Genomic DNA, 57,671 nt, shown 5'->3' with positions numbered 1-57,671 from the left:
GGCATTCCAAGGTTCAATATGGTACTCCGAGAAAGGAGGTAAACCTGAAAATTGTCGCAAATCCCCCCGTCAACGGACCTTCTCATGTAATCACCCAGATTCGAATATTCCGCATATCGTAGGGGCTCCTCGTAGGCCATGCGTTGAAATGAGTAGCGGAGACCGGACGCGATCCGGTCAATAGGGTGTCGTAGAAATAGTAAGGAATAGATGCGCAGCGCCGGCCCGCAGAAAATCGGATACGAAATCTGATGCGAGCTCAGCGCAGCCAGCGGCTGCGCCTCATCCAAAAACCGGAGAACCTCTTCGTTACCAATCTTCCCTGTCGGTTCAGGTAGGTCATAGGTGCGATGGAGATCGCCGAAATTCCGGCGCAGAACGTCTTCGACCGTGGTCCCGGCATTCTTGAAAATGTGGAAGTGGACGATGACCCACCGCTCTCCGTTGGTGGGCACTGAGATCTTGTGCATTAAACCCTAAAGCCGGTGCCTACATTGTTTTTTGCGGGTTACGTCAACGTGTTACGCGGGGGCGGCGTTGTAGGGCGCGCCACGTCGCCTCAAGGTAGAGGCGCCCAAATCGTTGATCAGGCTCCAGGTGACACCCCTCCGCCCATTCATTCCAAGCGTTCACGAATACGATTTGTTCATCTGGGCCATTCGGGGCGCGCTCTACCGCCTCGCAAGCACTTCGAAGCCACTGTTCATAGAGCTCCGGTGTGCTTCCCTGCCAAATGTATGCCGTGTTTCCCCGGCGAGCGGTGTTGTCCCAGCTGACCATCACACCTGGGAAGCGTTGGTAGGGCGGGCTTTCGCGAGCGCACGCTCGTTCCACGAGCGAATCATACGGGAAAATTTTTCCTGAAAATGGCCCCATCGCAAAATCATGGCTTCCCTCCACAATCACAGGTGGGTCAAGCTCTGGCACGTCGGCCTGCAACGGCGGGAATTCATATGCGGCGTCGAATCCAACACTTGCGGGATCGCAACGAGTGAATGCCTCGGCGCGACATAGGAAAATATCCCCAATTCCTGCGCGTCGACACTCCTCCCTCCAAACCTCGGCTGTCCGCTTCGGGTCTGGTAACAGCTCTGTTCGGTAAACCAAGAGTAACGGGCGACCGTTTATCCTGATGTAGCGTTCGTCCCGAAGGACTGGGATCACGTCACGAATGAAACGTACGTCCGTTTCATGTGAGTGGCGCTGCTCCATCAGAATGTGCTGTTCCCTGCCATCCCACCGCCGAGTCCAGCTCTCGTTCGCCCAGCATAAGCAGAAAGGGAAATCGGGCGAGCCACTCGCGAGCATTTCGTTGAGTGGCCGTTCTAGTAGGCGCTGCCCCGCGAACCAGTAATAGTAATAGCAGAATCCATAAATCCCAAACTGCCGTGCGAGGTCTCCCTGTGCTTCACGAACCTCGGCAACCCGTAGGTCATAGAAGCCGAGATCACTCGGCAGATGTGGTTGGTAGTGACCGGGAAAGAGTGGACGAGCCCGCGTGACGTTGGTCCATTCCGTAAACCCCTTCCCCCACCATATGTCGTTCTCCGGAATTGGGTGGAACTGGGGTAGATAAAAGGCGATTACCCGTGTGTCGCGGAGAACACTGGCCCCGACTGGATCACGCCCGGGTGAGGCGCCGCTCCCGGCGACTCCGTCAACCGCTGAGGGGACCTGGGAGATTTTGCAGGAAGGTTTTCCGAAGTGCTGCAGTATCTCCGATAATTTCGCCTGCCCCACCTCATGGGAATAAAGCGAAGCAACAAGCCGGAGACCCGCTTCAGAAAGCTGTTTCCACAAGGCGGGTTTCGTATAGGCCTCAATCACCGCCTCAGCAAACTCTTCCGGCGTTTCAGCCTGAAGGACGTCAACCTGGTGCTGGCAGCCCATCCCCTCGAAAGCGATCGGCGTACCGACTACCGGAACGCCGAAGGATAGGCTCGTTGCCACCTTTCCTTTTATGCCCGCCCCATATCGCAGCGGAGCTACCGTGATGCGACTCCGTTCCATATAAGGGGCCAGATCCTTTACGTATCCGACCGGTACTATTCTCTCACAGTCCCAACGCTGAAATTCGGCCGGCATATTACTACCGACGACAAGGAACCGCGCGGCGGGAAGGCGGGTTTTAACATGTGGCCACACTTCCTCTGAGAAATACCGAACAGCGTCCACATTCGGCGCGTGCAAAAAACCGCCCACGAACAGGATATCTGCCCTTTCCTCAAAGCCAGCTTTTGGGCCGGGAATATCCCTAGAAAACGGCACGCACCATACTCGACAGCCTGGAACCTCTGCTTCTAGAGCTTCTCTTTCCGCTGGACTCACGACAATGGTGCCATCGGCTCGCTTTACGTACTCTAACTCCATGGCCTTTGTCGCTTCAGCGGCCAATTTCACCTCCCAAGAGCCTTCGATCTCGGCGCGTCGCGCTTCTCGTACGAAGTGAAGATCGACTGTGTCGAAGATAATTTTGCTTTGGGGCTGGAAGCGGCGCACCAGCTCGAGATGCCGACCACCGGAACTCGCGCGCCTCAAGAATACAACGTCATATTCACAATCGGTTTCTTCTAGGTATTGCGAAAGACTCTCCACGTACGGCTCATAAAGACACTCAACACCAAGCCCCTGCAAGGAAGTGGTGTATTGGCCAAAATGGCTAACAGTATTGTCGGGGAAAAAGGTTACCTTGTAATTGAATGCGAGCAATGTCTTCAGAAGATTCAGCGCGTCGATGGAACCAGAATCCTTGTCTGGCGTTGGCCAAACATCGACAACTAGAGCCTTTGCCACCGCATAACGGTCCCGATGCGGCTTACCATCCTCCGATGGAGAGGGATGTCTGCTGAGCTCTCTCTTCCACTTCTCGTAGAATTTTTCGGCATTCAAGACTTGGTGCACTTTAACACCGACAGTCACGTCTGTGCCCGCCGTACCGCCCTCAAAATGGGTTAGCTCCGAAAGTGGCTGGTAGAGAACTCGTAGACCTGCCTGGCGAACCTTGAAGGCCAGATCGGTGTCCTCGTAATAAGCGGGAGCATAGCGTTCATCGAAGCTACCCAGCCGAATAAATACATCGCGCTCAATAATGATCGACGCGCCAGAGCAATAGTCCACCTCTTTCAAATAATTATACTCTGGCCTGCGGGGATCGTCATTCCTCCCGAAGTTGTGTCCCGAAGCATCGCTCCAGACCATTCCGCCTGCTTCTTGGAGCTTTCCATTCGGAAAAACGAGCTTGCTCCCTACAAGGCCTGCCAAAGGCTGTTGCTGCATGGCTTCAACGAGGGCATCAAGCCAGCCCGGATGGACTATCGTGTCATTATTTAGGAAAACTAAATATTTTCCGCGGGCCGATCGCGCCCCCCGGTTGCAACCCTTCGTGAATCCTAGATTTTGCGCGTTCGAAAGAAGATGTAGTCCGGGAATCCCGGTTAAGATTTTCTGGGTACCGTCTGTAGAACAATCGTTTATAACGATAACTTCAAAGCTGTATTTGGAGCCTACGTCACTGAGTGCTTTTAGGCACTTTGCCGTCAGGTCAATTTGATTGAAGACTGGGATTATAATCGAGACCCAGGGATTTGCGGCGTCGTGAAAGGATATCGACCTAGCCAGGCTGAGGGTCTCTTCGAAGCCTGTCAGGCTCTCACTGGGAAGATCGATTGAAGCTGGCAATTTATTTTGTTCAACTTCGTGCTTCTCCATTTCCATGCCTAGGCCTGAAGGCGCCAAAGGCGCATCCGTCGCTGATGCTATGTCGGAAGCGCCTGACGAAACGTTGCTATTGACAGGAGCAGGGTTTGAACAACCCACCTTGCTGTTCGTTCTTTTCGTTTCGAACTGCAACCACGCCTGATAGGCGCGGGTGTTTCTGATCAGCGGGCTTAGGACAGCAAAAAGGATGGATTTCAGATTTAGCTTCAGACTGACGGGAAGCGGCGCTATGAGATAGATCACTCTCAACCAGTGACCCAAGAGTGCTGAGATCGATGGGAGCCTCCGCTTTGCTAGCCGTAGTGGCCCACTGAGTCTCCATGAGGTGGATGAGTATATCGATGATAACTCTCGCTGTCGTTTGTCTACGGCGACTTCAAGCCGATCCCGCTCTCCTGAGGTAAGCGACAGGAGATGGTTCAACTTTCCCAACTCGGTGGCGTTAGAGGTGATGTCGTGAAGTAGGGACGCTAACTCTTCCTCATGCCTTGCGAGCTTCGCGTCGCGAGACTCCAGCGACCGCAACAGTGACTGGAAGCGCCCCTCCCACAAATGGCCCTGTTTCTCTAGCTCGCTCTTTAACTGCTCTTTCTCGTCACGAGTGGTCTGGAAGTCCTTTTCCCAGGCACACTTCTCGGCTAGCAATCCTTTCGCCGCTTCATGGAGTCGTGCAATTTCTTCTTCCCGTTCTAACAAGCCTCTCTCGCCAGCGGCAAGGCGGTCCTCCAGCTCTTCGGCCTCACTAAGGGCAATATCCAGACGCCTCTCAAGGTGAGTGACATAGGGGGAGAACGTGGTCAAACTTTCGACGGCACTCAGAAAATCATGCCAAACGGTTGTCTCCTCAACCGTCGCCAAGTCGGTCTCATCGCTTGCCACGCCAAGCAAAAGCTGATATACGGGAGCGGTGAGATTCGCCAACATCGGATAGGTTGAGAGTATCGCAATCCCATGACGGGAGTGGCGTAGACCCGGCGAAATGAAGGTCCGGCAGTACTCCGACTCAGACAACCTCTCTTGACTTACGGCTTCGAGGCCTAATGCGTTCGCGATGCGCGCTAATTCTCGGGCGGGACACTCAAGGAGTAAGTCATAGTCAACTACCACCCGCCTCGAGCGACGACTCCCGATTACCGCACTTCGTATGTGCTGCGCCCAAAGAAGAGCGGATTTCTCTGGTGCCAGACCATCTCTAGTCTGGAGCGAGCGCGACACACTTAAAGGGTTACGGACTGCGAGGATATAGCAGGGCTGAAGGCCTGATGCTATGAACGCCTCTGTCCAGAAAGGGAGCAAGGGCGCAGTCCTGGGGTCCTTAAAGCCCCAAAGCATCTGACCGGCCGTCTTTTTCGACAAAAGCTCTACAGCTTCGATGAATAAATCCGGAAACCGGGACGGGTCTAACGGAAAGGCGCCGCTTGGCATGAGGCTATTCCACCGCAGAGCGGCGGCCTCCAGCAATCGCTCATTCAGGGCGCATATATCGATATCTTCCCAATAGCCCTTGGGATTATTCTGATCTTCGGGTACAAGTCTTTCGCCAAGGGTGACACCGAGTTCGAGAAGACCTCGTGTAAGAACGCTGGTTCCGCTTCGGTGCATGCCAAGGACGACGATGACCTTCTCAGCATGAGTCAGGCCGTCATCAGGCGCGGCCTTAGGGTCGCTAACCGAATATGGGGTGACGTGCTCGTTCGTGTGCCCTTTTTCATTGAGCTGCTCTGTCGTGGTGGCCATCATCGTGTTTTCGCTTAGATTCTAGGGTTGGAGCGAAATAGCGTGTTTGTTCACAATTTCGCCCCTGGAATGTCATTCGTCCCTCCATTAGGGCGGAGGCAATTAAAGGGGAGGCGGGAATTCTGTATCGAAGGCTCGGTCGCGTACCGGAAGACGCCTCCGGGATCCCTGCGCTCAACAGCGCGCTCGCGTCCGGCCAAAGTGTGTCAACCAGCGGCTGGAAGGGGTGGACCTAGCGACCTTGCAGAATCGAGAGTACGACCTCCCTAGCTCGAGGACTAAAGTACAGCGGAAAGGCGGCAACAGCGGGTCACGGGGCGCAATCGCGCCGGAATGACCTTCAGCGCTGGAGTTAATCGTGTCATCAGTGAAACTAGCGCGTCTTGAGCATCTATCATATTTGGCGCTGTATGAGCCAAAGATTTGGTATACCGCTTCAACAGCTTTAGGAAATGACACACGCATCCGGGTTTGGGGGACGCTCGAAGCCTATAACAACAAATGCGGTCTCGCCTCCCCGTTGACGATACTCGCGCCGGTACGTCTCGACGGCGCCAAGGCGATCGCGGATGGCGTCGATGCGAGATCCTTGCCCAACCAATGGGAGCTCGCGATCGGACGCCCACCGCATAAGAGCTTACGCAAATTTGACACATTGCTATCGTTCGAGATATCGACTGCGGGAGCGGCCAAGAAGGCCAGCGGGGTTGAAAAACCCCATTCAGGTAACACGTAAACCTTACCGGACTGCCGCAACGCATCGCTAGCGATAAGGTTGATCGCATCCGAAAACTTTCTGACACCTCCGGTGGAAACGAGCTGACGCTGAAACAACGACTACTCCCAGACGTTCGTCGCGAATAAAAAGATAAGTATGCCAGAAACTGCCGACGTTGAGATCCACGGCCAGTATAATGGGTGTCAGGCGGGAATAGGCGTAGTGCCCACCTGTGTGGCGATCTCCGACCACCATGTCGGCCACGCCCTCGACTACTGGAGCAATCAGGTCTCGTTCCCGGTCGGCGGGGTAGGTCATGTCCGCGTCCGCAATAAGATATATGTCCGCATCGATTTCATGGAAGGTACGGCGTAGTGCATTCCCTTTTCCCTGTCGCGGCTCGTCGGTCACCCCGCCGATGTGCCCCGGCCTGAGCAGAGCCTCTGATGCCAGTTCCGGTGTCTTGTCGCTCGAGTTGTTGTTAATGACGTAAAGCGCTGCCTCGCGCAGCGCCTTCGCGAAAGCAGCAATGGTATCGGCAATCGTCTGCGCTTCGTTGTAGGCGGAGAGGATTACGACAATGTTTGGTGCTGACATGGATCCGCGAGATCCCAACGTAGTCACGGTTACAATCCGGAGATACATTGTACACGCGGACTCCGAAAAAGGCGCAAGACCGCATTCTACCGTGCGCCTCTCCGCGGTCCGCTCGCCCGTTTGCCGTCTTTTTCCCCTCGGCTCAAGACTGGCGACAGCTAAATGGACCATCCATTAGTCACCCCTTGCAAACCCCCCGGTAGATAGCGCAATCATATCCGGCCAATCAAATCAAAATTGTGAGATCTCCAACCCTAACCTACATTCCCTTCGCGCCCGATCCTTCAGGGCTTAGGCCCTGGATGAAACATGAACACCGATCGCCTACTGCGCAGAAACGCCGTACAGTCTTCGGCGATGGTTATATCGAGGCAGAGTTCTCCCTTGCACTTTCTACCTCACCGGAGCTCCCAATCGCCCCATCTCCGCCCTCGACTTAACCCAATTCGCTGGCCTTTGCCCTCGCGTAGCGGCCCTCCAAGATATTGGCTGGCAAGCGGAACCGGCTCGTTCGCGGTCAGGGCGCCGAACCGCAGGATAGACGGCTCCGCGAAGAGACACAGACCCGCCTCAACGCCCCGTCCTCCCCCGCTCGCCGGCACCGCGCCCCGAAACGGGCGCTGCGGCGGGAGTCGGAGCGGGGGGCGCCTCCGGCTCCTTCAACTCCACGATGACGTTCTCGATGGTACCGTTGAACCTGTAGGGCACATCGTAGCTGCGGACCACGGGCGTGCCGGTGTCCTCGCCGATGTCCAGGCCCTCGTCCAGCGTGATGCGGATGGGGATGGTCCGTTCGATGCGCCCTTCGGCCCAGACTTTCCCGTTGACGCGGAGGGTGGCCAGGCCACCCAAGCCGATCCCGCCGCCGTCGTATTTGAAGTCCACTCGGACCAGTTGTTTGCCCGGCCGCAGTGTCTCGGTCGCGGCGATCTCGGCGTGAAAGACGTCGGCGGTGTTGTAGTGGAATACCGGCCGGCCACGGTCCACGTAGAGCGCCCAGCCGGAGAACAGGCCGCCCTGCGTAATGATCATCCCGTTCGCGCCTTCCTCCGGGATGACCAACTCAGCCCGGACGCTGAACGTCTTGTTCTTGATGTCGGGCGCCGCGCCTTCCGGAATTCGGGTCATACCCTGGAAGAACTCGAAGGTGTCGCGACCGCGCGTCAGGCTGGGCCGGATGGCCGGGTCGAGCCGCTCGGTCTTGCTGTTGTCCAGCGGCAGCGCGTTGTAGCGCGCGGCTTCCGCATAGAACAGCAGCTGGAGTTCCTTGAGCTTGTCCGGCTGCTTGTCGGCCAGGTTATCGGCCTGGCTGAAGTCACGCTCGACGTTGTACAACTCCCATTGGTAGTCATTGATCACATCGACCGTTGACCCGCTCGGGTCCCAGGGCGCTGCCACCGGCGTCGTGGCGGCCACCCATCCGTCGTTGTAGATGGCCCGGTTCCCCAGCATCTCGAAATACTGTGTCGTCCTGGCGGACTGAGCGCGGGCATCGCTGAAGCTATAGGCCATGCTGACGCCCTCGACGGGCTTCTGCGCGACGCCGTTGACGCTGGACGGCATCTGCAAACCCGTGCTCTCCAGGATGGTCGGCACGATGTCGATTACATGGTGCCATTGGGAACGCAGCCCGCCCTTGTCCCGGATCTTCGCCGGCCAGGACACCACCATGCCGTTGCGGGTGCCGCCGTAATGCGAGGCGATCTGCTTGGTCCACTGGAACGGCGTGTCCATCGCATGAGCCCAACCGACGGGATAGTGATTGAACGTGGTCCACGAGCCGAGTTCGTCGATCCGACTCTGAATCTGCTTCAGATCCTCCGGGATGCCGTTGAAGAAGGTCATTTCGTTCAGCAACCCTTGAGGGCTCCCCTCGGCGCTGGCCCCGTTGTCGCCGGCGATATAGATGACCAGGGTATTGTCGAGCTGCCCGGTGCGGCGGATCTCCTGGATCACGCGGCCGACGTTGTAGTCGGTCTGCTCGAGGTAGCCGGCGTAAACCTCCATCATCCGCGCATAAAGCCGCTTCTGATCCGGCGGCAGCAGGTCCCAATCGCCGATGCCCGTCGGCTTGGGCGTCAGCTTGGCGTCCGCAGGCACAATGCCGAGTTTCTTCTGGCGGGCGAAGATTTCCTCGCGCAGTTTGTCCCAGCCCTGGTCGAACTTGCCGCGGTACTTGTCGATCCATTCCTTTTTCGGGTGATGCGGCGCATGGGTCGCACCGGGCGCGTAGTAGACGAAGAACGGCCGGCTCGGCGCGACCGCCTTCTGCATGCGGATATAGCGAATGGCCTGGTCGGCGATGTCGTAATCGAAGTTGTAATCGGGCTTGCCGAGGTAAGGCTCGATGGGGCGCGTGCCGTCGATCACGGCCGGCCGCCACTGGCTGGTGTCACCGCCGATGAACCCATAGAACGTGTCGAAGCCGAGACCGGTCGGCCACAGGTCGAACGGACCGGCCTGGCTGGTCTGCCAGTCCGGAACGTTATGGTTCTTGCCGAACCAGGCCGTGTTCCATCCGTTCTGTTTCAGCACTTCCGCGATGGTCGCGGTGTCCTTTCCCATGACGGTGTCATAGCCGGGGAAACCCGTCCCCGCCTCCATGATGACGCCGGTGTGCGCGGAATGGTGATTGCGGCCCGTGATCAAGGCTGCCCGGGTTGGCGAGCACAAGGCCGTCGTGTGGAACTGGTTATAGCGCAGCCCGTTCTGGGCCAGCGCGTCGAGCGTTGGCGTCTCGATAACACCACCGAACGTGCTGGTCGCACTGAAGCCAACATCGTCCAGCAGCACGATCAGTATGTTAGGCGCATCCTTGGGCGGCTGGGTGGGCTGCGGGAAAACCGGCTTGGAGTGGCGTGCATCCAGTCCAATCCGCCCTTGAAATGGCTGTGGCGGATGCGGCAGCACGTCCTGGGCGCCGGCAAACGACCCCACCACGAACAGCGCTACGAGGACGACAGACTGAAATGCTTCGGCTCGGGTCATCAACGAACTCCGGATTATCGCCGGAGATATCCGGCAGACGGCCATGGCGCGACGCCCGGCAGGGTCTCCGAGCGTCCAGGCGGCATCACGTAAGGCGCGGCCAACTGAGGGTTCGGTAACAGCAGGTCAGGTGCAAGCCCCCCCTGCTCAACGGCTCAGCCGGGCGGCCATCGACGGCAGCATCACAGCGGCCCAACTGCAGGGGCGTGCGGCCGTGCGAGCCGGCCAGGCGGTGGCCGATCTCGCCGTGCCTTCGCGCGCGAGCTTCAAAGACTCAACTGGCGCTATTTTTCCTGGAGCAGTCGCTCAAGTTTCTCCAGACGGTCTTCGAGGTCCGCGATCCGCTCAAGGGCAGCGGAAAGACGTTCCGACGTGTCACCGGAGGCACCAATGGAAACCCACTCGTAGTCGAAATCGTCGTCCGAACGTTTTGCGAGCACCTCACCGGACCGCCCGCCCTCGATGAGCGCCTGTCCATCGAGCCCCGGCTCGCCCTTCGGCCCGACCGGACCGGCTGGGCCCGCCACGCCCTGCGGGCCGGGCTCACCCTTGGGACCGGCGGGTCCGGTTTCGCCGGCGGGTCCGCGGGCGCCTACCGGCCCAACCGCCCCCGGATCCCCTTTCGGACCTACGGGACCGGCTGGACCCGCCGGACCCTTCGCCCCGATCGCACCAGGCTCGCCCTTGGGGCCCATGGGACCGACAGGGCCGACAACACCCGCCACGCCCTGAGGACCAGGCGGACCCGCGGGTCCCGCAGGCCCTTTGGCACCGGCAACACCGGCTTCACCCTTCGGACCTATCGGGCCCGCCACACCGGGCAGGCCTTGGAGCCCTTGCGGACCGGCTGGACCTATCGCGCCTTTAGGCCCCATTGGACCGGGCTCACCCTTGGGGCCCATGGGACCCACCGGTCCGGCGACACCCGCCACGCCCTGTGGACCGGGCGGACCAGCGGGTCCCGCAGGCCCTTTGGCACCGGCAACACCCGCTTCTCCTTTCGGACCCATCGGGCCCGCCACGCCGGGCAGGCCCTGGAGCCCTTGCGGGCCGGCTGGACCTGTCGCGCCTTTCGGCCCCATTGGACCGGACTCACCCTTGGGGCCCATGGGACCCACCGGTCCGGCAACACCCGGCACTCCCTGTGGACCGGGCGGACCAGCGGGTCCAGCAGGCCCTTTGGCGCCAGCAACACCCGCTTCTCCTTTCGGACCCGCCACGCCGGGCAGGCCTTGGAGCCCTTGCGGGCCGACTGGACCTATCGCGCCTTTCGGTCCTATCGGACCCGGCTCACCCTTGGGGCCCATGGGACCCACCGGTCCGGCAACACCCGCCACCCCCTGCGGACCCGGCGGACCTGCGGGTCCGGCAGGCCCTTTGGCACCGGCGATACCGGCGTCACCCTTCGGCCCTACAGGACCGGCAGGACCTACCGCTCCCTTCGGCCCCATCGGCCCCATCGGCCCTATCGGACCGGGCAGACCCGGTGCCCCCACGGGCCCGGCGGGCCCTCTTGGACCAACGGGACCCGGATCGCCCTTCCAGCCGATCGGGCCGGGGTCGCCCTTTTGCCCGGGCTCGCCCTTCGGTCCAGCCGGGCCCATCGGGCCGATCGGCCCCTGCGGACCCGCCGGGCCCAATGGGCCAGACGCGCCCTTGGCGCCAGGCTCTCCCTTCGGACCGAGGGGACCGGGAATACCCTGGGGGCCGGCCGGACCAACCAAACCCCGTTCACCTTGTGCGCCCGGCTCGCCCTTCGGTCCGGCCGGACCGGGCGGGCCCTTCGGCCCCACAGGACCGGCATCGCCCTTCCAGCCGATCGGGCCGGGCTCGCCTTTGGCACCGGCCGGACCTGCCGGACCGATCGCACCTTGCGGACCCGGAGGACCCGCGGGACCCGGCGCACCTTTGGCACCGGGCTCACCCTTGGGACCCGCGGGGCCAACGTCCCCTTTCGGGCCCAGGTCGCCTTTGGGGCCTGCCACGCCCTGCGGCCCGGCAACACCGGCTGAACCTGTGTCTCCCTTGGGGCCCGGCTCGCCCTTCGGACCTGGGTCGCCCTTCGGTCCTGCCGGGCCTGTGACACCCTGAGGTCCCGGAGGACCTGCCGGGCCCGGGTCACCCTTGGGACCCGGCTCGCCCTTTGGTCCAGCCGGCCCTGGTAGACCCTGAGGCCCCGCCGGCCCGACCTCGCCTCTGACGGCGACCGTCGGCTCGGCCCGGGGAGCGACTGCCGGCGTCACGGCAGCGGCGACGGATGGCGCAGTGGCGCCGACGAGCGCCAGCACCGGGGTCGGTCGCGCTTCGCGCTGCGGGATCGGCGCATCGGGTACTGCCGATGCGATCGCTTCGCGCTCCTTCAACAGCAATTCGGGCAGTTGCTCGACGCTGACGCCCTTGCTCGCCTGCTTGACTGTTCCCAACACGACCGGCACCAGCCACTCGGGCAGCAGCCGGGCAGCTTCCGAACCAAGCCCCACGGAACGCGCGGCCGATTGGATCGACCGGACCCCATCGGGAGAAAAGATCGCGTTCAACCATTGGCTACCCGCCTCGGCGGCCGCTTTCGCCTCGTCACCTTCCTTGAGCGCTGCCAGCCAGTCGAAGATGGTTTCGTCTATGGTTTCCAGTGCCGAGGACAGCACACCGAGACCGCCGGGCGAGGAGACCCGTTCGATTAGCCCGGAGAACATGGTTGGGACAACCCGCTCCGCTGCCGCCAGCAACCTTTCCTGATCCTCGCCGGTCAGGCTGCCGAACCGATCGATGATGGGCCCGTGTAACCTGTTGATTCCCGCGGCAACGAGATGCATCGCCATGTACTACCCTCCGAAGTGTGTCGATTTTCTGAGGCGATAGCGACGCGCCCGGGGGCCTTGGCTCCCGCAGCCCGACTGCTATCGTCTGCATTCGTTATTGTCACGGCCTCACCTATCCAGGACGTGTTTCACCTGGGGCAGCGCCGCCTCTCTTTGGTTGCTCGCGAGCGGTGTGGCAGACGCCCCGTGGCACCCCGCCGATCGCCGATCCGCAATACCGCCGACTGCGGCAGATCATTGATGGTGACTTTGCGATTGTCAAGCTGCGCGACCGGCCGAGAATCCAGGTTAGTGCAGCGCTGTTTTCCCTGAGACGGAGTTCGCGGGGCCGACAAACCACCGGCGCGGTCTAAAGGGAGTCGAGGCGGAGCGGAAGGAAGAGGCGGGAACGCGAACGGAGTATACTGTTGCGGCGCATTTCAAGAGGCTGGTGCCCGGAATGACTGGGTGACCAGGTTGACAGCCTGCAGGTGCCCGTGCATGCTGCCGCGCCTAGCCGGTCGCGGGGTACATGGATCCAGAGAAGAGGCCGGGAGACTTGCGGACGGTCCGCACGATAGCGACACACCCCAAGAAACCAAAGTAGAAAAGTACATGATCGACAATCTTCCAGTGATGCTGATTCTGTTTGGCCTGGCCGGATTCACCTTCTGGTTCGGACGTTCGAAGACCCGCGGGTATGATGCGCAGGCATCCGCTGCCGCGCCGGTTGTCGTGGCACCACCACCGGCCGCGGCCGGCGAGACGGGTGTCGCGCGCTATCTCAAATCACTTCCGGAACCTGCCGCGCCCGCGCCGAAGGCAGTCGAAGCGACCCCGTCGGAAACCGGCGTGGCACGTTACCTCAAGACGCTGCCCGAACCGCCGGTGGTGACCGGGGTGACCCGTTACCTGCGCGACCTCCCACCGCCACCGGTACTGACCGGGGTGGCGAAGTATCTGAAGGAGATCGCAACCGAAACCGCTGCCAGCGTTCCGGAGACGGGCGTGGCGAAATACCTCAAGAATCTGCCCATGCCGGAGTTTCCGCCTAAGCAGAAAAGCAGCGTCGACCGCTACCTGAGCAGCATGCCACCGCCAGTCAGGGAATCGGGCGTGGCGAAATACTTGAAGGGCATCGAACAGCGCTGAGCAACCCACGGTGCGGAGCGGGGAGTTTACTTCCTGCTCCGCCTTGCCTAAGGATGGAGCGTGCGCACATCAAGACGTCGCCGCCGACACCCCCTGGCCTCCGCGGGACAACGCACGCTGACTCGCAACGTCCCACAGTACCTTCACGTTCTTATCACGCCGCGGTTTGTTTGAAACCGCCGCTCATTCCCCCGTTGCCGCAGACCGCAAACCGTCCGTCATTCCTGGCGAAACGGCCCGACCAGCTTACTTTACGAAAGGCACGGCCCCCGGGCGTGACACGGGAGTTCGGGTAGACTTCCCCTTGCGTCCATCAACCAGGCGCGCGCAGAACAATATCGCCAGCACCACGGCATAGATCGACGGTGCCGTGATGTCCTTCTTGACCAGCCAGAAGTAGTGCAGGACTGCACCGACAGCGATGGGATAAATGAGGCGGTGGAGCCGCTGCCAGTTCCGTCCGAGACGCCGCATCATGCCGTTAGTCGACGTCGCCGCGAGCGGGATCATCAGCACGAAGCTGAAAAATCCGGCTGTCAGCCAGGGGCGTTTGAGGATATCGCTTGCAATCGATATCCAGTCGAAACTCTGCTCGAAAGCCAGGTAGACCAGCGTGTGGAGCATTGCGTAAAAAAAGGAATAGAGCGCGAGTATTCGCCGCAGTCGCAACACCCAAGACCAGCCGGTCACCTTGCGCAGCGGCGATAGGGCCAGCGTCAACAGCAGCAGCCGCAGCGCCCACAGACCTGTCGAGTGGGTCAGCGCTTCGACCGGATCGGCTCCGGCAGACCCGGTCAGAACCCCCCACGAAACGTGGACGAAGGGCACCAGACAGGCGATGAACGTCGCCACCTTGAGGCGCATCACGGACACTGGCGACAACTGTTTCATCATGGAACCCACACACGTCCGCACGACCTGCCGACGCGACATCCCCTGCATGGGGGAGCGACGCTTTTTCTTCTTCCGACCAAACCCTTAGGAATATACGCTGAGATCGATTTCCTCGCATACCATCAAATGCTCCAACGCGTCTTCCAGCAGCGCCCGGGCCTGACCCGCGACGCGATGAAGATGGGCGTGCAGCGCAGCGTCCCGCTCGTTGCGACTCTCACAATCCGCGCTGTACGTCTCGAACGCCGTGACGCGGAACAGCAAATCGGCCAGGTGATGCGGGCATTCGCAGCGAATGCCGGTCGGCAGGTTGGCGACGGCGGCCAGCGTCTTGCTGTCGAAACGGCGGAGCGGGATCGGCACGTCGCTCGCCGCGGCGACCGCCGCCAGGACTGCCGCCTGGAGCGCAGCCGCAGGCGCTTGGTCAACGCGGCAGGCTTCGCGGAGAGTTGCCGCCGTTAACGGCGCGCGCAGCGCGACCACGCCATCACGCTGCAGCCGGGCGATCTGCGCGGCGGGAGCGAATCCGTACACCACGACCAGTCGCCGCACCCCCGCCAGAGACTGTAACTTGGACCAGCGCGCAGGCGCATCCGGGTCGAGGGCCGGCCATTCGACCACCAGGACCTCCGGTCGCTCCGCGCAGGCCCGCTGCTCGAACTCTGCGTACGAAGTCGATGTGCCGATGATTTCCAACGGCAACAGTTCCTCGCGCCATGCATCAATAAGAAAGGGCAACGCATCGCCGTAGACGAGCACGCGCGACGGCGCTGCCGGTGCAGCCGCGGCTGCCGTTCCCGCTGACCGCGCGCTGTCCCGGTGCAGTTCCAGCCGTTCACGCAGCGACGCATCATCAAGGGTCGCCACGGTGCTGATCGCATGCCCATGGTCGACGAGTTGCTTGATGATCTGCAGCCGCACGATGTCGTCGTGCGTGTACTGCCGCTGGTTGCCCTCACCTCGGCGGGGCGCCACGAGGGCGTAACGCCGCTCCCAGGCCCTCAAGCTATTCAAAGGTATGCCCGTCAAGCGAGCGACCGCACCGATACCGTAGGTTGCCTCATGTGACCCAGGATGCGTCATGCCGCTTGTTCTCCCGCCCTGTCGGGCTCTTGTTCGATAGTTGCACCGCGATCTTAAACATTAGACAAAAGCTGTGCAACAAGGAACTTCCGAGCAAACACATGTACAAAGCGTGTACACGGCAAAACATTAATGTGACGACTGCTCACGGGGAAGGAAAGATGATCAGACACGCACTCGACTTGAACTTCATCGTTGGCCAGGGCATCGACCTGGCGGCGACGCGAGGAACCGAATGGGTCGCGGAGGCGCGCGTGGAGGACCTGCTGGCGCTGGTGTTCATCACGGCCGTCGTAGCGTGTGCCCACCTGGAATTCCGGCAACCCTTCCTCAGACCGGGACTGCGAACCCTGAAGCACTCCTACTTCACGAACGTCTGCACTTATCTGTTCAACGACGTCACTCTCTCGCTGCTTTCCATACCCTCGCTGTACCTGGTAGCCCAGCAGTTCTCCGGACGGGGTCTACTCAGCCACCTGCCCGAGGGGCCTGTTCAATGGCTGATCACCTTCCTGCTGCTCGACCTCATTTTGTATGCATGGCACTTCGCCACTCACCACTTCGACTGGTTATGGCTTTTTCACAAAGTCCATCACAGTGATCGCAGCTTCAATGTGACGACAGGACTGCGCTTCCACATGGGCGAGTTGATCCTGGAGGTTTTCGTGCGAGTCGCGTTTATCGCAGTAACCGGGGTCGACGCTGAACTCGTGTTGTTCAATCAGGCACTGATCTCGCTGTTCGTGCTGTTCCACCACACGAACGTCACGTTCCCCCATGAAGCCCTCCTGTCGCGCGTGATCATCGTGCCGCGACTGCACCGTATGCATCACTCGGATCTGCGCGAGGAACACGACAGCAACTACGGCGCCGTGCTGTCGATCTGGGACCGACTGTTCGGAACGTTGCGCGAGGGCGAACCACACGCAATCGGGTTGAAGGAGGTCGATGAGCAACGCTTCGCGGACCTGATCAAGTACGGCTTCACGTCGCGAAACGCCTTCAGACGCGCGTCGAAACTCGTCGAGTCCACGGAGGAGGCTTGAACGCCGGAGGCGTTCCGAGCGGCCCGTGACGATCCTCAGGGCATAGTCCGGACCGTGGCGACGTAGGAGCGACCCGCACAAGGCAGTTAGGGCGAGCCACCTCGAGCGCATTGCCAGTGCCCCAGCGCCATTCGCGCGTCCCGTGGTATAAGGTCAAATCTCGCAGTTGCCCAACGAGGCCGAGGCATCAGTCCCGTGGATTTCGACCACGCCATCGTACGCACCCCCTTCTCCAGCACCAAATGGAACAGGTATCGCGACCGGGACGTGATACCGCTCTGGGTGGCGGACATGGACTTCGCCAGCCCGCCCTCCGTACTGGCGGCCCTTCATCGAAGAGTCGATCATGGGATCCTGGGCTACACCAACGCACCCGATTCGCTTGTTGACGCGGTTCAGTGTTATGCGGAACGGCACTATCGGTGGACGATCGAGGCCGACTGGCTGGTGTGGTTGCCGGGTCTGGTACCGGGACTCAACCTCGCCTGCCGGGCGGTTGGGCAGGACGGGGACACCGTACTGACCGCAACACCCGTATACCCACCGTTCCTCCACGCGCCAGCGCAATCGGCGCGAAACCTGCAGACCGTGCCATTGGTGGATACCGCCGATGGCTGGCGCTGGGATCTCGGTGCGCTGGAAGAGGCTGTCAGCCCGCGCACGCGGTTGTTGTTGCTCTGCCATCCGCATAACCCGGTCGGGCGCGCTTGGCGGCCCGAGGAACTCGCCGGTTTGATCGATGTGGCCGAGCGTCACGGGCTGACCATCTGCTCGGACGAGATTCATTGCGACCTGCTGCTCGACCCCACGCTGCGGCATACCCCACTGGCCTGTGTCGCACCCGCATTCGCCGACCGGACGATCACGCTGATGGCGCCATCGAAGACGTGGAATCTGCCGGGTCTCGGCTGTTCCTTCGCGGTGATTCCCGACCGCGGTCTGCGCCGCCGTTTTCGCAGCGCCATGGCGGGACTCGTTCCGCACGTCAACACACTGGGTTTTACGGCCGCAGAGGCAGCCTATCGGGACGAGGGCGCCTGGCTGGCAGAGTTGCTCGTCTATCTGCGCGGAAACCGGGATCTGCTGCTGGACTGGATTGCCGCGTCATCGCAGCTGAAGGCAGCGACACCGGAAGCAACCTACCTCGCCTGGATCGACGCGCGTGGCGTCGACCCGGCCAACCCGTTGCCGCACTTCGAAACGCTCGGCGTGGGCCCGTCGGACGGCCGGGACTTCGGTTTTCCCGGCTACGTACGCCTCAACTTCGCATGTCGTCGAGCCCTGTTACAGCAGGCTCTGGAACGCCTGGCGCCACTACGGTAACGGGCCAGGCGGACCTCACTCGGCGCCCACCGGCGTCATCCGTGTTGGACTGGCCTGTACTATCCCGAAACGGTTACGCTAGTCTCAGAATTTCCCGGGCCGAGACTCATGCCATGGCAACACTTACCGACGAGATGAAGGCGGTGTTCGCGAAGAACCGAATCTTCTCCTTTGCGACAGCATCGCTGGACGGGACTCCGAACGTCGCTCCGATGTCGATGGTCGAGTTGATCGGCGACGACACACTCTGGATCGGCGACAACTATATGGCGAAAACCCTTGCGAATGTCATGGAGAACCCGCGCGGCGCGCTGTTCTTCTGGGACCCGGACGACAAGCACTGCTTCCAGATCAAGGGCTCGGTCGCCGTGAAGACCAGCGGACCGGAGTACGAGCAGATGCGGGCGAAAATCAAGGCGAAAGGCGCTCACTACCCGGCCAAGGGGCTCCTGGTCCTGACCGTCACGGCGGTGTTCCAGTGCTCTCCCGGAAACGGCGCCGGTCAGGCCTGCGCCTGACGCGGCCGAACACGTCCAGGCGCCTGCTCTGCAGAATCGAATGAAAAACGCCCGACTCCACCTGCTGGCGCCGCTGCTGGCCCTGATCCTGATCGGTTGCCGGTGGGCCGATCCGGCCTCCGCAGCGGTAGCGGCAACGGCCGCGACCCAGTGTGCAATCGCCACGAAGACGGCCCCGGTCGGCGATGGGACCATGGTCTACAACTCGGCGGGGACAGGCCCGACCCTGTTGTTGCTGCACGGCCTATTCGCCAACAAGGAGCAATGGAACACCCTGCTGTGCCTGCTGGCCGAAGCCGGCTACACCGCCATCGCCGTCGATCTGCCCGGCTACGGGAAAAGCGCGGGTTATTCGTTAGAGGACTATCGCCTCGAGCGGCAGGCGACCCTGCTGCGCGACTTCTCACGCCAACTCGGCATCGCACAACTCGACGTCGCCGGGAGTTCGATGGGCGGCACGATCGCGACCCTGTATGCCGACCGGTACCGAGGCCAAGTGCGCAGCCTGGCCTATATCGGCGCTCCGCTCGGCGTGATCGGCTGGGGGCCTCAGCTTCGCCGCGCTTTTTTCCGCGGCATCAATGCCTTCATTCCGGTCACCGGCTACCAGTTCGAACTCGAACTCCGGTTGCTATTCATGACTCCCCCAACGATACCCACTCCTGAGAAGAGGGCCATCGTCGGCGAGTATGTGACACATAATCGGCACTACGTGCAGGTCTGGGACATCGTGAACCTGTACGACGACATACTGCGGCGGCGGCCCATGCCGGAACTCCCGACGCTGATACTGTGGGGACAGGAGGATCGGATCTACCCGGTCGCGGGGGCCGGGACGCTGCAGCAAGTGTCCCCGCACAGCGAACTGCACACGCTGCCGGCGGCGGGGCATTTGCTGCTGATGGAGGATGCCGACGAGGTGGTCAAGCTTTATGTTCCGTTTCTACACCGGCAAGGCGAGCAGAAGCGCGCCACTGACATCGGCGGCACCCACCCGATTCAACGATAGGCCGACGCGACCGAGAGGCATCTCGAATAGCGTTGGGGCACCAGCGAAAGCCAAACACAGCGCGCAACCTGCCGTCGGAATCCAACAGCGCGCGAAGTGAGCGCTCGATGGCAGACCCGTAATACTCGCAGGCGAAGCGGGCGCGCCCCCGCTTCGCCAACAGAAGTTGGGTTCTAAGGGCCCGGTCGCCGATCAGCTCTTTTTCAAGCGCATGATACCCATGGCCTTCAGCGTCATCCGCTCGTAGGTCGGCTCGCTGATGCCCTTCCGGACCTTGCGCATGAAATACTTTTCGTACGCGATCTTCGCCCAGTGCACCCAGCGGCCTTCGGATGCCCATTGCACGTTGCGCGGCGGAATCTGCGGCATCGCCAGGAAGGCGACGCCCCGGTCGCCGAAGTCGGCCAGACACAAGGCATTCCAGGTGGCCTTGTGGGACGGCTGCTTGCCGTCGATCTCCTCCCGGACATTGTGCGCCGTCGCGGTCACCATGGACTCGATCATGTACCCGGTCTTGGGCACCCCGGTCGGGACCGGTGTCTGTCCCAGCGGCGGGATCGCGACGCAGACGCCGATCGAGTAGATGTTCTTGTAGGTCGGGTTGCGCTGGTGCTCGTCGATCAGGATGAAGCCGCGCGGGTTGGTCAGCTTGTCGATCCCGAACACCGCGTCCACGCCCTTGAACGCCGGCAGCATCATGCTGTGCTTGAAGGGCAGCTCATGCTTCTTCTTTTCCTGGCCGTTCTCGTCGACTTCCGTCACATACATCATGCCGGCCTCGACCTTGTCGACCTTGGCATTGCAGATCCAGTTGACGTGTTTGTCGCGCATTGCGCTTTCGAGCAATCCCTTGGTATCGCCGACGCCGCCCAAGCCCAGGTGACCGATGTACGGTTCGGAGGTGACATAGGTGATCTGCACCTTGTCACGGATCGCACGCTTGCGCAGATCGCTCTCGGCAATGAACAGATACTCGTAGGCAGGGCCGAAGCACGAAGCGCCCTGCACGGCGCCGATGACGATCGGGCCGGGGTTGGCGCAGAAGTTTTCCCATTCCTGCCCGGACACCGCGGCATGGTCGACGTGGCAGACCGATCGGGTATGGCCCTCCGGCCCGAGCCCGGGGATTTCCTCGAACGCGAGCTTCGGACCGGTCGCGATGATCAGGTAGTCGTAACCCACCTGACTGCCGTCGGCCAGTTCGAGCTGGTTGCGTTCGGGATGTACCCGCTTGACCTGCTGCTGGATGAAGCCGATCTTCTTTTTCTTGAAGACCGGCGCGAGCTCGACCTTGATGTCTTCCGGCTTGCGCCAGTTGACTGCAACCCACGGGTTGGAGGGCACGAAATGGAAGGTCGGCGTATCGGCAATGACGACGACCTCGTCTTCCTTGCGCGCGTTCTCCCGCATTTCGAAGGCCATGGGAATACCGCCGATGCCGGCCCCGATGATGACTATTTTTGCCACGAGCTATCTCCTCTTTTGTGTTATTGGTGAGGTCGCGTGCCTACGCAATCGGGGAACCTACACCCGGACGCCCCCTAAACCCGGCAACGCCAGTGCCGCCTCGGGATTTCCGTAACCCTCCGGGCGGCTCGAATACCCCGCATCGCCGGTAATCTTCCTGCCCTGCGCGGGCTCGAAAGCCGAGCCCGCGCATCATAGCGCAGGTCTCCGCAGTCCATGCAGATCAGCAATCGATAATGCGCATGAAACAAGGACCGTGCCAGATCGCTGCCATCGGGAGCCAGCCCGCGACTCCACCGGCTTCACCGAGTCACCGACCGGTGGCGCTCCCGGGAGATATCTCATAATGAAACATGCGAGACGTCTATGGTAAAGTTTCATCGCACAGGTGAAACATCTCCGAAACGCCGCGCGCCATGGCCCAGTCTTCACCCTTCTTCAATCGCTGGCTCAGTCAGATCGGTCCCGACACCGCCTTCGATGTCTTTACCGATCTGATCGACGACGCGGCCGTCTTCGTTGTCGATGCGGACAGCCGGATTCTGTTCTGGAGCAGTGGCGCCGAACGGATGTTCGGCCTGGGGTCGGAGAAAGTGCTGGGCGTTCCGTGCCATGAGGCACTGGGTTGTCATGCGGCGCCCAATGCGGCCGAACTCGCCGCGCAGGGGCTGATCAAGGCCCAGCCGGTAACGCTGCAACGCCCCGGCGACAAAGCCATGGCCTGTCGCCGAACCGCGCGAGCCTTCTTCGATGCCGCGGGCGAGTTCGCAGGCGCGATCGAACTGTTGCAGGCGGACACCGGAGAGGTTCCGGTCACACCCTCACGGACGGACGTTGAGAGCTTCCATGGAATCGTGTCGCGCGATCCCGTCATGAAGGAGGCGATCCGGATCATACGCAACGTGGCAGAGACCGACGCGACGGTGCTGATCCGCGGAGAGTCGGGAACCGGCAAGGAGTTGGTGGCCCGCGCACTGCACCGGGAAAGTCAGCGAAGGAACCAGCCCTTTCTGGCGATCAATTGCGCCGCGCTGACCCCGAGCCTGCTGGAAAGTGAATTGTTCGGGCACGTCAAGGGCGCCTTTACCGGCGCCGTCCGGGACCATCCGGGCGTTTTCCAGCAAGCCAACGGCGGCACCCTGTTCCTGGATGAGGTCGCCGAATTGCCGCTCGAACTGCAAGCCAAGCTCTTGCGCGTGCTGCAGGAGCGCAGCTTCATGCCGGTCGGCAGCGACCGGGCTGTGACGGTCGATGTCCGGATCATCGGCGCCACGCATCGCGCGCTGCGCGAAGAGGTCAAAGCCGGGCGTTTTCGGGAGGACCTGATGTACCGCCTGCGCGTCGTGCCCCTCTTTTTGCCCCCGCTGCGGGAGCGTCGGCAGGATGTCAGCCATCTGCTGTGGCTGTACATCGACCAGCATAATCGCCAGGGTCCGCGGCACATCGAGACGATCGCGCCCGGCGCGATGCGGCGACTGCTGGACTACGCGTGGCCGGGCAACGTCAGGGAACTCCAAAACGTCATTGAGTACGCCTTCGCCGTCGGCCGCGGCACCGAGTTGACACTGGAGGATCTCCCGCCGGAATTCCGTGAAGGACCACCGGCAACGCTCTCCGCGTTGGCGATGCCGCTACGACCGGCTCGCCGCCACGATGAAGCCGAGCTGATCCGCGAAGCCCTGCAGGTCACTGGCGGAAATCTGGAAGAAGCCGCACGCATCTGCGGGATGAGTCGTGCGACCTTCTGGCGCAAACGGAAGAAATACCAACTCACGTGACGCCCCGAGCACAGTTCGGTTGCAGTCGCGACACGACCCGGCTCGGCCAGCGGCTGGCGATGGCGTAACGGCATCACTCCGGCGCGGAACACAGGATGTCGTCGTTCATACCGATGGTGACGCCATTCCACGTGACGGCATTCCGAACGACCATACAGCCATTCTGATCTTTTTGTCCCGATGCTTGGGCCCTGACCATCAGTTCGCCATACGACGAATCGGCGCGTCCGTTCGCATAGGCCCAATGCGCGGCGGCCTGTCGTGCCGCCTGCAGCCCCGGATCGTTCGGCAGATCGGGAATCGCCTCCGCCTCCCGGTCCAAGCTGTACTGTCCATCCGAGCAGACCCGCCATAGCTCGGCGACCCGCCGCGCCGGATAGGTCGCCGCAACGGTGCGACACCGGTCATCGCCACCGGCGAAATTCATGACGACGGCCTGACCGTCGACCCTGGCTTCAACGGGGAGGAAAGGGCGTTCCCTGGCGACGCCGATCAGGGCCTCTTCCTCCGCAGTTCGCTGCGGCGCGGGCTGGGCGCCGGGTTCAGGCTCCTCGTCCGGAATCGGCTCGAGCTTCCGGAACACCGGCTCGGCGGCACGTACCGAGGGCCGTTCTGGGGTCGGACGCTTGGGCGCCTTCGGCGGGGAAACAGGTTGGCCCGTGCGACTGTCGACGACCTGCGCCGTCACCGCGTAGCGGCTTGGGGCGATCGGTTCGGCCCCACCACAACCGGCGCTTGCGAGAACCGCAGCGGAACCGCCCACCGAGAGGATTAGCCGGACCAGGCGGTACATCAACCCGAGCGGGCTAAAACGCCCCCTCGCTCTGCCGGTGGCGACCCGAGGCATTCGGCTCAGACGGAACATCGTGGCGCGGATCCCGCTCAATCGCGGCGAAGGACGAACTCGATCCGACGGTTCATCGAACGTCCGTGCGGCCGATCATTCCCGGCTACCGGCCGCTGGCTGCCATAGCCTCTGACGCGCAAACGGGCGGGGTTCGCACCGGCGTCGATCAAGGCTTCGCGGACCGACTCCGCCCGAACCTGTGATAAGGTCAGATTCACTGCGGCATCACCCGTATCATCCGTATGTCCGCAAACATCGACGACCACCCCCTCCGGCAACCGGTCCATCAGGTACGCCACGCGGCGAATCAGCGGCCGGTGTGCGGACGGCACTTCGTCGCTGTCGGGGGTGAAATGGATCACCCAGGCGCCGAGGATGGTCTCGAGATCGGCGAGCGGGGCACCGGTGTCGAGTTCGGCCAGCCGCAATGGATCTATCCGGCGATCACGGAGCCCGATGGCCAGGTGGTCGCCCCATAAAGCACGGAGTCTATGCACGATCCCGGCACCGTCGTTGAGACTGGCTGCGGTCACGTCCACGCGGCTGCCGCTCAGCAACAGGTCCACACCCGGCTGCCGGGTCAGCGACAGGACGGAAGCCAGCGCACCCAGCCATGGCGGAGGCGGCACGCGTGCATCGATCCGGAGTTCGCCGACGAGGTTGTTCTCACCCACCTGATCCGCCAACATTTCGAGCACCCGTGCTCGACTGAGCTCGTTGTCGACCACGCCGGCGTACTCCACCTGGGCACCGACATTGCTCAACGACAGGGTGGCCGATGTGGCTTTCTGAAAGACGACGGGCCGGCGGATCGGAGACATGGGCGACAGCGCCCAGTAGCCGAGCAACAGGCACCAGGCAAGGCTGACCGCAGCGAGCACCCCATGTCGGCGAAACGGCGCCGACATGCCGCGTGCTGCCGGCAGACTGGAATCCGGAGGAAGATACGGCCGTTCTAGCGCCCGGAGCGGTGGGTACGGTGCATCGGCAGGCGCCGCCGGTGCCGAAAGCCCCTCGGAACCCGCGGCGCACGCTCGCATCTGGCTCTTGGCGGCAGCCAGGGCGACCGGAGTCAGCGTTTCCAGCAGCGCGCGGGCCGCGGCGTTGTCCAGTTGCGCGTAGCGGGCCGCGCGCGAAACTAGACGGGACGCGGCGGCGTGCCCGACGAGACGGTTCATGGCCTGACGGCCGAGGGCCTGGATGCACTCCAGACCGGAAGGGTCGAGCGCGGTCGCCAAGCGCTCCAGCAGCGACTCATCGATCGCCTCGAACACCTCGGCCACACGACGCGCCTTTCCCGGCCGTGCTGCCACCCCGATCAGTCCGACCAGCAGCGGTGGGAGCACGGCCTCGACCGAGCTCCGGGCCTGCGGCAGGCCGGAATGTAGCATGCAGGCCAAACGCTGCAGTACGGCTTCGTCGAGACGACTGCGGATGAGTCCGAGCAGGCCCGATGTCTCGGTCGGGAGCCATGCAGCCCGACCCCACTGGTGGGAGGCGTCGCGCCGGCGAGGCTGTTCGCTGGCGGAACCGGAGGGGATGGCGTCGTATGCGCTAGCCATGCCGCTCGAAGCAATCAGTGGACGCACGACTGAAACGGGTCGCGACACTGGATCGCGGGTATGCAGACATACGGCGTAAATGATCGCAGCAGTGCGGGGAGTCCACGGTGTGTCGTCTCTACGGACCCGTCGGCGAGGATTCGGACGATCGGTTGCCGGGCCGGATTATCGCAGCATTTCCGCTGCGCACGCCAGCCGAGACCAACGCAACGGGCGCCGAGTCGGTTCTGTTCCAAGTCGGCCCGAGTTTCGGTAACATGCGCGGCTCCGCGGGTCATCGCATTTGCCGCAGCGCAATGGGCAGAGCCGAGGGCGACTTCTTTCAGCGTAATGGGGATGAGCATGTCGACTGACAACAAAGCCGCAACGGACTTCGTCGCAAGACGAGGCGGGCCGAAGAGGTCCCGCTGCAGGCTGTCCAGTTCATGCCTGGACGCTCTCTCCGGCTGACGGGCATGGGAGCCTTCCGCATACCTGCCGTCAGGCCCGTCGCGCCGCCCCATTTTCAGGCGAGTCCCGGCCAGCTGCGCATCCTCGTCGTCGATGACTACCCCGATGCCGCTGAAACGCTGGCGTTCCTGCTGGGGATGGACGGCCACGAGGTTAGAACGGCCACCGATGGCGGCGAGGCGATCGCGGCGGCGACATGGTTCCATCCCGACGTCATCGTACTCGACATCAGCATGCCGGGCATGGACGGGTTCGAAGTCGCTGGCCGTATCCGGGCGATCGACAGCGGCTCGACGGCGCACCTCATCGCGATGACGGGCTACGCCTCACGGGAGCTTCGGAACAGTGCCAGGAATGCCGGCTTCGATGAGTTTCTGGTCAAGCCCGTCACGCTGACCTCACTGCGAGACGCGTTGGCCAATTATCGCCACCGCACCGACGCTGCGACCGCCTAAGGCGCATCACCGCGCCGGGGGGCATCATTCCATTGCGGCTGCGGGGTGAGTTCCGAACGATCGGTTGGCCGCCGCTTCGGCGTGGTCTGCGCCGGCACCAGTCCCCGACATAGCCCCCATGCCCGGAGGCAACCAGACTTCGGTGCCGGCCGGTACCGGCACCACCTCCGCTGTGACCGACTCGCTCCAAGCGGCATTCATGCCGATCAGACGGTCTCGGTCGACACCGTAGCGCCGCGCCACCTCGGATAAGGGCAGGTCGGACGCCAGCACGACCCGCTCCCAGTCCAGCGGAGACTCGGCCTGCAAACCCTCCGGAAAAAATCGCTGAGGGTGCCGCGCAATATCCCGGGCAGCCAGAAATTCCGCATAGAAATTCCGGGACGCGAACCCGAACTTCGGATTATCGTAGTGGCGCACGATCCGCACGAAATCCTCCCCCACCGATTCCCGCGCCCGCTGCATGCCGGCAATCCCATGGTTGTAGCTGGTCAGAGCCAGCGGCCACACGGACAGCTTGCCCAGAGCGTACCGCAGGTAGCGTGCCGCGCCGCGCGCCGACGCAACCGGGTCCAGTCGTTCGTCGACCACGTCGTTCATGGTCATGAACCTCGCCGCAGCAGAACGCGTGAATTGCCAGATGCCGACGGCGCCGGCCGACGACTTGGCATGCGCCTGAAACGAGGACTCGACGTGCGGAAGATACGCGAGGTCCTCGGGCAGACCGGCATCGCGGAAAATGCGGCGGAACGTCTGCTCATAGCGAGCACTGATCTCCAGGCCGCGTTTGAAGCGTTCGCGCAAGCCGCGCTGCGCACGGACCCGATCGGCTGCGCCCAGGATCGCATCCGGCCTCGCAGCGGCCGCCTCGAGCCGGGACAGGATGGCCTTGTCCGGCCCATCGAGCGACCGGTTCTGAACCCAGGCCTCTGCCAGGTAGCGCATCCGCTGCTGCCAGTAGTCCTTCCGTTCACGCACGAGTTCCTTCTGTTGGGCGTTGTAACCCTCGGTGATCGATCCGGGGAGATCAACCAGTTCGTAGACGACACCGAGATACCGGTCGTCGTGGATGGCGACCTGCGAGCGGCTCCATGTGCCGTAAACCTTGCGCCAGAAATCGATCTGCGGTTCCAGATCGGCAGGACGGGGAAAGTCGTCATCTCCTGATGCTTGGAACCCCGAGTCCGGCTGACCGGGCGGGGGAGACGGAGCAGTCTCGGGCACGGCCACCGTGTGCCGCTGCTGCCGCGGTGGCGTCGGGCTGCTGCAGCCTCCCATCCCGAGGGTCGCGAATATCGCGCTCAGGTACAAGACCGACGTCAAGCGTTTCATCGAACGGCCTCCCTTGAACCGGCCCTACATTTTAACGGCTCCGCGCTATCGAACACGAGTCCGCCCCAGGCAGGGCAGACCGGTGCACAGCGTGACTCATCCCGTACGCGACTTGGGGGCGACGATGTCGGACGTCGGCGGCGATGAGGGCCCGGGGCCTTGGGAAAATGAGGCCACCAGGTCGCGGATCTGGTCGAGGCGGATCGGCTTGACCAGATAGCCGTCGAAACCGGCCTTCCGGGCCCGCACACGATATTCCGGCTGAGCATAGCCCGTCACGGCAATGATACGCGCCGACCGGGTGGCATCCATCTGCCGCAGGCGCCGCGCCACTTCAAAACCGTCCATGCCCGGCAGACCGATGTCCAGCAGGACCAGGTCCGGGCTAGCGGCGCTCGCCAGCTCCAGTCCTTCCGCTCCGTCTGCCGCGGCCTGCACCTCGATGCCGAAGTACTCGAGCAGCAGGGTGAGACTGTGAGCGGCGTCCACATTGTCGTCGACGATCAGCACGCGAAGCGGCCGCAGAGGGGCCCCCTCCGCGGGTTCCGGCACCGTGGACTCGACCGGCTCGCGGCTTGCCGTCCAGTCGCCCAGCGGCAGGCGGACGATGAACTCGCTGCCCCGGTCGACACCGACGCTCCGTGCTTCGATGTCGCCATCATGCAGGACGGCCAGCTGACGGGCGACCGTCAAGCCGATGCCCAGCCCGCCTTCCGAACGATCGAGATCCCGCTGTCCCTGGGCAAAGGGATCGAAGATATGAGGCAGTAGGTCGGCAGGGATACCAATCCCCGAGTCCCGGACCCGCACGACGGCTTGTCCCTCCTCGGCCACGGCCTCAAGCCAGATCTGCCCGCCCTCGGGGGTATAGCGGATCGCATTGTTCAGCAGATTGTCGAAAATCTGGGTCAGTCGAACCGAATCACCCGGAATCACGACGGTTTCTTCAGGCAAGGACAGGTGCAGTTGCTGACCGCGCGCCTTGATCTCCGGCCCATGCGACTCGGCCAGCTGCCGCAGCAGCGTCACTACCGCGATGGCTTCGGTTTGCAGGGCGATTTTGCCGCGGAGCAGGCGACCGACATCGAGCAGGTCGTCGACCAGGCGGATCAGGTGCGTCGCATGCCGACCCACCATGTCATGGACCCATTGCAGCGTCGGGTCATTGCCGGCCACCGCGCCCAGGATGTCGTTCGCGTTCTGGATCGGCGCGAGGGGGTTACGCAACTCATGACCCAACATGGCGATGAACTCATCCTTGCGACGCATCATGTCCTGTTGCGCGGCCTCGGCGCACTTCTGCCGATCGATGCTGACCCCTGCGCCTAGCCAGCCCTGTATCGACCCATCGCCAGACCGGTGCGGGACCCCGCGCTCGAGGTACCAGCGGTAGGCGCCGGCGCTGGCATCCCAGTAACGGAGCTGGAGTTCGAAAGCCTCCCCCAGCGCAACGGCACGCCCCAGTTCCGCTGCATAGCCCTCCCGGTCGTCGGGATGTATCGCGGCCAGCCTGCCGTGCCCCAGGCAGCATTCGCGGCTCAGGCCGGTAAGCCGCTCCAGCGAGGGCGAAGGCTCGACCAGTGCCCCCCCCCGATCCGCCATCCAGAAGACGGATTCGGTGGCTTCGACCCAGAAGCGGAAACGCTGCTCGCTGGCCTGCAGCGAGGCTTCGCTCCGCTTGCGTTCGGTGATGTCCTGGATGACCGCAAGATAGACGCCTTCGCCACCCTGACGAAACAACTGCAGATGAACTTCGACCGGATAAAGACTGCCGTCCGCCCGGCGATGGCTGGCTTCGAACACCTGCACCGTGCGTTGCCCGGACAACAGCGGAGCGACCAACGTCTTGAAGGACTCCGCGGTCACTTGCGGCTTCAGGTCGAGCGGCGTCAACGCCCGCAGGGCCTCCATCGAATAGCCCAGGTTCGATCGGGCCCCCTGATTCGCATAACGGAAGCGGAGCGTTTCCGCGTCGAACAGATAGACCTCGTTCAGGCTGGCGTCGAGCGTATCGCTCAACACCGCCCGCTCGCGTTCCGCCGCCTTGCGCTCGTCGATATCGATCATCGTGCCGACCATGCGCAGCGGTCGGCCATGCAGATCCCGCTTGACGACACGGCCGCGTGCTAGCACCCACTTCCAGTCGCCATTCGGCAAGCGCAGGCGGTGCTCCTTCTGCCAGAGCGTACAACCGCCGGCCAGATGTTTCTGCAGCGAGCGCTCGACGTCGGGCCAGTCACCGGGATGCACGCGTTCCGCCCAGCTGTCGTAGTGGGCCGGAACGTCCTGTGCCTTGACGATCCGCTGCCAGGCGGGGCTGTAGCGCACCGCGCCCGTCTCGACATTCCAGTCCCACACACCGTCCTGCGTGGCTTCCATGGCCAGCCGGTAGGTCTCTTCGCTTTCCCGCAACGCGACCGCGATGCGGCGGCGTTCGGTCATGTCCAATACCGTGAACGTGATGCCGCGGCGCGGATCACGCCGATCGAGATAGGTGGCGTTCAGCACGACATCGATCAGGACTCCGTCCTTGCGTACCCAGCGAACGTCGACCTCGTTACCGTAATCGGCCCCGTCTCTGCGGTACTTGAACAACGCGGCGCGTTCGTATTCCCCCTGATCGGCATAGAGAAAGCGGGTATCTCGTCCGACCAGTTCGTCCCGCGAATAACCTGTCAGGCGGCACAAGGTGTCGTTCACCTCGATCAACACCCGGTCGACGGCCATCGCGATGCCGATCGGCGCGATCTTGAACAGTCCGGCCAGCTTCCGCTGCTCCTCCAACAACGCTCGCTCGGACTCTCTCTCCACCGTGAGATCGACGTGGGTACCAACCAGCCGCGCCGGCAGGCCCTGCGCGTCGCGCCGGACCACTGCCGCGCGGGAATTGATGCAGCGCCATCCGCCCTGCTTCGTCCGCATGCGAAACACGAGATCGTAGGGCGGGCCATCGTCCCGTGCGGAGCGCAGGTGGTTGATCGCGTTCCAGGCTTCGGCGCGATCATCGGGATGGACGAGTTCATCCCATGTGGCCACACTCGCCGGCAACTCATCCGGCACATAGCCCAGCATCGTGTACCAGCCCGGACTGAACCGGACCTCCCCGGACTCGAAGTCCCAGTCCCAAATACCGGTGCCGGTTCTTTCGAGGACCAGATCCAGCTGCTGCCGGCTTTCATTGAGGGCATCTTCAAAGCGCTTGCGCGCCGTGATGTCGACGAACGAACTGACCACCAGCGGTGGTGCGTCGGAATGGTCTTTCGAAGCCAGCAGATCCGCGCAGACGGAGATCCAGATCAGGCTGCCGTCCGGCTTCCTCAGGCCCATTATCACGTCCCGCTGGGCCTGACCGGTTGCCAGGGCGATCATGGCGGGGTGACGGTTTCCGGGCAACGGTTGACCGGCTTCGTCGATGGCCTGCCACCGGGGATCGGCCGACGTGCGTGCGGTCAATTGCTCACCGGTGAGCCCCAGGATGCTTTCGGCCGCCGCATTGCTCAGCACGATGCGGCCATCAGCCTCCTGCAGGACCACGCCGGCCGGCAAAGCCGCCAACAGTTCGCGGTAGCGCGCTTCCTTGGCCTCATCCCTTGCCGTGGCCTTCGCCAGCGCGGCCTGCGCCGCAACGAGACGCTCGGTCAAATCGGAAGCGTCGCGGGGCCACCACTGCGTTAGTTGCGCCAGCAGATCCTGGCGCTCTCGACGCCGCGATGCCGATAGCTCGGCGTCGAGGGCGACATCACCGATGAGCGTGTGTTCCGCGGGGAAATGGTGCACCGCCCACGCAGTCACCCGTTCCATGGTCCGTCGCAACGTCTCGGGCTCCGAAACGCCGCACTCCTGGAGCAACTCCAGGAGTTCCCGATACGGGTCTGCCATGGTCGATTCGGTGGGCTCCGCACCCTCCTGGTGACCCACGGGGGCGGTCACAACGGCGGGACCGCGCACACGGCGAGAACGACCCTAGCCGCAACGCGCAGGCGACGGGTACGCCGCGAGGCTTGCGACGACCGGCTTGAGTGTACCAAGTGACCAGAGAACGAGCGGACTCGCATCCCTGTTGGATTAGCCATCAGGCGATCTCCGACGAAGGCTGAACGATTGCTCGATTGTCAAGGATTCGCCGCGGAATCCGCAAGCCGGTATTTCTGCCTAGTCGGGCGGGCGCTCAAGCGCCTCTGCTGCGCTGTTCGGTGGCGTCAGGCCGCCCCGAGGGGCCGGGCTACCGCTCCGGCTGCAGCAACAGCGGAACCTCCACGCAGCCCCCCGTAGGCAGCGCGCGGAAGGCGCGGAGTTCGAGGACGCCACGCGTGCCGAGCGAAATGATCAGCTGCAAGGCATCCGGGTACCCCAGCTGCATATCCAGCGCAGACGGCTCGGCCGGTGCAGCCGGGTGGGAATGGAACACGGCGAAGAGAACTTCCCCGCGTTCGCGCATGGCACGCATCGCCGCGATCTGTTGCTGCGGATCCAGCGCAAATCGGGATTCGCGCTGCTCGGCGACGTTGTCGACCGGATAGACCGTCGTTGGCGTCCCCTCCCGGGCGCCAATCAGGCCGCACACTTCGCATGCAGTCTGTGTCTGTGCATGCTGGAGGATCCTGTTGATCAGCGCGCGTGGAAACAGGGTGGGGGCAGTTATAGCCATGGGAACCTTCTCGAAAAATCAGTCCAAAGTTGGCGTTTGCGGCGTAAGGGCTGCGGGCATCATGGTCAGCCCGCCATAGCGCCGGTAGTCCGAGTCCGACACATGCAGCACCGCCAGCGCGGTCCCGTAACTGACAAAGCCGTCGGCGCCGACGAATCCGCCCGCAACACGATATCTGCCTGGCGCCAGGCCGAGAAACGAAACGCCGACCAGAAGACGACCCGTTCCGGACGTCAAACACAACGGGCCCGAGTATCGGCTGTCGATGCTTGCCACCAACAGATCGGCCGTGTTCCAGAACTGCAGAACCAGCCCCAGCGAAGAGTCGCCAGCGGCGCAGCGATACTCCAGCGTCCAGCGGATGGCGTCCCCGGGCGACACGGGCACGGGGCCGATCTGCAGACGGGTGATCGCCGCCGCACCGTCGCCGTCGATCGCGGGCTCGACGGCAAACGAGAAGGGATCGCCCTGAGCGTTCAGGTAACCCACGGCCTCGTGGTACTTCCGGATCACGGCTTCCGTGTCCCCGAAAACGACCGGCTTACCGTCGAGCAACAACAGACAGCGGTCGGCCACGTAGCGGACATTCATCTCGGCATGCGAGACCAGCACGACCGCCGTCCCGGCGCGCTTGAGCGCGTTCAGCCGATCGAGGCAGCGCTTCTGGAAGGCGATGTCGCCAACCGCCAGGACCTCGTCGACGAGCAGCACATCGACGGGCCCGGAGGTCGCGATCGCGAAGTCGAGGCGCGCGTACATGCCATCCGAGTAATGCCGCACCGGCCGGTCGATCGCCTCGTGCAAACCGGCAAAATCGACGATGCCGGACATGCGCGCGTCCACCTCGGACGGACTGAGGCCAAGCTGGGAACACTTCACGTACACATTCTCGCGTCCCGTCAGCATCGGCTGCAGACCCGAGCCCAGTCGCAGCAGACTCTGCAGTCGTCCCCGCGACTGCACGCTACCCCGGTCGGGACGATAGTCACGGGCAATGAGCTTCAACAGCGTGCTCTTGCCTGCCCCGTTGGGCCCGATGACGCCGAGACATTCGCCGCGCCGCACGGTGATGGAAACCCCATCGAGCGCCCAGAACTCGTGAGCGCGCGGGGCCGGACGGCGGGGTCGCCCGAGCGCCTGGCGGATCGCGTCGGCCACACCGTACCATAGCGCATGGTGCCGGGACCGGCAGAATGTCTTGCCGACCGCGTCCATGCGGATCATGACGTCCGTCACGACCAACCCCGGGATTCGCGTAGAATCGATCCATCCGCTTGCCCGAGGCGGCACCGCGCGCTCCGTCCGAAACCCCGGTATCCTGCCACTCCACACCGTTTGCCCCGGCCTTGAACAGCAGCCTCACGCCAACGACTCACGCCCTGCTTCTTTACTGCCGCGCCGGCTTCGAAAAGGAATGCGCTGCGGAGATCAGCGCCTTTGCCCACCGGGACGGCCAGGCTGGCTATGCGAAGACCTCGGATGGTTCGGGGTTCGTCGTTTTTCATCCGCATGAGACCTCGGCACGGGTAAGCGGTGCCGGAGGCATCGCGTTCGATCGGCTGATTTTTGCGCGTCAGTTGGTCCAGTCCGCTGTCCTCACGGGTCCGCTGCCGCCGGACGATCGCATCACCCCGCTGCTGGAGCAGGCCCTCAGCGTGGCCCACCGGTTCTCCGACATCCGGCTCGAAACCGCCGACACAAACGAGGCCAAGGCCTTGTCGACATTCACGCGAAAACTTGCGGTCCCGCTGCGACGTGCCGCCGAAGGCCGGAATCTCATCGCCGAGGGTCGCCTGGTACCGCGGCTGCATCTGTTTTTTCTGAGCGCCACCGACGCCTACGTCGGTGTGAGCTTCGAGGACAATGGATCGCCCTGGCCGATGGGCATACCGCGTCTCAGATTTCCGCGTGGTGCCCCCAGCCGATCCACGCTGAAGCTGGAGGAGGCGTTCCTGACCTTTCTCGAACGCGAACCGGCGTCGCTGCAACCCGGGATGACGGCCGTCGATCTGGGCGCTGCACCCGGCGGCTGGACCTGGCAACTGGTGCGCCGTCATGTGCGGGTGACGGCCGTCGACAACGGCAGCCTGCAGACCGAACTGCTCGATTCGGGACTGGTCGAGCACCGCCGTACCGATGCCTTTCGCTTCCGGCCCGCGAGACCGGTGGACTGGATGGTCTGCGATGTCGTCGAGCAGCCGTTCCGGATCGCACAACTGGTGGCGCGGTGGCTCGCGGAAGGCTGGTGCCGACACTGCATTTTCAACCTCAAACTGCCGATGAAAAAGCGCCGCGACGAAGTCATCCGCTGCGAGGAATTCATCGCCGTGACATTGGAGGACGCCGGCTGCCCCTATCGACTGCGGATCAAACAGCTTTATCACGATCGGGAAGAGGTGACCGGCTATCTGCAGCGGCTGCCGGAGCCGGGAACGCGGTCGACGAGGCGCTGAACCTAGTTCTTTCCGAACCGCCGGAACGAATCCACCGGAGTGACCCAGACCAACTCATCTCCTGGCCGGCCGGCTTCAGCGACGTCGGCGATGATGCGAATCAACTCGTCGACCTGATCGTCGGGGCAGACGATTTCCAGGCGCACGTGAGGCCAGGAATCGGTCAGAGCATCCCGCACACTGGTCGGGACAATGACGTCTTCGTGATAACTGCAACGCTCGAGTTTGCAGATGCTCATGCCCGGAAACTGTCGCAACTGGCTGAACGCTTCGCGAATCTTCGCGAGTTTTGACGGCTGGATGATGGCCTTGATTTCTTTCATCGCACGACAACCCACTCACGCTTCGTAGCGCTTTGCTTCGAACCAACGGTACAGCGTCGGCAAGACCACGAGGGTCAGCAGCGTCGAGGTGATCAGCCCGCCGATGACGACGATCGCCAAGGGGCGCTGGACCTCGGACCCGGGCCCGGTCGCGAACAGAAACGGCACCAGACCGAGCATCGCCACGGTGGCGGTCATCATGACCGGCCGAAAGCGCTGCTCGCAGCCTTGAATGATGGCTTCCGCCTGCGGAAGGCCGTCGTCACGCAGGCCTCGGATGCATGAGACCAGCACGACGCCGTTCAGGACGGCGATACCCCACAGCGCAATGAACCCGACCGACGCGGGAACGGAAAGATACTCGCCGGTCACGAACAGCGCAACCACGCCGCCGATGGACGCAAAGGGCAGCACGAGAATGATCAGTGCTGCAAAGCGCAGGGAGTTGAACAGCAGAAACAACAGAAAGAAGATCGCGGCGATGGTGATGGGGATGATGATCTGCAAGTGACCCAGCGCGCGCTCCATGTTCTGGAATTGACCGCCCCAGACCAGCGTGTAGCCTTCCGGCATCGTGACCTTCTCGGCGACGACGCGCTGCAATTCGGCTACGAAGCTGCCAAGATCGCGATCGCGGACGTTGACGCCCACGACGATCCGCCGGCGCGCGGTCTCGCGGTTGATCTGCGCCGGGCCATCCTGCAGGCGAATTTCAGCCACGGCGCTCAGTGGTACGAGGGCGCCGTTGGGCGAGGTCAGGAGGATATTGCCGATCGCCTCCACGCTGTTCCGAAAGCCCTGGGGAAAGCGCACGGCCGTCGAAAAACGCCGTTCGCCTTCGTAGATCTCGGTCGCCACCTTCCCACCGATGGCTGTCTCGATGATGTCATGAATGTCCGACGCGTTCAGGCCATGCCGCGCGATGGCATCGCGGTCGACGGTAATCGCAAGATACTGCTGCCCGGTGATCCGTTCGACCCGGATATCCTGGGCGCCGCGTATCGTACCGGCCACTCGGGCAATTTCGGCCGCCTTCTCGCTTAGCGCTGTCAGGTCGTCGCCGAAGACCTTGACCGCGACGTCCGACCGCACGCCGGTGACCATTTCGTCGACACGATCCGAGATCGGCTGGGCCATGACCAACTGCACGCCCGGGAGCGCGGCGCCGAGCTTCTCGCGCATCGCATCCGCGATCGTGTCCTGGGTCCAGCCATCGGGCCATTCATCCCGGGGCTTCAGGCTGACGATAGGCGTCGATTCGTTCTGGGACTGCGGATCAGCCGGGCTCTCGCCCCGCCCGACGCCGGACACCGCGCTCTTGACGCCCGGAATCTCCATGACCAGGCGCATCGCCTCCGACTCCATCTTGATCGACTCATCGAGGGAGATGTTGGGAAAACGGTTGATGCCCGGAACGATGGACCCTTCCTTCATCTCCGGAATGAAGGAAGTGCCGAGCAATGGGATCAACGCCAGGGTTCCGCACAACAGGCCGATTGCCGCGATCACGACGCTCTTGGGATTCCGGTCCGCGAAGTGCAGCAGTCGCAGGTACGGCGCCTTCATTTTCGCGATGATCCAGGTGTCGTGGTCGGCACCGCCCGTGAGGAACAGGGAACACAGGGCGGGGGTCAGGGTCATCGACAGGACCAGCGAGATGAACAGGGCAATCGCGATCGTGAACGCGAGCGGCGAGAACATCTTGCCTTCCATGTCCTGCAGCGTCATCAGCGGCAGGAAAACCATGATGATGATGCCCACGCCGAACAGCACCGGTGTACCGACTTCAGCGGTCGCGTCATTGATCACCCGAACGCGGCTGTACCCGCGGCCGCGGCGTTCGCCGAGCAGAGTGAACGCATTCTCGACGACGACGACCGAGCCATCGACCATCAACCCGATCGCGATGGCCAATCCGCCCAGCGACATCAGATTGGCCGACAGGCCGAAATAGTTCATCGCCATGAAGGTCATGAGCGGCGTCAGCAACAAGGTACTGACCACGATCAGGGCGGACCGGACATCGCCCAGGAACAGGAACAGAATCACGACCACCAGCACGACCCCCTCGAGCAGTACCTTGGTGACCGTGTGCAAGGCGGCATCGACCAGTTCGCTGCGGTCGTAATACGGGACGATCTGCAGACCGCCGGGCAACATGCCCCTCCCGTTGATCTCCGCCACGCGCGCCTTGATCTCGCTGACGACCCGCTTGGCGTTGCCGCCGCGCAGCATCATCACGACCCCGCCAACCGACTCGGTGTAACCGTCCTTGATCACGGCACCGACGCGGACCTCGTGGCCGATCTTGACCTTGGCGACATCGTGCAAATGCACCGGGATACCTTCTTCCTCCTTCAGGACGATATTCCCCAGATCCTCGACGTTGCGTATCAGACCAATCCCGCGAATCAGGTACTGCTCGGCATAATGCGGCAGCACCCCGCCACCGCTGTTGGCGTTGTTGCGAGCGACCGCCTGGTAGATGGCTTCAAGGTTCAGGCCGTAGTGCCGCATTCGGTCCGGATTCACCAGGACCTGGTACTGCTTTACGTAGCCCCCCTGGGAGTTGATCTCGGCGACCCCCTGAATCCCGCGCAACAGGGGGCGGACGACCCAGTCCTGGATCTCGCGGCGATACATCAGCTCGTCTTGGGTGAGCTCCCGCCGTCCGTCGTCCGGGTGGTCCAGCGTGTATTGATAGACCTCGCCCAGCCCGGTTGAAACGGGCCCGAGGATGGGCCTGATTCCTTCCGGCATGCGCTCGGCGACTTCCATCAAGCGCTCCATGACCAGCTGCCGGGCGAAATACACGTCGGTCTTGTCGGTGAAGACCAGCGTGATGATCGAGAGCCCGTTCTTGATCAGCGACCGCATCTCGGTCAGGCCGGGCAGACCGGTCATGGCGATCTCGAGCGGGACGGTGATGAAGCGCTCGACCTCTTCCGGCGAGCGACCGGGGGCATCCGTCGCGATCTGGACCTGGATATTGGTCACGTCCGGAAAGGCATCGACGGACAGTGCCTGCAAGGCCTTCATGCCAAAGCCGAGCAGGGCCACCGCGAGGACGACCACGACGATGCGCTGGCGCAGCGCACCGCGAACCAGAGCCGAGATCATCGACTATTCCAGTTGCGAGCGCAGGCGCTCGTTGTTCAGATGAAACGACCCGTTCGTCACGATCTTCTCTCCGACTTGCAGACCCGAGATGACCGGCCGCACGCCCCCTTCCGGGTCGCCCAGCGTGACGGGGCGCAGCGCGAACTGATCCTTGCCGATCGCCACGAACACATGGTCCTTGTCACCCTCGCGCACGATCGCTTCGAGCGGAATGACCGCCTCCTGCGTGGCCGGCTTGCGGATCATCAGGGTTGCCAGCATGTTCGGCTTGATGATGTCCGCGGGATTCGGCAAATCCATGCGCACGGTCATCGTCCGTGTATCCGGGTCGATCACGTCGCCGATGTAGATCAAGCGCCCAACGAAACGTTTGCCCGGCAGCGCGGCGATCTCGGCTTCGGCGTCATCGCCCTCGCGCGCCCATTGGGCGTTGCGCTCCGACACATCGGCCACCAGCCAGACATGGGAGAGGTCCGACACGGTGAACAGCGCGTCCGACGGCTGCACGACCTGACCGAGCGTGATGTTCCGTTCGATCACCGTGCCGGTGAGGGTCGCCGTGATCGGCGACAGCGACTTGATCGTACCCCGTGCGCCCAGGTCCGTGATCGCGGGATCGCTCATGCCCATGACCTTCAGGTGGTCGCGCGAGGTGTCCAGGTCCACCTCGGCTTCGGACAGTTCATTCTGGCGCTGCTGCAGGTTCGCCACCGCGATGATCCCGTTTTCGTATAACTGCTTCGCGCGGTTGTACGCTGACTGCCGGAGCTTGAGCTTGGAGATGGCCTTCAGATAGTCGGACTGGGCTGTGCCCAACTCGGCGCTGTTCAGCACCGCCAGCAGATCGCCTTTCTTGACGTCATCGCCGAGCGAGCGCCTGATCTCGACGACCCGACCGGAGACCGACGCGCCGATATGAGCCAGCCGCCGCCGATCGAGTTCGACGCGCGCCGGGACCCGCAATGAGTCGCGCAATTCGGTTTGGCCAACGACGACGATCTTCAACTTTGCCAGCAGCGCGGCATTTGCCGTGACCGCCGGCGGGGATGCATCCGTCGCCTTCAAAGGCGGGCTCAGCGCCAGTAGCAGTGACAACAGCCAGAACGGCAATGAGGTCGGAATTTTCATACCAGCAAGGAACGAATGAGCGGCGACGCGCGACGGTTCGACGCGAGTGGCTTTCGAGGGCGGCAAGGGGTGGTCAACGCGTCGATCACGGTGCACGATGCGGATGACGACCGGATCGGCATCCACGCTCCGTTTGTTCGCGGCTCAGCAGCGAAGCCGGGCATTAGGAGTAGATTTGATTCATCAGGCCGGATTGTAACAGGCCGATTCCCATTTGCCGCCGATTCTCGCGAGCCGGCGCGGTAGCGAGTGTGTCTCCCCGGACGAGGCAACCGAGATGCCGGGTGAGTGTACACACGCGGCCAGGCTTTCAGGCACTCAAGCAGAGGTCGGCGACAACGCGAATTGCCGCCGGCGGCAGCGCCGAGTCGGCGGTGCGGATGTTCCGGGGACGAGAAGCGGGCCGTCAGCCGGGAGGCCGACGGCCCGGTGACAGATCAGAAGCGGCGGGTACGACGCATCGGTTGCGTATCCGTCCGGGGGCGGGCTTCATTGACCCGAATGTTGCGGCCCTTCAGATCCGCGCCGTCCAGATTCTTGACGGCCGCCTCGCCGCAAGACTGATCGGGCATTTCGACGAATCCGAAACCCTTGGAGCGTCCAGTTGCTTTGTCCATGATGATGGTGGCGGAAGACACCTCGCCGAAAGCCTCGAAGGCCTGGCGCAATTCATCATCGGATAGTTGATACGACAGATTCCCTACATAGATATTCATAACGGACCCGTGCTCGAAATCGTGCCATTTCGCTCGTCAACATCAGCAGCTCAATCAATGGCACAGGTATCAAGAACTGATGATCGTAGCAGGTCTATCGCTTTCACCGCGTCGCAGGCCATCGAAGGAAGCACCACCGACGTGAATCAACTTGCGCCTACGATGGAAAAACAATTAACCGCGAATAGCCGCCTTGTCAAATGAATTTTTCGCGGCGGCGTCGTGACCGAGGGCGGCGAGCGCCGCGTCGTGACGGCGGGACAGGGCACCCAGAGCGGCCAATGCCCCCAAAAGGGCCATCGCCATGTCGCTTTGGGCGTCCCACGGATCGGCCTGGGACGCGATGAAGGCATCGGCGCGTCCGCCGAGCACGAGGTGGCTTGCCCATTCGCACAATTCATACAAGGCGCTCAGCGAGAGCGTCAGGGCAAGGACGACGACCGGCAGCAACAAGGGGAGGGCCATCGCCCGGAGGCGGATCAGCAGTTCCCGAAACACGATGGCCGGGACCAGCCCCTGAAAGAAATGGGCGAATTTGTCGAATTCATTGCGGTGGCCGGCGCCCCCCGGAATCGATCGCGGCCCCTCGAAGCCGGGGACCGCCGCGAAGCCGTAATGGCCGCCGACGAAAATGACGAGCATCAGCGCCAGACACAGCCAGACGGCGAGAGGCGTCAAGCGGAAGCGGCGGCCATAGGCGATCAGCGTGACATAAATGACCAGGGCGGGCGCGGCTTCCAGAAACCAGGTCAGCCGGTCGGCCGGCGCCCATCCCGACCAGAATGCCGCCGCCCAGATCAGGGCATGCCAGCCTGGACTCACGGCAACAAGGAGGCCCGGATCGGCCACATCGAGCTTCGGATCATGCCCGGCTCACGGCATGCTCGCACGTCGACAGAACGGGCCCGGCGAGCGGCAGCATGCAATCTTGGCAGCCTCCCGTTCGGCCGGGCACGATTCCCGCGCGCGCTAGGTGCGCCGGTAAAGTTCCGCGCCCGTTTCGACGAATTCCTGGGATTTCTCCTCCATGCCCTTCTCGAGCGCCTCGTCTTCCGTGAGATGGTGGGATCGCGCGTAGTCGCGCACGTCCTGCGTGATCTTCATCGAGCAGAAGTGCGGCCCGCACATCGAACAGAAGTGCGCGAGCTTGGCGCCCTCCTGCGGCAGGGTCTCGTCGTGGAACTCCAGCGCCTTTTCGGGATCAAGGCTCAGGTTGAACTGATCCTGCCAGCGGAACTCGAAACGGGCCTTGGACAGCGCGTTGTCGCGGCTCTGGGCGCCGGGGTGCCCTTTGCCGAGATCGGCGGCATGCGCAGCGATCTTGTAGGCAATGATGCCATCGCGCACGTCCTGCTTGTTGGGCAGGCCGAGATGTTCCTTCGGCGTCACGTAACACAGCATCGCCGTACCGAACCAGCCGATCATCGCGGCACCGATGGCCGAGGTGATGTGGTCGTAACCGGGCGCGATATCGGTCGTCAGCGGCCCCAGCGTGTAGAACGGCGCCTCGTCGCAGACCGCAAGCTGCTTGTCCATATTCGCCTTGATCATGTGCATGGGCACATGCCCGGGGCCTTCGATCATGACCTGGACATCATGCTTCCACGCGACCTGCGTCAATTCTCCGAGCGTCTCGAGTTCCGCGAACTGCGCCGCATCGTTCGCGTCCGCGATCGACCCGGGGCGTAGGCCGTCACCGAGCGAGAAGGACACGTCGTACGCCTTCATGATCTCGCAGATCTCTTCGAAGTGCGTGTACAGGAAACTCTCCCGATGGTGAGCCAGACACCACTTGGCCATGATGGAACCACCGCGCGATACGATGCCCGTCAGCCGTTTTGCCGTCAGCGGGATGTAGGCCAGACGGATGCCGGCATGGATCGTGAAGTAATCGACGCCCTGCTCGGCCTGCTCGATCAGCGTGTCGCGGAAGATCTCCCAGGTCAGTTCCTCGGCTTTGCCGTCCACCTTCTCCAGCGCCTGGTAGATCGGCACGGTCCCGATGGGCACCGGCGAGTTGCGGATGATCCATTCCCGGGTCTCGTGGATATGCTTGCCGGTCGACAGGTCCATGACGGTGTCGCCGCCCCAGCGGATCGACCACAGCATTTTCTCGACTTCTTCCTCGATCGAAGAGGACACGGCCGAGTTGCCGAGGTTGCAGTTGATCTTCACCAGGAAATTCCGACCGATGATCATCGGCTCGGATTCCGGGTGATTGATGTTGGCCGGGATGATTGCCCGGCCGCGCGCGACTTCCTGCCGAACGAATTCCGGCGTGATCACCGGCGGAATGGCAGCGCCGAAGGACTCGCCCGGATGCTGGAAACGGTAGATGTCGGGGCAGGCCTCAAGCCGCTGGTTTTCCCGGATCGCGATGAACTCCATTTCCGGCGTGATGATGCCTCGCCGCGCATAGTGCATCTGGGTCACGTTGGCACCCGCCTTCGCCCGGCGCGGCGCGCGGAGGTGCTCGAAGCGCAGGTGCGCCAGGGCAGGGTCGGACTGCCTCAGTCGGCCATATTCGGAGGTCGGCCCGTCCAGCGCCTCGGTATCCCCGCGTTCCTCGATCCAGGCGGCCCGCAAGGGTCGCAGGCCCTCGCGCAGGTCGATACGTTCGGCCAGGTCGGTGAACGGACCGGAGGTGTCATAGATGAAGACGGGCGGATTCGATTCAGCCCCCATCGCTACCGGCGTGTCCGACTGCGACACGCACCGCATCGGCACGCGAACGTCCGGTCGGCTGCCCGTGACGTAGACCTTCTCGGACTTGTCGAAGGGCTGGATCGAAGCGATCTTTTCCTGGACCGCGTCGTGGAGAAAGTCTTTGGGAATCGCGCTCATCGCTCTCACCTTCGTGGACGTTGTAAAGGCGGAGGAATCGGGGCCCGGCAGTAACGAATCGGGGCGGCTTTCCTACGCCGGTGTTAGCCGGATCAGGTTCGAAGGGTGTGTCTCAGCCCCGCGCCAGCCACATCGAACACGATGAGCGGGAGGGGGCACCCCTAGCCTCTGAGGGCCTTAAAACTAATGCATCACGCTGGGTTTTTCAAGTTTGGCGGGCGGGGCAACGGCCTGACGCCCGCTGTGGCGCGTCAGAACGTCCGCTGCTGTGGGGGCGTTCCACGTTTCAGCATAACGAGTGCGCGGAAGAACGTCGCACCCACGACACCGACGAACACGGACGAGATGTCCAGTCCCAGACCCAGCCAGAGGCTATGGTTCCGAAAGGCATCGCCCAGCAACGGGCGCATGACCAGATACATCCAGAACGCGAACCCGCCGTAGTAGACGATCACACCGCCGACACACCAGGCCAGTGGGGGCAGGGAATGACGTTCGGCGGTCCGGTAGAACCAAACGGCAATGGCGAGTATGGCGAGTGCGCCTATCATGATTCGACCTCGTTGGGGCTCGGGATTCGGTGTCCGGCGCGCCACCTGGCTCCAGGGAAAGCGCCCGTCATGAGGCGTCGCCGCTTCGCTCGATACAGTCCGCCAGCGCGCCCAGACTCGGCAGAACCCAGGTTCCGTCCGGAGGCCGGGAGGCGCTGGCCGCCCGCGATGGAATCAGCACCGGAATCAGGCCCGCGCGCTGGCAGGCCTGCAGGCCCACGAGCGAATCTTCGAGTCCCAGGCATTCAGCCGGGTCAGCGCCCAGACGGCGGGCACCTTCCAGAAAGAGATCCGGCGCCGGCTTGCCCTGCGCCACCTCGTCCCGGGTCACGACGATCGGAAACAGGTCCCGGGCTCCGGCCTGCTCCAGCACCTCCCGGGCATAGGGCGAGTCACTGTTCGTCGCCAGCGCATAAGGCAGTTCGCGCTGCCTCAGCAGGCCGAGGAAACGGTCCAGCGCGGGCATCTTGGCGACGCCGTTGGTGCGGATTTGGGCGTGCCAGAATTCTTCGGCGAGCCCGAAAAATCGCCGTAGATCGAAACCCTCGCCGCAGGCCTCCGCCAGGGCGGCATGCACGTCGTCCGCGTGCCGTCCGAACAGACCGTGGCAGAACGGCTCACTCAATTGGAAACCCAGGGCGGCTGCAGCCGCGCGCCAGGCGTCACAGTACGTGGCCTCGGTGTCCAGCGCCAGCCCATCCATATCCATCACCACGGCACGGAAGGGGGGGAGGATGGGCCCTTCCGCCAGTCGCACGGTGGGGTTAGGGGAAACGAGCATGAGGGCGGACTCAGCGGGCCTGCTTCAACATCACCTTCTTGTGGAACAGCGCAACCACGCCCGCTGCGATCACCGCCCCCGACAACTCGATCATGACACCGGAAACCATGCCGTGCGTCTTGAACGCTGCCCCCATCAGCGGCTTCAACACGGCAAAGGTCCACGCGAAGCGCACCGCGTAAAAGATGACCAGCGCGCCGATGACCCATTGCAGGGGATTGAGCTTGACCCTGATCGCCGTCTGGTAGAACCAGTAGCACAGCAGCGCCGCAATCAGACCTCCGAACATCGCACACCTCCTCGCTCGACATTTATCGTTATCGCGGCCCGGACTCTAGCAGACTCACACCCGCATCGCCACGCGCGAGCGTGGCCCATCGGCTCAGGCGGGACCGTGCGCCGCAACGTGCCGCTCGACGCGCAGGTATTCCCCCGGCGACTCCCGGCTCGACCCGATGACCAGGCGGAGACGGCCCGCCGCATCTTCCTCGAGTTGCCCGGCCGCCTCGACAACCTCCCCCCTGACGGCCTGGCCGACATAGGTGTGCGTGAAGACGAGAATCTCACCGACCTCGGGATCATCGACCCGGTAGCGCGCCGGGTAGTCGTAGGCCGCCGTGTCGTCGACGACGACGCAGTGCAGCCTCCGGGGGCCCAATTTCCGAACGGCCGCACTGGCGGCGGCTCCGACTGCCAGCGTGACGTCGAACTTCGTACCTTCGAACAGGGCCTTGTTCGCCTTGCGGCGCTCATGCCAGACGTAGTCGTCGAAACCGAGGTCACATCCGCGACGCTCCCAGGCGTCGCGCCAGGCAACGGCGTCCAGCGCAGCGAGATCACCGTTGGCGACACCCGCCACGATGAGCCGTCGCAAGTGGGCAAAGTCGGCACGCGAATAACTGACCAGATCCAGGTCGGAATCCGCGGTCTGCGCGCCGATCAGCAGCGACCCCGTCACACCGAGTTGATCGGCCGGGACGCCTCGGGCAACGAAGTACCCCACGAGACGGCACAACCGAGCCTCGATTGGCTCCGCACCACCCGAGGTCAGCAGGGCACCACAGCGCGCTGCGGCGCTGTGGTGCCGGCTGATGTGGTCCTGCGGCACACCATGTACCCACGCATCAGAGCGGCGGGAATGGTGCAGGTACAGCGGTGCGGTTTTCCTCAGCAACTCCATGGCTCTCCCGGTTTCCAGCTTGACCGGCCGGGAGGTCCCGCCCTCCCGCCGGTAGCGTAGCCAGCAGAGCACCTTGCCGTCCTCCGGGTCCGGATCGACGACGGCGAAAATCAGGCCCTCGGGAACTTCGATGAAGTCGCGGGGCCGGATCGGTGAGCTCACGCGTCGAAGTCGTCCGGAAAGAACATCGCGGCGCCGTCGGCATCTCCCGTATCCCGGTAGATCAGCACCGGCTTGTCCTTGTCGAGCAAGGCCCCATCGATCACACGCCCGACGATGACCCGGTGATCCCCCGCCGTGCACTCGCTCTCGAACACGCATTCGAATTGCGCGATACCGGCGTCGATCATCGGCACGCCATGCGGACTCGGATGCCAGGCCTGCCCTTCGAGTTTGTCGATCCCCGCGGACTGGCCGTAATGGAGGGCCAGATCAAACTGATCGCGGGCCAGCACGGCGACCGAGAACCGCCCGCCCTCTTTGAGGAGGCCGTAGGAGGAATGGCCGGGGTTGATGCTGACGGCCAGCATCAACGGTTTGAAGGAGACCTGCATCACCCAGGCTGCCGTGAAGGCATTTCTTCGCTCACCCGCGGCGACACCGATGACGTAGACACCATGGCTGACTCGCCGGAACATTTCGGCAATTTCGACGCTCATTGCTTCACTCTCTGCTTAAAATGACTCGGTACACGGTTTTGACCCCCAGCGAGCGAGTTCGATCATGGCTGACAAGCCACCCGTCCTGACTCATTTCAACGAAGCCGGCGCCGCACACATGGTCGACGTCGGTGCCAAGAATGCCACCGAGCGCGTCGCCATCGCGGAAGGCTACATCGGAATGGCGCCGGAAACCATGCGTTTGATCGTCGACGGCGGTCACAAAAAGGGCGATGTTCTCGGGATCGCCCGCATCGCCGGGATCATGGCCAGCAAGCGGACGGCCGATCTGATCCCGCTATGCCATCCGCTGGCGCTGACGCATGTCGGCATCGACTTCGATACCGACGGCGTCGCTTCCCGAGTGCACTGCCGGGCGACCGTCAAGACCGTGGGTCCGACGGGCGTGGAGATCGAGGCGCTGACAGCCGTCCAGATCGCGCTGCTGACGATCTACGACATGTGCAAGGCAGTCGACCGCGGGATGGCCATCGAGAACGTGCAGCTCGTCGAGAAGTCGGGCGGGCGATCAGGGCGCTGGTCACGGGCCGATTGACCGCTGACCCGCGTCTCGCTTGGTGCCGTCCGCCGTGCGATCGAGATCAGGCCACAACACAGGAGGCGATTCGCTCCAGGACATCGAAGGTATAGGGGCTGTCGAAGCGAGGATCGTCCGCGACATGCTCGCGCGACACGAGCGACCATTCGGCCGGTTCGAAGGAAGGAAAGAATACATCGCCCGGATAGTCGCGATGGATCGTCGTGAGGTATATCCGGCTGGCACGAGGCAACAGGGCGGCGTAGAGCGACGAGCCGCCGATGACCATCAGGTCGGCAGCGGCAGCGGCCTGCCTGAGGCCCTCATCGATGTCACGAACGACGATACAGCCCTCGGCGGCGCGGTAGGAAGGGTCAGAGGACAACACCAGATTTTGGCGGCCCGGCAGCGCTCGCCCGATCGAGTCATGCGTCTTGCGACCCATCAGGATGGGTTTGCCCCAGGTCAGGGTCTTGAAACGCTGCAGGTCTGCCGGCAGATGCCAGGGAAGACGATTGTCGCAGCCGATCACGCGATTCTGCGCCATCGCAACGATCAGCGATATCCGGGGCTTCAAAAGGGCGCACATGGTCGATCAGACTGCAATGGGCGCCTTGATGTGCGGATGGGCCTGATAACCCTCGACGGCAATGTCCTCGAAGCGGTAATCAAACAGACTGGGCGGGCGGCGCAGGAGCACCAGACGGGGCAGGGGCAAAGGTTCGCGCCGCAGTTGTTCCCGGGCCTGATCCAGGTGATTGCGATACAGATGCACGTCGCCGCCGCTCCAGATCAGTTCGCCGACCGCGAGATCGCACTGTTGCGCAATCAGATGGGTCAACAAGGCGTAGGACGCAATGTTGAACGGCAGACCGAGAAACGCGTCGATCGAACGCATGTTGAACAGGCAGGACAGGCGCCCTCCTGCAACATAGAACTGAAAAGCATAGTGACAAGGGGGCAGCGCCATCCGGTCGATCTCGGCCGGATTCCAGGCCAGCACCAGATGCCGCCTCGAATCCGGGTTCCGCCGAATCCCTTCGACGACCAGCGCCAGCTGATCGCGGAACGAACCGTCAGGCATCGGCCAGGCCCGCCACTGCTTGCCATAGACGGGCCCCAACTCGCCATCTGCATCCGCCCACTCATTCCAGATACTGACACCGTTGGCCTGCAGGTAGCGCACGTTGGTATCACCCGACACGAACCACAGCAGTTCATGGATGATCGAGGGGAGATGCAGCTTCTTGGTCGTCACCAACGGGAAGCCCGCGCCGAGATCGAAGCGCAGTTGGCGGCCGAACACGCTGAGTGTGCCGACACCGGTCCGGTCGGCCTTGGTGTCGCCGTGATCGAGAATATCCTGAAGCAGGTCGAGGTAAGCGCGCACGGCAAACCCGCCTGTCAGGCGGCAGCTTTCGGGCGATAGGCCCAGATGAACAGACCCAGGCCACCGAGGATCATCGGCAAACTCAAGAGTTGCCCCATCGTTAACCAGTTCAATGCGACATAGCCGAGCTGAACGTCCGGCTCGCGGACGAACTCGGCGATGAAGCGGAACAGCCCGTAGCCCATCAGAAAGACACTGCCGACCGCGCCGACCGGCCGTGGCTTGCGACTGAAGAGTTGCAGGATCACGAACAGCGCGAGCCCTTCGAGCGCGGCCTCGTAAAGCTGCGAGGGATGACGGGGAAGCGGGCCGCCCGTCGGAAAGACCATACCCCAGGGCACATCGGTCACTCGCCCCCACAGTTCGCCATTGATGAAATTGCCGATCCGGCCGGCGCCCAGGCCAATCGGGACGAAGGGGGCAACAAAATCGCCCAGCTCGAGAAACGACATGCCGTGCCGGCGACCGTAGATCCACATGGCGGCGAGGGTACCGATCAGGCCGCCATGAAACGCCATGCCGCCCTCCCAGACACGAACGATCATCAGGGGATCGGCCAGGAATCCAGGCAGGTTGTAGAACAGCATGTAGCCGATGCGGCCGCCGAGCACCATACCCAGGGCCGTGAAAAAGATGAAATCCTCGACCTGAGCCGGCGTCCAGGGGAATCCGGGCTGCTGTGCGCGGCGGCGAGCCAGCCACCAGGCGGCACTGATGCCAATGACGTACATCAGTCCATACCAGTGGACCTTCACCGGTCCCAGGCTGATCGCAACCGGATCGATATGCGGATAGGCAATCATCAGCGTGCGGTGTCCGGTGGGTCAGATGTCGAGATTGGATACGTCCAGCGCATTGCGCTCGATGAAGTCGCGGCGCGGCTCGACCTGATCGCCCATCAGCATCGTGAAGACCTCGTCGGCCGCAATGGCGTCCTCGATCTTGACCTGCAGCAAGCGGCGGGTGTTGCTGTCGAGCGTGGTCTCCCAAAGCTGTTCGGGGTTCATTTCGCCGAGCCCCTTGTAGCGCTGGATGTGCTGTCCTTTCTTCGCGTCGGCCATCATGCGATCGAACACCGCGGCGAAGCCAGTCACCGGGATGCGCTGTTCGTCTATCGCCAGCGTGGTCTCCGCGCCGAACAGGTCGCCGGAGACCTGGCCAAAGCTCGTCAGGTGCCCATAGTCGACGGAATTGAAAAAGCCGGCACCCAGCTCGAAATGCTTTTCGACGCCGTGCAGGCGCTTCGCGACGCGGATCGTGAAGCTGCCCGGCGCCTCGCCGCGAACGAGGGCGAGTTGAAACTGCGTGCGAGCATCCGCGCCGTCGAGCCTGGTTTGTAATTCATCGGCCCAGTCCTGCAGGGCCGACAGATCCTCGGCCACGGCCGGCGAAAGCGGGCGGTGGTCGATCAGCGTCACCAGCAACTGCTCGTCATAGCGATGAGAGAGACGGGCCACGACCGTCTGCACGTGGAGGTAGTCCCGCGCGAGCTTTTCCAGACCGGCGCCCTGTATCGGCGGGGCGCCCTCATGCGGGTACAGCCGCGCCTTCTCGATGGCGAGCTGCAACAGGTAGTCATTCAGTTCGGCATCGTCCTTGACGTAGTGCTCCTGCTTGCCCTTCTTGACCTTGTAGAGCGGGGGTTGGGCGATGTAGACGTGGCCGCGCTCAATGAGCTGGAACATCTGCCGGTAGAAAAAGGTCAGCAGCAAGGTGCGGATGTGCGAACCGTCGATGTCCGCATCGGTCATGATGATGATCCGGTGATAGCGCAGCTTGTCGGGGTCGAACTCTTCGCGGCCGATCCCGCAACCCAAGGCCGTGATCAGCGTCCCGACCTCCTCCGACGACAACAGCCGATCGAACCGGGCGCGCTCGACATTCAGGATTTTTCCCTTCAACGGAAGGATGGCCTGACTGCGGCGATCCCGCCCCTGCTTGGCGGAGCCACCGGCCGAGTCACCCTCGACAATGAACAATTCGGACAGCGCGGGATCGCGTTCCTGACAGTCGGCGAGCTTTCCCGGAAGCCCGGCGATGTCGAGTGAGGTTTTGCGTCGGGTCATTTCCCGCGCCTTGCGAGCGGCTTCTCGCGCGCGCGCCGCCTCGATCACCTTGTTCGCGATCAGCTTCGCGATGGCCGGATTCTCCAACAGGAACTCGGAGAGCTTTTCCCCGAGAGAGGACTCCACGACCGGCTTGACCTCGGACGACACCAGCTTGTCCTTGGTCTGCGACGAGAACTTCGGGTCAGGCACCTTGACCGACAGCACCGCGGTCAAGCCTTCGCGCGCATCGTCACCCGAGGTAGCGACCTTATGCTTCTTTACCAGCCCCTGCTCTTCGATGTACTGGTTCAGCGTCCGCGTCAGCGCACCGCGAAAACCGGCCAGGTGCGTGCCGCCGTCGCGTTGGGGAATATTGTTCGTGTAACAGAAGATGTTCTCCTGATACGAATCGTTCCACTGCAAGGCGACTTCGACACCGATGTCGTCGCGAGAGGTCTGGAAGTGGAATACCTTCTCGAAGAGCGGCGTCTTGTTCTTGTTCAGATGTTCGACGAAAGCGCGGATGCCACCCTCGAACTCGAACACATCCTGTTTCCCGGTCCGCTCATCCTCCAGCTCGATGCGGACACCGGAATTGAGAAACGACAGTTCACGCAGGCGCTTCGCGAGAATTTCGTAGTGAAACTCGATGTTCGTGAAGATGGCCGGACTGGGCCAGAAGGTCACCGTGGTGCCGGTCTGCTGCGTGGGCCCTATCGGAGCCAAAGGCGCAACCGGCTCTCCGTTGCGGTATTCCTGGCGGTAACGCTGCCCGTCCCGGCAGATCTCGAGCATCAGCCGCTCCGACAGCGCATTGACGACCGAAACGCCGACGCCGTGCAAGCCACCCGACACCTTGTAGGCGTTGTCGTCGAATTTGCCGCCCGCGTGCAACACCGTCATGATCACTTCTGCCGCCGACCGCCCCTCCTCGGGGTGAATGTCGACCGGGATGCCGCGACCGTCATCGCTGACGGTGACCGAGGTGTCCGGGTGTATCGTCGCGTGGATGCGGGTACAGTAACCGGCCAGCGCTTCGTCGATGGCATTATCGACGACCTCGAACACCATGTGGTGCAGACCGGAACCGTCATCGGTGTCGCCGATGTACATGCCGGGCCGCTTCCGGACGGCATCCAGACCTCGAAGGACTTTAATGTTTGAACTGTCGTATAGGGGAGCTTGGGTCATGGTTTCTCGAATACCCTGTCACTTAGCGCGGGACGACGCACCCATGTTCCACGTGGAACATGCCGACATCCTCGGCGCGGGCGGCATCCAGTTCCTGCCGGTCAACTGCCGTAATGAAGCATTGCGCCCGAAGCGACGCGAGGTAATCCCACAGACGACCCCGATTGATCGGATCCAATTCCGACGGCAGATCATCAATCATCACGCAGGCGGGATCGGCTGCGTTCTCCGCCAGAAATCCGGCCTGCGCCAACAGTAGCGCGTAGGCCAACATCTTCGTCTGGCCGCGCGACAAGAATCGCCGCGCAGCGCGGCCATTCGCCGCCAGCACGAAGTCGGCCTTGTGCGCACCCGACTGGGTGTAGCCAAACTGTCGATCCTTATCTCGCTCCTCTCTCAGCACATCCAGCAACGTCCGCCCGTCGGCCCAACCGGCCATGGCCCTAAGGCCCACATCGATTCCGGGAAGGAAGTGGGATACCGCCGCCTTGATGGCTGGCTGCAGGCGCAGCAGATACCGCGCCCTTGCTTCGGCGAGTATTGTACCGTAATGGGCCAAAGCCTGATCCCACGGCTCAAGATCCGCACCCGATCGCAGCGCGGCATTGCGCTGACCGAGGGCTTTGACGTGTCGCCGCCAGACATCGAGGTACCCATGTTCCACGTGGAACACACCCCAGTCGAGAAACTGCCGCCGCACGCGCGGCGCCCCATCGACGAGTTCCACGCTGGACGGCTGGATCAGCAGCAACGGAAATATCACGAGCAGTTCCGCACTGGAAGCAACCCGCTGCCCGCGGATGCGGATTTCCCGTTCTCCGCGGGCGACACGGACCCCGACAGGGAAGGCCGCCGCGCCTTCATCACCCAATCGGGCGGACACCGTGGCTTGAGCCTGATCGAAGCGGATAAGTTCCGACGCCCGCGTCGTCTTGAACGACCGGCCGCGCCCCACTAGATGAATGGCCTCCAAAATGCTCGTCTTTCCGCTGCCGTTCGCGCCTACCAGGCAGTTGAGATGAGCCGCGGGCACCAGCTCCGCCTGTTCGATATTCCGCAGCTGGGAGATCTCGAGCCTTCTCAGCACGGCAGGCCAATCGCCGTCATTGCTGTCGTGGTGCGGGCGACCGGACGCTTCGATATCCGGCCGCCTGCCGCGAGACTCAGAGCCTCATCGGACTGACCAGATACCGCACCCGCGGGTCGCTGGCTTCCTCGATGATGCAACCGGAATTGCTTTCCGCAAACGATAGCGTGGCCTTATCCGATTCCAGACTGCCCACGGCATCGAGCAAATAGGACGCGTTGAAGCCGACATTAAAGCCTTCCCCATCGAACTCCACCGCGATTTCTTCTTCGGCCTCCTCGCGATCCGGGTTTTGCGCCTTCAGCCGCAGCGTGCCCGCCTCCAGGAACAAGCCAACGCCACGGTATTTCTCATTCGACAGGATGGCAACCCGTGTCAGCGCAGCCTTCAACTCATTCCGGTCCGCCACGACGTGGCGCTCGGTCGTCGAGGGCAATACTCGTCGATATTCGGCATAGCGCCCTTCGACCAGCTTCGATGAAAACGTCAGATCGTCCATCCTCGCGCGGAGGCTGTTCGACGACAATTCCACACTCACCATGCCTTCATCGTCCTTCAGCAACCGCGCCAACTCCAGCGCCCCTTTTCGCGGGAGAATCGCCTGAGCCGACCCCGCCGCCAGCCCCGGCACCTCCGCCTCGAACAGGGCCAACCGGTGCCCATCCGACGCCACCGTGCGCAGCGTCGTACCCTCGATCTCCAGCAACAGGCCGTTCAGGTAGTACCGAACATCCTGCTGGGCCATCGCGAACATCGTCTTGTCCATCGCTCGCCTAAGCACCGCCACCGGCACCGCAAACACCCGATCCTGAGCCCCCGTGTCGAATTCCGGGTAGTTCGACGCCGGCATCGTACTGAGGGTAAAGCGGCTTCGCCCGCTTTGCAGATGGAAGCGCTCCTGCCGGATCTCCGCCACCAGCGGCGCCCGATCCGGAAGCAGGCGCACGATGTCGACCAACTTCCGCGCCGGCACCGTCGTGCTGCCCTCCGCTCGACCCTCCACCTCCAGGCGCGTGACCAATTGCACCTCGAGATCCGTGCCGGTCAACTCCAGCCGCCCGTCGTTCAGGCGCAGCAGCACATTGCCGAGTATCGGCAAGGTTTGCCGACGCTCGATAACACCCACGATCTGCTGCAACGGCGCGAGCAGCGTCTCGCGCGATGTTGAAAATTTCATCCGTTGTTCTGCCTTTCCAGGTTGCAGGGACACCAGCGCAACGCTACCGGCGCGTGTCTTCAGTTCGAAAGAATGCGCATCAGGTTTGAAAAATCTTCCAGGAATTTGCTGTCGCCCTCCTTGAGCTCCCGCACGCGCCGACACGCATGCAGCACCGTCGTATGGTCGCGCCCGCCGAAAAACTGACCGATTTCCGGCAAGCTGTGGTTCGTCAGTTCCTTCGATAGCGCCATTGCCAACTGCCGCGGTCGCGCGACCGAGCGGTTCCGCTTGGTCGACAACAGGTCGGCCACCCGAATCTTGTAGTACTCGGCCACCGTCTTCTGGATATTCTCGACATTGATCAGCCGATCCTGCAGCGCGATCAGGTCCCGCAGGGCCTCCTTTGCGAAGTCCAGCGTGATTTCGCGACCTGTAAATTCGGCATTTGCGATGACCCGCCGCAGCGCACCCTCCAACTCGCGGATATTCGAGCGGATGCGCTTCCCGACGAAGAAGGCCACCTCGGGCGGCAGATCGACCCCCGCCTGTTGTGCCTTGCTCATCAGAATGGCGACCCGCGTCTCCAGATCGGGCGGCTCGACCGCTACCGGCAGGCCCCACCCGAAGCGCGACTTCAGCCGCTCCTCCAGCCCCTTGATTTCTTTCGGATATCGATCGCAGGTCAGCACGACCTGATGTTTGTTCTCAAGCAAGGTATTGAAGGTATGAAAGAATTCCTCCTGCGACCGTTCCTTGCCTGCGAAGAACTGTATGTCGTCGATCAACAGCGCATCGACCGTGCGGTAGTATTCCTTGAAGGCGTTGATCGAGTTATGCTGCAGCGCGTTGACCATGTCCGAAACGAAGCGTTCCGAATGCAGATAGACGATATTCGCTGAGGGGTTGCCCATCAGGATCTCGTTCCCGATGGCGTGCATGAGGTGTGTCTTGCCAAGACCCACGCCACCGTAGATGAACAGTGGATTGAAGGCGCGACCGACATTCTGCGATACCTGCACCGAGGCGGCCTTCGCCAACTGATTCGATTTTCCCTCGACGAAACTCTCGAACGTGAACGTCGCATTGAGACTGCTCGCGCCCATGCGCCGCGACGGTACCGCCTTGCGCGACGGCGGCGCCTGCTCCGCAGTCACCGGCGCCTTCCGGCTGCCGATCTCCAGCACCACGCTCACCGGCGGCTGCTTGCCCAGACCCGCGACGACCGCTTCGATCTTGCCGATGAAATGCTGCTTCACCCAGTCGAGCACGAAACGATTAGGCGCCAGCAGACGCAGTTCCGACGGACCCTCGATGGCCTGCAGCGGACGAATCCAGGTGTTGAATTGTTGCGGCGGCAGTTCCCCCTCGAGCTTGTTGATACAGTGACTCCAAAGGCTGCTCATCGCGCGCTTGATCGATCCGGCTGGTGCAAGGGGCAGGTTACCCGTCAGGGGCACCCGTGAGGACTGGGTCGGTTAATATACCCCAATACCACGCACCCTACAGCCTTGACACCATGCGCTCCCCGCACGTAAGCTACGCGATCTTTTTGCGTCATCCTCTGTCAAGGTCCCCGGTATGAAACGCACCTATCAGCCCAGCAAAATCAAACGTGTTCGCACGCATGGCTTTCGTGCCCGCATGAAGACGCCCGGCGGCCGCGCGGTTATCAATGCACGCCGCGCCAAGGGCCGCAAACGCCTCACCGTTTGACCTTTGTCGGCCCATTCCTGCGACTTCCCGAAGTCGAAGCGCCTGCTGACGAAAGGCGATTATCGCTTCGTCTTCGCCGAGCCCCTGCGCGTTTGCGACGCGCACCTGACCGTGTTGGCACGGTCCAACGGCACATCCGCTGCGCGTCTCGGCCTGGCAATTTCCAAGAAGAGCCTCCGGCGGGCAGTCGACAGGAACCGAGTCAAACGCATCCTTCGCGAAGCCTTCCGCGAGCGTCACGCCGTGCTCCCGGGCCTGGACGTGATCGTCATGGCCCGCAACGGCTGCGCTGAAGCTTCCTCCGCCGCGCTGCGCACCTCGTTCAACCGCCACTGGAACCAGCTGTTGCAGCGATGCGCGCCGTCCTCCTGTCCGTCATCCGGGCCTATCGATTCCTGCTGAGCCCGTGGGTGGGCAATCACTGCCGCTTCCACCCGACCTGCTCCTGCTACGCGATCACAGCCATCGAGCGCTTCGGTGCCCTACGTGGCGCCTATCTCGCCATCCGAAGGCTGTTAAAATGCCACCCTTTGCATCAGGGCGGCTACGACCCCGTCCCGGAAACCTTCGGAAAGAACAAGAATGGCTAACATCAGGTTCGTACTGTTCATCATCCTGGCATTCATGTGCTATTCGCTCTGGCAGCAATGGCAGCTGGACTACGGACCCAAACCTCCGCAGCCTGTGGCGTCCGATACGCCCGGTGCAGCAGCGACTGCCGGCGCACCGGGTGACACCCCGACCGCAGCGCGCACCCTCGACGAGGTCGCCGGCGGTGACCGCGCCAAGTCGGAAAGTCTCAGTGCCTCCGCGAATCGCGTCCTGGTCACGACCGACACCTTGCGCGCCGCGATCGACCCCGCCGGCGGTGACCTGCGCCTGCTCGAACTGCTGCAGTACCCTATCAGCAAGAATGAACCGGATCGGCCCTTCCGTCTGTTGACCGACGAAAGCGACGTGTTCATCGCCCAGGCCGGACTGCTCGGCGATCCACGGGATGCGCCCACCCATCACAGCGTCTGGACCCCGTCCTCTACCGCCTACACGCTGGAGCCCGGCCAGGACAGCTTGCGCGTTCCCCTGACCTGGACCAACGGCCGCGGGCTGACGGTCACGAAAACGTACACCTTCCAGCGCGGCAGCTACTCCGTACAGCTCGAGCACCGTGTCGAGAACCGCTCCGCAGAGGGCTGGACCGGAAAGCAATACGTGCAGCTGCAGCGCACCGATACCAGCGACAAGGACAAGTCGCAGTTCGTCCGTTCCTATCTCGGTGGCGTGCTCTACACACCCGAGGCCCGCTACGAGAAGATCAGCTTCGGTGACATGACGGACAAGAACCTGAGCCGCAGCGCCAAGGGCGGCTGGGTCGCGATGATCCAACACTACTTCCTGGCCGCCTGGATCCCCTCCGCCGAACAGGACAACAGCTTCTATACCAAGGACCTCGGCAATAAGCGCTTCCTGATCGGCGCGACCGGCCCCGATGCCACCGTGGCTCCCGGCCAGACCCAAGCGCTGGCAGCCACCCTGTACGCCGGTCCGAAGCTGCAGCGCGTGCTCGAAGCCACCGCGCCCGGCCTGGAGTTGACCGTCGACTTCGGTGCGCTGACCGTGATCGCCAAGCCGATCTTCTGGTTGCTCGAATGGTTCCATAAACTCTTCAACAACTGGGGCTTCGCGATCATCTCGGTGACGCTGGTCATCAAGGCGCTGTTCTTCAAGCTCTCCGAAGCCAGCTATCGCTCGATGGCGAACATGCGCAAGCTGCAACCCAAGCTCCAGGAGCTGAAGGAACGCTGTGGCGACGATCGCCAGCGCTTCAATCAGGCAATGATGGAGATGTACCGGAAAGAGCGCGTCAACCCGCTCGGCGGCTGTCTGCCGATCCTGGTGCAGATACCTGTGTTCATCGCCCTGTACTGGGTGCTGGCCGAAAGCGTTGAGTTGCGCCAGGCACCGTTCCTGGGCTGGCTGAACGATCTGTCGGCCCGCGACCCGTACTACGTGCTGCCGCTGATCATGGTCATCTCCATGGTGATCCAGCAGAAGCTGAACCCCGCACCGGCCGATCCGGTGCAGGCGAAGGTCATGCAGTTCTTCCCGTATCTCTTCGGCGGTTTCTTCGCCTTCTTCCCGTCCGGGCTGGTGCTCTACTGGGTCGTCAACAACATCCTGTCGATCGCGCAGCAGTGGTACATCACCAAGCAGATCGAGAAGCCCGCGAAGTCCCCGGCCTGACGTCCACGGGCCGCCGCGCATGATCGCGCCGGCCTGCCACGACACCATCGCCGCGATTGCGACGCCCCCCGGCCGGGGCGGCGTCAGCATCGTCCGCGTGTCCGGGCCCGGCGTCGGTCGGGTCGTCGCCGCCATCCTCGCGCAGACCCTGGATGCCCGGCGCGCCCGGCTGTGCCGCTTCCGCGACCACGACGGCTCCGTGATCGATGAGGGCCTCGCACTGTATTTTCCCGGCCCTCACTCCTTTTCCGGCGAAGACATGCTGGAACTTCACGGCCATGGTGGTCCGGTCGTCAGCGACCTGCTGTTGCAACGCGTCCTCTCCGCCGGCGCGCGCCTCGCCCAACCCGGCGAATTCACCGAACGCGCCTTCCTGAACGGGAAGATCGATCTTGCTCAGGCCGAGGCCGTGGCCGACCTGATCGACGCC

The 57,671-nt window shown here is 62.9% G+C and carries 47 protein-coding genes and 1 riboswitch (2 of these 48 running past the window's edge); of the genes, 15 read left to right on the top strand and 32 right to left on the bottom strand.

All coding sequences use genetic code 11. The features are described from left to right. A protein-coding gene (locus BWR02_RS08350; RefSeq protein WP_139557290.1) for a sulfotransferase family 2 domain-containing protein crosses the window boundary here: on the bottom strand, positions 1-470 show its 5' portion. 322 nt of this gene lie to the left of the window's left edge; 470 of the gene's 792 nt are visible here — the first part of the coding sequence; the start codon lies at positions 468-470; its stop codon lies off the left edge, out of view. 43 nt (positions 471-513) lie between these two features. Then, positions 514-4,641 carry a glycoside hydrolase family 99-like domain-containing protein gene (locus tag BWR02_RS08345; RefSeq protein ID WP_162560077.1) on the bottom strand — a complete coding sequence of 1,376 codons (4,128 nt, stop codon included), beginning with the start codon at positions 4,639-4,641 and terminating at the stop codon, positions 514-516. Between the two features lie 1,171 nt (positions 4,642-5,812). Between BWR02_RS08345 and BWR02_RS08340 the strand changes: the two genes are divergently transcribed. Beyond that, positions 5,813-6,190: a hypothetical protein gene (locus BWR02_RS08340; protein ID WP_139557288.1), complete on the top strand. Its 378-nt coding sequence runs from the start codon at positions 5,813-5,815 to the stop codon at positions 6,188-6,190. Between the two features lie 27 nt (positions 6,191-6,217). On the opposite strand, the gene BWR02_RS08335 is transcribed toward BWR02_RS08340, so the two are convergent. The 3 genes from BWR02_RS08335 to BWR02_RS21455 all read right to left on the bottom strand — a co-directional run bounded on the left by BWR02_RS08335 (position 6,218) and on the right by BWR02_RS21455 (position 12,576). Then, positions 6,218-6,769 (bottom strand): glycosyltransferase family 2 protein, encoded by a 552-nt coding sequence (locus tag BWR02_RS08335; protein WP_139557287.1) that lies wholly within the window; start codon positions 6,767-6,769, stop codon positions 6,218-6,220. Positions 6,770-7,339: 570 nt separating this feature from the next. Beyond that, the gene (locus BWR02_RS08330; RefSeq protein WP_201276199.1) at positions 7,340-9,757 is read right to left on the bottom strand and encodes an arylsulfatase; all 2,418 of its coding nucleotides are present in this window, start codon (positions 9,755-9,757) and stop codon (positions 7,340-7,342) included. A gap of 284 nt (positions 9,758-10,041) precedes the next feature. Continuing rightward, complete coding sequence (locus BWR02_RS21455; RefSeq protein ID WP_139557285.1) at positions 10,042-12,576, bottom strand: DUF937 domain-containing protein; 2,535 nt, start codon at positions 12,574-12,576, stop codon at positions 10,042-10,044. A gap of 594 nt (positions 12,577-13,170) precedes the next feature. On the opposite strand from BWR02_RS21455, the gene BWR02_RS08320 reads away from it, so the two are divergent. Further along, entirely contained in the window at positions 13,171-13,707 is a 537-nt protein-coding gene (locus BWR02_RS08320; RefSeq protein ID WP_139557284.1) for a hypothetical protein, read from the top strand. A gap of 246 nt (positions 13,708-13,953) precedes the next feature. On the opposite strand, the gene msrQ is transcribed toward BWR02_RS08320, so the two are convergent. After that, positions 13,954-14,598 carry a protein-methionine-sulfoxide reductase heme-binding subunit MsrQ gene (gene msrQ, locus BWR02_RS08315; protein ID WP_236102040.1) on the bottom strand — a complete coding sequence of 215 codons (645 nt, stop codon included), beginning with the start codon at positions 14,596-14,598 and terminating at the stop codon, positions 13,954-13,956. A gap of 87 nt (positions 14,599-14,685) precedes the next feature. Continuing rightward, positions 14,686-15,684 (bottom strand): MerR family transcriptional regulator, encoded by a 999-nt coding sequence (locus tag BWR02_RS08310; RefSeq protein ID WP_139557283.1) that lies wholly within the window; start codon positions 15,682-15,684, stop codon positions 14,686-14,688. 161 nt (positions 15,685-15,845) lie between these two features. Here BWR02_RS08310 and BWR02_RS08305 point away from each other — a divergent pair, with 161 nt between their 5' ends. From BWR02_RS08305 to BWR02_RS08290, 4 genes are all read left to right on the top strand, one after another. Continuing rightward, positions 15,846-16,730, top strand: a complete 885-nt coding sequence (locus BWR02_RS08305) for a sterol desaturase family protein (RefSeq protein ID WP_162560076.1) — start codon at positions 15,846-15,848, stop codon at positions 16,728-16,730. A gap of 195 nt (positions 16,731-16,925) precedes the next feature. Beyond that, positions 16,926-18,053 carry a MalY/PatB family protein gene (locus tag BWR02_RS08300; RefSeq protein ID WP_201276197.1) on the top strand — a complete coding sequence of 376 codons (1,128 nt, stop codon included), beginning with the start codon at positions 16,926-16,928 and terminating at the stop codon, positions 18,051-18,053. Positions 18,054-18,166: 113 nt separating this feature from the next. Then, positions 18,167-18,571 carry a pyridoxamine 5'-phosphate oxidase family protein gene (locus BWR02_RS08295; RefSeq protein WP_139557280.1) on the top strand — a complete coding sequence of 135 codons (405 nt, stop codon included), beginning with the start codon at positions 18,167-18,169 and terminating at the stop codon, positions 18,569-18,571. A 40-nt stretch (positions 18,572-18,611) separates the two neighbouring features. Beyond that, positions 18,612-19,580 (top strand): alpha/beta fold hydrolase, encoded by a 969-nt coding sequence (locus BWR02_RS08290; RefSeq protein WP_139557279.1) that lies wholly within the window; start codon positions 18,612-18,614, stop codon positions 19,578-19,580. 192 nt (positions 19,581-19,772) lie between these two features. Here the strand turns inward: BWR02_RS08290 and BWR02_RS08285 are convergent, their stop codons facing one another. Further along, complete coding sequence (locus BWR02_RS08285) at positions 19,773-21,047, bottom strand: NAD(P)/FAD-dependent oxidoreductase (RefSeq protein WP_139557278.1); 1,275 nt, start codon at positions 21,045-21,047, stop codon at positions 19,773-19,775. Between the two features lie 416 nt (positions 21,048-21,463). Here BWR02_RS08285 and BWR02_RS08280 point away from each other — a divergent pair, with 416 nt between their 5' ends. Next, positions 21,464-22,825, top strand: coding sequence for a sigma-54 interaction domain-containing protein (locus BWR02_RS08280; RefSeq protein WP_139557277.1), 1,362 nt, complete (start codon positions 21,464-21,466; stop codon positions 22,823-22,825). Positions 22,826-22,898: 73 nt separating this feature from the next. Here the strand turns inward: BWR02_RS08280 and BWR02_RS08275 are convergent, their stop codons facing one another. Further along, entirely contained in the window at positions 22,899-23,618 is a 720-nt protein-coding gene (locus BWR02_RS08275) for a hypothetical protein (RefSeq protein ID WP_139557276.1), read from the bottom strand. Between the two features lie 89 nt (positions 23,619-23,707). Further along, the gene (locus BWR02_RS08270; protein WP_139557275.1) at positions 23,708-25,234 is read right to left on the bottom strand and encodes an OmpA family protein; all 1,527 of its coding nucleotides are present in this window, start codon (positions 25,232-25,234) and stop codon (positions 23,708-23,710) included. 425 nt (positions 25,235-25,659) lie between these two features. Between BWR02_RS08270 and BWR02_RS08265 the strand changes: the two genes are divergently transcribed. After that, complete coding sequence (locus BWR02_RS08265) at positions 25,660-26,139, top strand: response regulator (RefSeq protein WP_139557274.1); 480 nt, start codon at positions 25,660-25,662, stop codon at positions 26,137-26,139. Between the two features lie 24 nt (positions 26,140-26,163). On the opposite strand, the gene BWR02_RS08260 is transcribed toward BWR02_RS08265, so the two are convergent. From BWR02_RS08260 to BWR02_RS08245, 4 genes are all read right to left on the bottom strand, one after another. After that, positions 26,164-27,471 carry a lytic transglycosylase domain-containing protein gene (locus BWR02_RS08260; RefSeq protein ID WP_139557273.1) on the bottom strand — a complete coding sequence of 436 codons (1,308 nt, stop codon included), beginning with the start codon at positions 27,469-27,471 and terminating at the stop codon, positions 26,164-26,166. Between the two features lie 96 nt (positions 27,472-27,567). After that, complete coding sequence (locus BWR02_RS08255) at positions 27,568-31,350, bottom strand: PAS domain-containing hybrid sensor histidine kinase/response regulator (protein ID WP_139557272.1); 3,783 nt, start codon at positions 31,348-31,350, stop codon at positions 27,568-27,570. A 343-nt stretch (positions 31,351-31,693) separates the two neighbouring features. After that, complete coding sequence (locus BWR02_RS08250; protein WP_139557271.1) at positions 31,694-32,119, bottom strand: M67 family metallopeptidase; 426 nt, start codon at positions 32,117-32,119, stop codon at positions 31,694-31,696. Between the two features lie 18 nt (positions 32,120-32,137). Beyond that, entirely contained in the window at positions 32,138-33,355 is a 1,218-nt protein-coding gene (locus tag BWR02_RS08245; protein ID WP_139557270.1) for an ABC transporter ATP-binding protein, read from the bottom strand. Between the two features lie 110 nt (positions 33,356-33,465). Between BWR02_RS08245 and rlmM the strand changes: the two genes are divergently transcribed. Then, the gene (gene rlmM / locus BWR02_RS08240; protein ID WP_139557269.1) at positions 33,466-34,572 is read left to right on the top strand and encodes a 23S rRNA (cytidine(2498)-2'-O)-methyltransferase RlmM; all 1,107 of its coding nucleotides are present in this window, start codon (positions 33,466-33,468) and stop codon (positions 34,570-34,572) included. A 2-nt stretch (positions 34,573-34,574) separates the two neighbouring features. On the opposite strand, the gene BWR02_RS08235 is transcribed toward rlmM, so the two are convergent. From BWR02_RS08235 to BWR02_RS08185, 11 genes are all read right to left on the bottom strand, one after another. Further along, entirely contained in the window at positions 34,575-34,895 is a 321-nt protein-coding gene (locus BWR02_RS08235; RefSeq protein WP_139557268.1) for a P-II family nitrogen regulator, read from the bottom strand. Positions 34,896-34,910: 15 nt separating this feature from the next. After that, positions 34,911-38,015 carry an efflux RND transporter permease subunit gene (locus BWR02_RS08230; protein ID WP_139557267.1) on the bottom strand — a complete coding sequence of 1,035 codons (3,105 nt, stop codon included), beginning with the start codon at positions 38,013-38,015 and terminating at the stop codon, positions 34,911-34,913. A gap of 3 nt (positions 38,016-38,018) precedes the next feature. Next, positions 38,019-39,143: an efflux RND transporter periplasmic adaptor subunit gene (locus tag BWR02_RS08225; RefSeq protein WP_139557266.1), complete on the bottom strand. Its 1,125-nt coding sequence runs from the start codon at positions 39,141-39,143 to the stop codon at positions 38,019-38,021. A 437-nt stretch (positions 39,144-39,580) separates the two neighbouring features. Further along, positions 39,581-39,859: an RNA-binding regulator gene (gene rbp, locus BWR02_RS08220; protein WP_129883397.1), complete on the bottom strand. Its 279-nt coding sequence runs from the start codon at positions 39,857-39,859 to the stop codon at positions 39,581-39,583. Between the two features lie 174 nt (positions 39,860-40,033). Further along, complete coding sequence (locus BWR02_RS08215; RefSeq protein WP_162560075.1) at positions 40,034-40,681, bottom strand: DUF2238 domain-containing protein; 648 nt, start codon at positions 40,679-40,681, stop codon at positions 40,034-40,036. Between the two features lie 147 nt (positions 40,682-40,828). Next, the gene (gene thiC, locus BWR02_RS08210; protein WP_139557264.1) at positions 40,829-42,703 is read right to left on the bottom strand and encodes a phosphomethylpyrimidine synthase ThiC; all 1,875 of its coding nucleotides are present in this window, start codon (positions 42,701-42,703) and stop codon (positions 40,829-40,831) included. 52 nt (positions 42,704-42,755) lie between these two features. Beyond that, positions 42,756-42,876, bottom strand: a riboswitch (TPP riboswitch). 78 nt (positions 42,877-42,954) lie between these two features. Beyond that, entirely contained in the window at positions 42,955-43,254 is a 300-nt protein-coding gene (locus BWR02_RS08205) for a hypothetical protein (protein ID WP_129883394.1), read from the bottom strand. 67 nt (positions 43,255-43,321) lie between these two features. Then, on the bottom strand, positions 43,322-44,035 hold the full coding sequence (locus BWR02_RS08200; protein WP_139557263.1) for an HAD family hydrolase: 714 nt from the start codon (positions 44,033-44,035) through the stop codon (positions 43,322-43,324). 10 nt (positions 44,036-44,045) lie between these two features. Beyond that, on the bottom strand, positions 44,046-44,324 hold the full coding sequence (locus BWR02_RS08195) for a hypothetical protein (protein ID WP_139557262.1): 279 nt from the start codon (positions 44,322-44,324) through the stop codon (positions 44,046-44,048). A 93-nt stretch (positions 44,325-44,417) separates the two neighbouring features. Next, positions 44,418-45,377 (bottom strand): hypothetical protein, encoded by a 960-nt coding sequence (locus BWR02_RS08190; RefSeq protein WP_139557261.1) that lies wholly within the window; start codon positions 45,375-45,377, stop codon positions 44,418-44,420. Then, positions 45,374-45,874 carry a flavin reductase family protein gene (locus tag BWR02_RS08185; protein WP_139557260.1) on the bottom strand — a complete coding sequence of 167 codons (501 nt, stop codon included), beginning with the start codon at positions 45,872-45,874 and terminating at the stop codon, positions 45,374-45,376. Before BWR02_RS08185 ends, BWR02_RS08190 begins: the two co-directional genes overlap by 4 nt. Before the next feature lie 64 nt (positions 45,875-45,938). Between BWR02_RS08185 and moaC the strand changes: the two genes are divergently transcribed. Continuing rightward, entirely contained in the window at positions 45,939-46,430 is a 492-nt protein-coding gene (moaC, locus tag BWR02_RS08180) for a cyclic pyranopterin monophosphate synthase MoaC (RefSeq protein WP_139557259.1), read from the top strand. Between the two features lie 46 nt (positions 46,431-46,476). Here moaC and BWR02_RS08175 read toward each other — a convergent pair whose 3' ends face one another. The 7 genes from BWR02_RS08175 to dnaA all read right to left on the bottom strand — a co-directional run bounded on the left by BWR02_RS08175 (position 46,477) and on the right by dnaA (position 54,690). Further along, a complete protein-coding gene (locus tag BWR02_RS08175; protein ID WP_139557258.1) occupies positions 46,477-47,001 on the bottom strand; it encodes a dihydrofolate reductase in 525 nt (174 codons plus the stop codon). 6 nt (positions 47,002-47,007) lie between these two features. Then, entirely contained in the window at positions 47,008-47,802 is a 795-nt protein-coding gene (gene thyA / locus BWR02_RS08170; protein ID WP_139557257.1) for a thymidylate synthase, read from the bottom strand. Between the two features lie 14 nt (positions 47,803-47,816). Beyond that, positions 47,817-48,605 carry a prolipoprotein diacylglyceryl transferase gene (gene lgt / locus BWR02_RS08165; protein ID WP_139557256.1) on the bottom strand — a complete coding sequence of 263 codons (789 nt, stop codon included), beginning with the start codon at positions 48,603-48,605 and terminating at the stop codon, positions 47,817-47,819. Between the two features lie 21 nt (positions 48,606-48,626). After that, positions 48,627-51,041 (bottom strand): DNA topoisomerase (ATP-hydrolyzing) subunit B, encoded by a 2,415-nt coding sequence (gene gyrB / locus BWR02_RS08160; protein ID WP_139557255.1) that lies wholly within the window; start codon positions 51,039-51,041, stop codon positions 48,627-48,629. 22 nt (positions 51,042-51,063) lie between these two features. Beyond that, on the bottom strand, positions 51,064-52,128 hold the full coding sequence (recF, locus tag BWR02_RS08155) for a DNA replication/repair protein RecF (RefSeq protein ID WP_162560074.1): 1,065 nt from the start codon (positions 52,126-52,128) through the stop codon (positions 51,064-51,066). A gap of 76 nt (positions 52,129-52,204) precedes the next feature. Continuing rightward, positions 52,205-53,305: a DNA polymerase III subunit beta gene (gene dnaN / locus BWR02_RS08150; protein ID WP_139557253.1), complete on the bottom strand. Its 1,101-nt coding sequence runs from the start codon at positions 53,303-53,305 to the stop codon at positions 52,205-52,207. A 59-nt stretch (positions 53,306-53,364) separates the two neighbouring features. Further along, positions 53,365-54,690: a chromosomal replication initiator protein DnaA gene (dnaA, locus tag BWR02_RS08145; protein ID WP_139557252.1), complete on the bottom strand. Its 1,326-nt coding sequence runs from the start codon at positions 54,688-54,690 to the stop codon at positions 53,365-53,367. 175 nt (positions 54,691-54,865) lie between these two features. On the opposite strand from dnaA, the gene rpmH reads away from it, so the two are divergent. The 5 genes in view from rpmH to mnmE are tightly spaced (at most 19 nt apart) and all read left to right on the top strand, a layout consistent with a single transcriptional unit that may run on beyond the window. After that, a complete protein-coding gene (gene rpmH / locus BWR02_RS08140) occupies positions 54,866-55,000 on the top strand; it encodes a 50S ribosomal protein L34 (protein WP_129883381.1) in 135 nt (44 codons plus the stop codon). 3 nt (positions 55,001-55,003) lie between these two features. Beyond that, on the top strand, positions 55,004-55,402 hold the full coding sequence (rnpA, locus tag BWR02_RS08135; protein WP_139557251.1) for a ribonuclease P protein component: 399 nt from the start codon (positions 55,004-55,006) through the stop codon (positions 55,400-55,402). Then, positions 55,354-55,590 carry a membrane protein insertion efficiency factor YidD gene (gene yidD, locus BWR02_RS08130; RefSeq protein WP_129883379.1) on the top strand — a complete coding sequence of 79 codons (237 nt, stop codon included), beginning with the start codon at positions 55,354-55,356 and terminating at the stop codon, positions 55,588-55,590. The genes rnpA and yidD overlap by 49 nt, the downstream gene beginning before the upstream one ends. After that, a complete protein-coding gene (gene yidC / locus BWR02_RS08125) occupies positions 55,583-57,241 on the top strand; it encodes a membrane protein insertase YidC (RefSeq protein WP_139557250.1) in 1,659 nt (552 codons plus the stop codon). The genes yidD and yidC overlap by 8 nt, the downstream gene beginning before the upstream one ends. Positions 57,242-57,260: 19 nt before the next feature. Further along, positions 57,261-57,671: the start of a tRNA uridine-5-carboxymethylaminomethyl(34) synthesis GTPase MnmE gene (mnmE, locus tag BWR02_RS08120; protein ID WP_139557249.1), read on the top strand. Its footprint extends 939 nt past the window's final position; the window shows 411 of its 1,350 coding nt (coding positions 1-411); the start codon lies at positions 57,261-57,263; the stop codon falls past the right edge of the window.

It is taken from the genome of Methylotetracoccus oryzae (assembly GCF_006175985.1).
In the GTDB taxonomy this organism is placed as follows: Bacteria; Pseudomonadota; Gammaproteobacteria; order Methylococcales; family Methylococcaceae; genus Methylotetracoccus; species Methylotetracoccus oryzae.
This window is presented reverse-complemented; position numbering and strand designations above follow the sequence as displayed.

Coding starts and splice junctions, on each gene's coding strand:
- BWR02_RS08335 (WP_139557287.1), bottom strand. CDS start 6,769: ATGTCAGCACCAAACATTGTCGTAATCCTCTCCGCCTACAACGAAGCG.
- BWR02_RS08185 (WP_139557260.1), bottom strand. CDS start 45,874: ATGAGCGTCGAAATTGCCGAAATGTTCCGGCGAGTCAGCCATGGTGTC.
- yidD (WP_129883379.1), top strand. CDS start 55,354: ATGCGCGCCGTCCTCCTGTCCGTCATCCGGGCCTATCGATTCCTGCTG.
- BWR02_RS08290 (WP_139557279.1), top strand. CDS start 18,612: ATGAAAAACGCCCGACTCCACCTGCTGGCGCCGCTGCTGGCCCTGATC.
- BWR02_RS08205 (WP_129883394.1), bottom strand. CDS start 43,254: ATGATAGGCGCACTCGCCATACTCGCCATTGCCGTTTGGTTCTACCGG.
- moaC (WP_139557259.1), top strand. CDS start 45,939: ATGGCTGACAAGCCACCCGTCCTGACTCATTTCAACGAAGCCGGCGCC.
- BWR02_RS08255 (WP_139557272.1), bottom strand. CDS start 31,350: ATGGCAGACCCGTATCGGGAACTCCTGGAGTTGCTCCAGGAGTGCGGC.
- gyrB (WP_139557255.1), bottom strand. CDS start 51,041: ATGACCCAAGCTCCCCTATACGACAGTTCAAACATTAAAGTCCTTCGA.
- BWR02_RS08320 (WP_139557284.1), top strand. CDS start 13,171: ATGATCGACAATCTTCCAGTGATGCTGATTCTGTTTGGCCTGGCCGGA.
- BWR02_RS08265 (WP_139557274.1), top strand. CDS start 25,660: ATGCCTGGACGCTCTCTCCGGCTGACGGGCATGGGAGCCTTCCGCATA.
- BWR02_RS08280 (WP_139557277.1), top strand. CDS start 21,464: ATGGCCCAGTCTTCACCCTTCTTCAATCGCTGGCTCAGTCAGATCGGT.
- BWR02_RS08250 (WP_139557271.1), bottom strand. CDS start 32,119: ATGGCTATAACTGCCCCCACCCTGTTTCCACGCGCGCTGATCAACAGG.
- BWR02_RS08230 (WP_139557267.1), bottom strand. CDS start 38,015: ATGATCTCGGCTCTGGTTCGCGGTGCGCTGCGCCAGCGCATCGTCGTG.
- lgt (WP_139557256.1), bottom strand. CDS start 48,605: ATGATTGCCTATCCGCATATCGATCCGGTTGCGATCAGCCTGGGACCG.
- BWR02_RS08195 (WP_139557262.1), bottom strand. CDS start 44,324: ATGTTCGGAGGTCTGATTGCGGCGCTGCTGTGCTACTGGTTCTACCAG.
- BWR02_RS08260 (WP_139557273.1), bottom strand. CDS start 27,471: ATGAAACGCTTGACGTCGGTCTTGTACCTGAGCGCGATATTCGCGACC.
- BWR02_RS08225 (WP_139557266.1), bottom strand. CDS start 39,143: ATGAAAATTCCGACCTCATTGCCGTTCTGGCTGTTGTCACTGCTACTG.
- yidC (WP_139557250.1), top strand. CDS start 55,583: ATGGCTAACATCAGGTTCGTACTGTTCATCATCCTGGCATTCATGTGC.
- BWR02_RS08200 (WP_139557263.1), bottom strand. CDS start 44,035: ATGCTCGTTTCCCCTAACCCCACCGTGCGACTGGCGGAAGGGCCCATC.
- BWR02_RS08310 (WP_139557283.1), bottom strand. CDS start 15,684: ATGACGCATCCTGGGTCACATGAGGCAACCTACGGTATCGGTGCGGTC.
- BWR02_RS21455 (WP_139557285.1), bottom strand. CDS start 12,576: ATGGCGATGCATCTCGTTGCCGCGGGAATCAACAGGTTACACGGGCCC.
- thiC (WP_139557264.1), bottom strand. CDS start 42,703: ATGAGCGCGATTCCCAAAGACTTTCTCCACGACGCGGTCCAGGAAAAG.
- dnaA (WP_139557252.1), bottom strand. CDS start 54,690: ATGAGCAGCCTTTGGAGTCACTGTATCAACAAGCTCGAGGGGGAACTG.
- BWR02_RS08345 (WP_162560077.1), bottom strand. CDS start 4,641: ATGTTGGCGAATCTCACCGCTCCCGTATATCAGCTTTTGCTTGGCGTG.
- BWR02_RS08175 (WP_139557258.1), bottom strand. CDS start 47,001: ATGTGCGCCCTTTTGAAGCCCCGGATATCGCTGATCGTTGCGATGGCG.
- rbp (WP_129883397.1), bottom strand. CDS start 39,859: ATGAATATCTATGTAGGGAATCTGTCGTATCAACTATCCGATGATGAA.
- BWR02_RS08305 (WP_162560076.1), top strand. CDS start 15,846: ATGATCAGACACGCACTCGACTTGAACTTCATCGTTGGCCAGGGCATC.
- rpmH (WP_129883381.1), top strand. CDS start 54,866: ATGAAACGCACCTATCAGCCCAGCAAAATCAAACGTGTTCGCACGCAT.
- BWR02_RS08270 (WP_139557275.1), bottom strand. CDS start 25,234: ATGGCTAGCGCATACGACGCCATCCCCTCCGGTTCCGCCAGCGAACAG.
- BWR02_RS08235 (WP_139557268.1), bottom strand. CDS start 34,895: ATGAAAGAAATCAAGGCCATCATCCAGCCGTCAAAACTCGCGAAGATT.
- BWR02_RS08275 (WP_139557276.1), bottom strand. CDS start 23,618: ATGTACCGCCTGGTCCGGCTAATCCTCTCGGTGGGCGGTTCCGCTGCG.
- BWR02_RS08330 (WP_201276199.1), bottom strand. CDS start 9,757: ATGACCCGAGCCGAAGCATTTCAGTCTGTCGTCCTCGTAGCGCTGTTC.
- msrQ (WP_236102040.1), bottom strand. CDS start 14,598: ATGAAACAGTTGTCGCCAGTGTCCGTGATGCGCCTCAAGGTGGCGACG.
- dnaN (WP_139557253.1), bottom strand. CDS start 53,305: ATGAAATTTTCAACATCGCGCGAGACGCTGCTCGCGCCGTTGCAGCAG.
- BWR02_RS08295 (WP_139557280.1), top strand. CDS start 18,167: ATGGCAACACTTACCGACGAGATGAAGGCGGTGTTCGCGAAGAACCGA.